Source organism: Comamonas composti DSM 21721 (assembly GCF_000429845.1).
GTDB lineage: Bacteria > Pseudomonadota > Gammaproteobacteria > Burkholderiales > Burkholderiaceae_C > Comamonas > Comamonas composti.
The window spans coordinates 170940-226546 of record NZ_AUCQ01000012.1 but is presented as its reverse complement, the minus strand read 5'-3'; the positions used below and the strand labels follow the sequence as shown (position 1 = coordinate 226546).

Annotated in this window: 55 protein-coding genes (2 of these 55 cut by a window edge); 19 read left to right on the top strand and 36 right to left on the bottom strand. The window is 64.4% G+C overall.

Annotated features, from left to right (window positions below):
• The 6 genes from mgtA to G486_RS0108945 all read right to left on the bottom strand — a co-directional run.
• Window positions 1-1086, bottom strand: the start of a protein-coding gene (gene mgtA, locus G486_RS0108970; RefSeq protein WP_027015242.1) for a magnesium-translocating P-type ATPase. 1659 nt of this gene lie to the left of the window's left edge; 1086 of the gene's 2745 nt are visible here — the first part of the coding sequence; its start codon is at window positions 1084-1086; its stop codon lies beyond the left edge, outside the window.
• Between the two features lie 18 nt (window positions 1087-1104).
• On the bottom strand, window positions 1105-1503 hold the full coding sequence (locus tag G486_RS21885; protein ID WP_051303333.1) for a hypothetical protein: 399 nt from the start codon (window positions 1501-1503) through the stop codon (window positions 1105-1107).
• A 224-nt stretch (window positions 1504-1727) separates the two neighbouring features.
• The gene (locus tag G486_RS0108960) at window positions 1728-1931 is read right to left on the bottom strand and encodes a hypothetical protein (RefSeq protein WP_027015241.1); all 204 of its coding nucleotides are present in this window, start codon (window positions 1929-1931) and stop codon (window positions 1728-1730) included.
• A gap of 381 nt (window positions 1932-2312) precedes the next feature.
• Window positions 2313-4127, bottom strand: a complete 1815-nt coding sequence (locus G486_RS21880; protein WP_051303331.1) for a lysoplasmalogenase family protein — start codon at window positions 4125-4127, stop codon at window positions 2313-2315.
• A 100-nt stretch (window positions 4128-4227) separates the two neighbouring features.
• The gene (locus G486_RS0108950) at window positions 4228-4869 is read right to left on the bottom strand and encodes a histidine phosphatase family protein (RefSeq protein ID WP_027015240.1); all 642 of its coding nucleotides are present in this window, start codon (window positions 4867-4869) and stop codon (window positions 4228-4230) included.
• Between the two features lie 128 nt (window positions 4870-4997).
• Window positions 4998-5618: a TetR/AcrR family transcriptional regulator gene (locus tag G486_RS0108945; RefSeq protein WP_027015239.1), complete on the bottom strand. Its 621-nt coding sequence runs from the start codon at window positions 5616-5618 to the stop codon at window positions 4998-5000.
• A gap of 136 nt (window positions 5619-5754) precedes the next feature.
• On the opposite strand from G486_RS0108945, the gene fabF reads away from it, so the two are divergent.
• Window positions 5755-7053 (top strand): beta-ketoacyl-ACP synthase II, encoded by a 1299-nt coding sequence (gene fabF, locus G486_RS0108940; protein ID WP_027015238.1) that lies wholly within the window; start codon window positions 5755-5757, stop codon window positions 7051-7053.
• A gap of 26 nt (window positions 7054-7079) precedes the next feature.
• Here fabF and G486_RS0108935 read toward each other — a convergent pair whose 3' ends face one another.
• The 6 genes from G486_RS0108935 to G486_RS0108910 form a co-directional block, all read right to left on the bottom strand.
• The gene (locus tag G486_RS0108935) at window positions 7080-7577 is read right to left on the bottom strand and encodes a DUF2501 domain-containing protein (RefSeq protein ID WP_027015237.1); all 498 of its coding nucleotides are present in this window, start codon (window positions 7575-7577) and stop codon (window positions 7080-7082) included.
• A 206-nt stretch (window positions 7578-7783) separates the two neighbouring features.
• On the bottom strand, window positions 7784-7996 hold the full coding sequence (locus G486_RS0108930) for a hypothetical protein (RefSeq protein WP_156919964.1): 213 nt from the start codon (window positions 7994-7996) through the stop codon (window positions 7784-7786).
• 41 nt (window positions 7997-8037) lie between these two features.
• On the bottom strand, window positions 8038-8736 hold the full coding sequence (locus tag G486_RS0108925) for a hypothetical protein (RefSeq protein WP_027015235.1): 699 nt from the start codon (window positions 8734-8736) through the stop codon (window positions 8038-8040).
• A 146-nt stretch (window positions 8737-8882) separates the two neighbouring features.
• Window positions 8883-9875, bottom strand: a complete 993-nt coding sequence (gene ttcA / locus G486_RS0108920) for a tRNA 2-thiocytidine(32) synthetase TtcA (RefSeq protein WP_027015234.1) — start codon at window positions 9873-9875, stop codon at window positions 8883-8885.
• Window positions 9869-10240 carry a dihydroneopterin aldolase gene (locus tag G486_RS0108915; protein ID WP_027015233.1) on the bottom strand — a complete coding sequence of 124 codons (372 nt, stop codon included), beginning with the start codon at window positions 10238-10240 and terminating at the stop codon, window positions 9869-9871. The genes ttcA and G486_RS0108915 overlap by 7 nt, the downstream gene beginning before the upstream one ends.
• Before the next feature lie 29 nt (window positions 10241-10269).
• On the bottom strand, window positions 10270-11055 hold the full coding sequence (locus G486_RS0108910; protein ID WP_027015232.1) for an SDR family oxidoreductase: 786 nt from the start codon (window positions 11053-11055) through the stop codon (window positions 10270-10272).
• A 116-nt stretch (window positions 11056-11171) separates the two neighbouring features.
• On the opposite strand from G486_RS0108910, the gene G486_RS0108905 reads away from it, so the two are divergent.
• From G486_RS0108905 to G486_RS0108890, 4 genes are all read left to right on the top strand, one after another.
• Window positions 11172-12185, top strand: a complete 1014-nt coding sequence (locus G486_RS0108905; protein ID WP_034387077.1) for a class I SAM-dependent methyltransferase — start codon at window positions 11172-11174, stop codon at window positions 12183-12185.
• 9 nt (window positions 12186-12194) lie between these two features.
• Complete coding sequence (locus tag G486_RS0108900) at window positions 12195-12395, top strand: DUF2905 domain-containing protein (protein ID WP_027015230.1); 201 nt, start codon at window positions 12195-12197, stop codon at window positions 12393-12395.
• A gap of 80 nt (window positions 12396-12475) precedes the next feature.
• Window positions 12476-12913 carry a thioredoxin TrxC gene (gene trxC / locus G486_RS0108895; protein ID WP_027015229.1) on the top strand — a complete coding sequence of 146 codons (438 nt, stop codon included), beginning with the start codon at window positions 12476-12478 and terminating at the stop codon, window positions 12911-12913.
• A gap of 188 nt (window positions 12914-13101) precedes the next feature.
• The gene (locus G486_RS0108890) at window positions 13102-13956 is read left to right on the top strand and encodes an acid phosphatase (protein WP_034387018.1); all 855 of its coding nucleotides are present in this window, start codon (window positions 13102-13104) and stop codon (window positions 13954-13956) included.
• A gap of 8 nt (window positions 13957-13964) precedes the next feature.
• Here the strand turns inward: G486_RS0108890 and G486_RS0108885 are convergent, their stop codons facing one another.
• From G486_RS0108885 to G486_RS0108875, 3 genes are all read right to left on the bottom strand, one after another.
• Window positions 13965-15134 (bottom strand): multifunctional CCA addition/repair protein, encoded by a 1170-nt coding sequence (locus G486_RS0108885; RefSeq protein ID WP_027015227.1) that lies wholly within the window; start codon window positions 15132-15134, stop codon window positions 13965-13967.
• 197 nt (window positions 15135-15331) lie between these two features.
• A complete protein-coding gene (locus G486_RS0108880) occupies window positions 15332-16015 on the bottom strand; it encodes a glutathione S-transferase family protein (protein ID WP_027015226.1) in 684 nt (227 codons plus the stop codon).
• A gap of 176 nt (window positions 16016-16191) precedes the next feature.
• Complete coding sequence (locus tag G486_RS0108875) at window positions 16192-17607, bottom strand: GntP family permease (RefSeq protein WP_034387014.1); 1416 nt, start codon at window positions 17605-17607, stop codon at window positions 16192-16194.
• Window positions 17608-17863: 256 nt separating this feature from the next.
• Here G486_RS0108875 and queC point away from each other — a divergent pair, with 256 nt between their 5' ends.
• A complete protein-coding gene (gene queC / locus G486_RS0108870; protein WP_027015224.1) occupies window positions 17864-18595 on the top strand; it encodes a 7-cyano-7-deazaguanine synthase QueC in 732 nt (243 codons plus the stop codon).
• A 118-nt stretch (window positions 18596-18713) separates the two neighbouring features.
• Here the strand turns inward: queC and G486_RS0108865 are convergent, their stop codons facing one another.
• A complete protein-coding gene (locus tag G486_RS0108865) occupies window positions 18714-19304 on the bottom strand; it encodes a 5-formyltetrahydrofolate cyclo-ligase (protein WP_027015223.1) in 591 nt (196 codons plus the stop codon).
• Window positions 19305-19321: 17 nt separating this feature from the next.
• Between G486_RS0108865 and G486_RS0108860 the strand changes: the two genes are divergently transcribed.
• Window positions 19322-21301, top strand: coding sequence for a lytic transglycosylase domain-containing protein (locus G486_RS0108860; protein ID WP_027015222.1), 1980 nt, complete (start codon window positions 19322-19324; stop codon window positions 21299-21301).
• A gap of 54 nt (window positions 21302-21355) precedes the next feature.
• Here G486_RS0108860 and G486_RS21875 read toward each other — a convergent pair whose 3' ends face one another.
• From G486_RS21875 to G486_RS0108775, 17 genes are all read right to left on the bottom strand, one after another.
• Window positions 21356-21832 carry a lytic transglycosylase domain-containing protein gene (locus G486_RS21875; protein WP_084455143.1) on the bottom strand — a complete coding sequence of 159 codons (477 nt, stop codon included), beginning with the start codon at window positions 21830-21832 and terminating at the stop codon, window positions 21356-21358.
• A complete protein-coding gene (locus G486_RS0108850) occupies window positions 21829-22362 on the bottom strand; it encodes a DUF2271 domain-containing protein (protein WP_034387011.1) in 534 nt (177 codons plus the stop codon). The genes G486_RS21875 and G486_RS0108850 overlap by 4 nt, the downstream gene beginning before the upstream one ends.
• 13 nt (window positions 22363-22375) lie before the next feature.
• The gene (locus tag G486_RS0108845; RefSeq protein ID WP_027015220.1) at window positions 22376-25585 is read right to left on the bottom strand and encodes a hypothetical protein; all 3210 of its coding nucleotides are present in this window, start codon (window positions 25583-25585) and stop codon (window positions 22376-22378) included.
• 74 nt (window positions 25586-25659) lie between these two features.
• On the bottom strand, window positions 25660-26565 hold the full coding sequence (locus G486_RS0108840) for a hypothetical protein (protein WP_156919962.1): 906 nt from the start codon (window positions 26563-26565) through the stop codon (window positions 25660-25662).
• 138 nt (window positions 26566-26703) lie between these two features.
• Window positions 26704-27675: a hypothetical protein gene (locus G486_RS0108835; RefSeq protein WP_027015218.1), complete on the bottom strand. Its 972-nt coding sequence runs from the start codon at window positions 27673-27675 to the stop codon at window positions 26704-26706.
• A gap of 23 nt (window positions 27676-27698) precedes the next feature.
• On the bottom strand, window positions 27699-28460 hold the full coding sequence (locus G486_RS0108830) for a PulJ/GspJ family protein (RefSeq protein WP_027015217.1): 762 nt from the start codon (window positions 28458-28460) through the stop codon (window positions 27699-27701).
• The gene (locus G486_RS0108825) at window positions 28448-28957 is read right to left on the bottom strand and encodes a hypothetical protein (RefSeq protein WP_027015216.1); all 510 of its coding nucleotides are present in this window, start codon (window positions 28955-28957) and stop codon (window positions 28448-28450) included. Before G486_RS0108825 ends, G486_RS0108830 begins: the two co-directional genes overlap by 13 nt.
• A 13-nt stretch (window positions 28958-28970) precedes the next feature.
• Window positions 28971-29894: an ATPase, T2SS/T4P/T4SS family gene (locus G486_RS21870; protein ID WP_051303329.1), complete on the bottom strand. Its 924-nt coding sequence runs from the start codon at window positions 29892-29894 to the stop codon at window positions 28971-28973.
• 14 nt (window positions 29895-29908) lie between these two features.
• On the bottom strand, window positions 29909-30517 hold the full coding sequence (locus G486_RS0108815; RefSeq protein WP_027015215.1) for a type 4 pilus major pilin: 609 nt from the start codon (window positions 30515-30517) through the stop codon (window positions 29909-29911).
• A gap of 37 nt (window positions 30518-30554) precedes the next feature.
• Window positions 30555-31625: a type II secretion system F family protein gene (locus G486_RS0108810; RefSeq protein WP_027015214.1), complete on the bottom strand. Its 1071-nt coding sequence runs from the start codon at window positions 31623-31625 to the stop codon at window positions 30555-30557.
• Entirely contained in the window at window positions 31622-33220 is a 1599-nt protein-coding gene (locus tag G486_RS21865; protein WP_051303327.1) for a GspE/PulE family protein, read from the bottom strand. The genes G486_RS0108810 and G486_RS21865 overlap by 4 nt, the downstream gene beginning before the upstream one ends.
• A gap of 19 nt (window positions 33221-33239) precedes the next feature.
• Window positions 33240-34553, bottom strand: a complete 1314-nt coding sequence (locus G486_RS0108800) for a type 4b pilus protein PilO2 (RefSeq protein WP_027015213.1) — start codon at window positions 34551-34553, stop codon at window positions 33240-33242.
• On the bottom strand, window positions 34553-35119 hold the full coding sequence (locus G486_RS0108795) for a hypothetical protein (RefSeq protein WP_156919959.1): 567 nt from the start codon (window positions 35117-35119) through the stop codon (window positions 34553-34555). The genes G486_RS0108800 and G486_RS0108795 overlap by 1 nt, the downstream gene beginning before the upstream one ends.
• The gene (locus G486_RS0108790) at window positions 35106-36935 is read right to left on the bottom strand and encodes a type II secretion system protein GspD (protein WP_027015211.1); all 1830 of its coding nucleotides are present in this window, start codon (window positions 36933-36935) and stop codon (window positions 35106-35108) included. Before G486_RS0108790 ends, G486_RS0108795 begins: the two co-directional genes overlap by 14 nt.
• Window positions 36922-37323: a toxin co-regulated pilus biosynthesis Q family protein gene (locus G486_RS0108785; protein ID WP_156919957.1), complete on the bottom strand. Its 402-nt coding sequence runs from the start codon at window positions 37321-37323 to the stop codon at window positions 36922-36924. The genes G486_RS0108790 and G486_RS0108785 overlap by 14 nt, the downstream gene beginning before the upstream one ends.
• 537 nt (window positions 37324-37860) lie before the next feature.
• Complete coding sequence (locus G486_RS0108780) at window positions 37861-38823, bottom strand: MBL fold metallo-hydrolase (protein WP_027015209.1); 963 nt, start codon at window positions 38821-38823, stop codon at window positions 37861-37863.
• 86 nt (window positions 38824-38909) lie between these two features.
• A complete protein-coding gene (locus tag G486_RS0108775) occupies window positions 38910-40598 on the bottom strand; it encodes an AMP-binding protein (protein WP_027015208.1) in 1689 nt (562 codons plus the stop codon).
• A 318-nt stretch (window positions 40599-40916) separates the two neighbouring features.
• Between G486_RS0108775 and G486_RS21860 the strand changes: the two genes are divergently transcribed.
• From G486_RS21860 to G486_RS21845, 9 genes are all read left to right on the top strand, one after another.
• Complete coding sequence (locus G486_RS21860) at window positions 40917-42062, top strand: fatty acid desaturase family protein (protein WP_245587277.1); 1146 nt, start codon at window positions 40917-40919, stop codon at window positions 42060-42062.
• Entirely contained in the window at window positions 42059-43048 is a 990-nt protein-coding gene (locus G486_RS0108765; RefSeq protein ID WP_245587276.1) for a 3-oxoacyl-[acyl-carrier-protein] synthase III C-terminal domain-containing protein, read from the top strand. The genes G486_RS21860 and G486_RS0108765 overlap by 4 nt, the downstream gene beginning before the upstream one ends.
• Window positions 43045-44055: an NAD-dependent epimerase/dehydratase family protein gene (locus G486_RS0108760; protein ID WP_027015206.1), complete on the top strand. Its 1011-nt coding sequence runs from the start codon at window positions 43045-43047 to the stop codon at window positions 44053-44055. Before G486_RS0108765 ends, G486_RS0108760 begins: the two co-directional genes overlap by 4 nt.
• Window positions 44033-44839 (top strand): MBL fold metallo-hydrolase, encoded by an 807-nt coding sequence (locus tag G486_RS0108755; protein ID WP_027015205.1) that lies wholly within the window; start codon window positions 44033-44035, stop codon window positions 44837-44839. Before G486_RS0108760 ends, G486_RS0108755 begins: the two co-directional genes overlap by 23 nt.
• Window positions 44839-46149, top strand: coding sequence for a F390 synthetase-related protein (locus tag G486_RS0108750; RefSeq protein ID WP_027015204.1), 1311 nt, complete (start codon window positions 44839-44841; stop codon window positions 46147-46149). The genes G486_RS0108755 and G486_RS0108750 overlap by 1 nt, the downstream gene beginning before the upstream one ends.
• Entirely contained in the window at window positions 46140-46766 is a 627-nt protein-coding gene (locus tag G486_RS21855; protein ID WP_051303321.1) for a phosphatase PAP2 family protein, read from the top strand. The genes G486_RS0108750 and G486_RS21855 overlap by 10 nt, the downstream gene beginning before the upstream one ends.
• A complete protein-coding gene (locus G486_RS21850; protein WP_051303319.1) occupies window positions 46763-47872 on the top strand; it encodes a sterol desaturase family protein in 1110 nt (369 codons plus the stop codon). The genes G486_RS21855 and G486_RS21850 overlap by 4 nt, the downstream gene beginning before the upstream one ends.
• Entirely contained in the window at window positions 47873-48745 is an 873-nt protein-coding gene (locus G486_RS0108735; RefSeq protein WP_034387006.1) for a metal-dependent hydrolase, read from the top strand. It begins immediately after the preceding gene.
• A gap of 62 nt (window positions 48746-48807) precedes the next feature.
• Window positions 48808-49758, top strand: a complete 951-nt coding sequence (locus tag G486_RS21845; RefSeq protein ID WP_051303317.1) for an esterase/lipase family protein — start codon at window positions 48808-48810, stop codon at window positions 49756-49758.
• A gap of 56 nt (window positions 49759-49814) precedes the next feature.
• Here G486_RS21845 and phhA read toward each other — a convergent pair whose 3' ends face one another.
• From phhA to hppD, 3 genes are all read right to left on the bottom strand, one after another.
• A complete protein-coding gene (gene phhA, locus G486_RS0108725) occupies window positions 49815-50705 on the bottom strand; it encodes a phenylalanine 4-monooxygenase (protein WP_156919955.1) in 891 nt (296 codons plus the stop codon).
• Between the two features lie 73 nt (window positions 50706-50778).
• The gene (locus tag G486_RS0108720) at window positions 50779-51852 is read right to left on the bottom strand and encodes a Bug family tripartite tricarboxylate transporter substrate binding protein (protein ID WP_084455146.1); all 1074 of its coding nucleotides are present in this window, start codon (window positions 51850-51852) and stop codon (window positions 50779-50781) included.
• A 127-nt stretch (window positions 51853-51979) separates the two neighbouring features.
• On the bottom strand, window positions 51980-53098 hold the full coding sequence (hppD, locus tag G486_RS0108715) for a 4-hydroxyphenylpyruvate dioxygenase (protein ID WP_027015200.1): 1119 nt from the start codon (window positions 53096-53098) through the stop codon (window positions 51980-51982).
• 220 nt (window positions 53099-53318) lie between these two features.
• Between hppD and G486_RS0108710 the strand changes: the two genes are divergently transcribed.
• The 3 genes from G486_RS0108710 to G486_RS0108700 form a co-directional block, all read left to right on the top strand.
• The gene (locus G486_RS0108710) at window positions 53319-53801 is read left to right on the top strand and encodes an Lrp/AsnC family transcriptional regulator (RefSeq protein WP_027015199.1); all 483 of its coding nucleotides are present in this window, start codon (window positions 53319-53321) and stop codon (window positions 53799-53801) included.
• A gap of 182 nt (window positions 53802-53983) precedes the next feature.
• Entirely contained in the window at window positions 53984-54706 is a 723-nt protein-coding gene (locus tag G486_RS0108705; protein ID WP_027015198.1) for a GNAT family N-acetyltransferase, read from the top strand.
• Window positions 54707-54804: 98 nt separating this feature from the next.
• A protein-coding gene (locus tag G486_RS0108700; protein WP_027015197.1) for an HlyC/CorC family transporter crosses the window boundary here: on the top strand, window positions 54805-55607 show its 5' portion. Its footprint extends 82 nt past the window's final position; 803 of the gene's 885 nt are visible here — the first part of the coding sequence; the start codon lies at window positions 54805-54807; its stop codon lies beyond the right edge, outside the window.

The following is a 55607-nucleotide window of genomic DNA, read 5'->3' as shown; positions in this document are numbered from 1 at the left end:
CGCGCCCTTGGCCAGCGTGGAGGTCACGATCATGGGCAGCATCTCGGGCGTGAGGCCCACGGCCACGGACAGTGCGAACAAGAAGGCCTGCCCCCAATCGCCCTTGGTATAGCCGTTGATGAACAGCACGATGGGCACCATCACCGCCGCAAAGCGGATCAGCAGCCAGCTCACGCTGTTGACGCCGGTCTCGAAAGCCGTGGGCGCGCGTTCGGTATCCGTGACGCGCGTGGCAATCGTGCCGAAGTAGGTGCTGTTGCCCGTGGCCAGCACCAGGGCCAGGGCCGAGCCCGAGACCACGTTGGTGCCCATGAACAGCAGATTGCTGGCATCGAGCACGCCTGCGCCGCTGCTGGCGCTGGCATCGGCGCGCTTTTCCACGGGCAGGGACTCGCCCGTCATCGAGGCCTGGCTCACGAACAAGTCCTTGGCGCTGAGCACACGGCAGTCGGCCGGGATCATGTCACCGGCCGAGAGCGCGATCAAATCGCCGGGCACGACCTCCCGCATCGGCAGCTCATGGCGGCTGGCCTGCCGTCCAAACTCTGCAGGCTGCTCGCTGTGGGAACGGTCTTCTTGCGGGGGATGATCGCTTTTGCGCAGCACCGTGGCCTCGTTGCTGACCATGGCCTTGAGCCGGGCGGCTGCCTGGTTGGAGCGGCCCTCCTGCACGAAGCGCAGCAGTGTGGAGACCAGCACCATGGTGGCTATGACCACGGCGCCCTGCATGTCGTCGGTGGCCAGGGAGACTGCGGCCAGCAGGGTCAGCAGCAGATTGAACGGGTTCTTGTAGCAATACCAGAGATGCAGCCAGGCGGGCAGCGGCTTCTCGTGCTCGACCTCGTTGGGGCCGAATTTCTCCAGGGCCTGCAGGGCCTGCTCAGGGCTCAGGCCGTTATCGCTCGACCCCTTGCGCAGCAGCACGGCATCCACATCGTCGCGCGAGGCGCGCAGCAAATCGCGCGTGAGCGCGGGCGAGATCGATCGGCTGCTGCCCGGGCCCGAAGGCAGGGCGCTGCGGCGGAAAAGGCTGAGCGAACGGCGGCTGCGCAAAAAGGCCGCAAACCAGTGCTTGAACTGACGCATGCTATCTCTCCCCGGCCGTCAGGCGCGGCCGTGTTGAAGACTGGAGCATAGCCAGCTCCAGTTACGTTGGCATGTCTCCATGAGGCGCCGGCCCAGAGGCGCCTGCCCGGGCGCGGCCGCATGGGCCAGCCAGCTGCGGCGTGCCTGGGTGTTCAGGTGGCTGTAGACATGGGCGCGGTCCTGGGGCGACAGCAGGGACAGGACATCGGCCTGCTGGCGTGCGCTCAGCGCCTGCAGGGCATGGGCAAAAATCCTTGCGCCATGGAGTTCGTAGAGCGCGCAGAGCTGGTCCACGCGGCGCTGGACGATGGCGTCCTGCAGGGCCAGCTCCAGCGTATTCATGCGGCTCGAACGGCCGGCTGGATGATGATGGGCGGTGACGGCATGCGTGCCGTGCACCAGCTTGGTGTGTTGCATAGGGCTCTCCTCTTGTGGGCCGACCGAGGAAAGCCCGGAGCTCAAAGCATGAGCGCAAGCCTCCCGGCGAAGGCCTGGGAATTCAAAAATGCCGTGCCATCGTGGGCACGGGGCAAGGCCGCTGGCGTCAGCGGCCGGGGGCGATCAAGGCAAGATCGATGAGGGTCGGGGTCCATGGGAACTCCTTTCTTGCAAAGACGAGGGCGGCGGGCCAAAGCCAGGCTTTAGCGCGCCTGCATGCGCAGAAAGCTGCGGATGCGGTGCGTAGGCCAGTGGGTCTGAAGATCCAGAGCCATTGCGTTTTCCAGCGGCGTGGGCGTATGAGACCCGGACGCTGTACCCGCACGCTCAGCCATACGGCCGGTGCGGGACGCGGCAGCCCGATGGGGCTGGCCTTGCACGACGGAACGGATTGGGGGCTGGGTCATGGCACTCTCCTTGGCGAACCAGAAGATCTGCCCATGGCGCAAGCCGTCAAGCAAGCTGCTGCAATGCATTCATGCATCGCGCAGACAACAGTGAAAAACAAAAGGTGTGACCCGGCATCGAGACCGGGAGTGCTCAAGCGCCAGGGCGCATGAACATGCACATGAGCGGCTCAATCATGGAGCGGCTGGTGCGGCACACAAGGGAAATCGCGGCGGTGGATGGGAGTCTTGCTGGAAGGTGACCAGCAGCCCCGTCTTCTTGGGCGTTGCTTAGTCAGCCAGCAGGGCAGCCATTGCGGCGCACTGTTTATCACTGGTTGAACTGGCACTGTCCACAGGAAGAACTCCGGTAATTGCGATCCGGGCATTATAAGCATTCACTTACTTGAGGTCAAGCATGTGCTCGCATTTTCTCGGGTTTCCCCGATTGTGCGCCTGCTTTTTCTGGCTTTCTCGCAGCCAGCCATGGAGCATGAGCAACTGTGCAGCGTAGTAGGTGGACAGCACGCATATCTGGGCGCCGTCAAAGGGCTGGACGAAGCGGTTGGTTGCGAGCAGCGAGTCGCTGAGCACGAACAGGCAGGCGCCGACGGCAACCTGGGTCGCCGCAGCGCTGCCACCCGTGCCCGCAAGATGGGTAGCGCGCCCCACAGCCTGGGCCGCCATGAGAGCAATCACCAGCACATAGGCTGCGACCGGCAGGCGCAGGGCCGCTGGCAGGCCTGCCAGCCACAGAAACACATACATGGCGACAGCAAGCAGCAGCACGAGCCGCAGCGAAGGCCTGTGGGCCAGCCAGGGCGCGTCCTGGCGCAGCAAGGCCGTATAGGCCAGATGCGCGAGCAAAAAGCTCGTCAGCCCAGGAATGAACAGCCCGGGCAGCATGAGAAACACATCACCGGCCAGAGAGAGTGCAAGTGCTGCGCCCAGCAGCCAGGCGGCCTGTGAAGGCCGTCCCATGGCCGCCAGGGCGGCGCTGTCGCGCCAATGTGTGGCGAGTGCGACCAGCGCCAGCACCATGGTCAGGGGCTTGAACAGCCAGTGCCAATGCACAAGGCCCAGGGCGCTGGTGGCCGTGGCCAGGGCAGCGGCCTGCAGCGCCAGCCCCAGCCAGAGGTTGATGCGTCCCTGCATGATGGCGCCCAGCGCCCACTGGCTGGCGAGCAGCACGCCAAACCACAAGGCATTGGCGGCAAGGCCGGCCTGGTCGGCCTGCCACAGAAAGGCCGCGACGCCACCCATGAGCGCGAGAAACTGGATCACGGCAAACCAGCGCAGCCCGCGCGACATGGGCGGCTCGTAAAGCGTGCGGTGCGCGTCCAGATCGAAGGCCGGCCGGGGAAAGCGCGCTGCCACATCCTCGGGCCGCCAGCCAGGGGGCTTGAGCCAGACGCGGATCTTGTCGCCAAGGTTTTTCGCATGCCAGCTGTCATGGGCCAGTTGCCGGTAGACCGCTGCATTGGCCCAGAGCGGATCCCAGCTTTGCAGCAGGCCGCGCGTGCCGTAGACGCAGGGCTCGCTTTCATCCTCGGGCTTGAACGTGCCGAAAAGACGATCCCAGATGATGAGAATGCCGCCGTAGTTCTTGTCCAGATAGGGCTCGTTGACCGCATGGTGCACGCGGTGGTTGCTGGGGGCGCAAAACCAGCGGTCGAACCAGCCCAGCCGCCCGACCTGCTCGGTATGCACCCAGAACTGGTAGAGCAGATCGATGAGTGCGACCACGGCAAACACCAGGGGCGGTACACCGGCCAGGGCCATGGGCAGATAAAAGATCCAGCCCAGAAGCACGCCCGAACTGGTCTGGCGCAAGGCCGTGGACAGGTTGTAGTCCTGGCTTTGATGGTGTACCGCATGAGCGGCCCAGAGCACGCCGACCTCATGGCCCATGCGGTGCAGCCAGTAGTAGCAGAAATCGTAGAACAGCAAGGCCAGCAGCCAGCCTGGCGCACTGGTCCAGAAAGCCTGGTTCTTCCAGAGCGCCAGATGGCTGAAGGCGGCCGTGTACAGGCCCAGGCTCAGCAGCTTGGTGAACACGGCGCTGGTCTGGCTCAGCATGCCCAGGCTGATCGAGCTGATGGCATCGGCCAGGCGGTAGGCCCGGCGCCCGCGCCGGACGCTGACAGCCCATTCGAGCACGATCAGCAACAAGAAGACCGGGCTCGCGAAAACAATGACTTGGCTGGCGGAGAGCATGAGCCGGGATTGTGGCGGGCCCGTGCACTTGCGCGCCTAGGGTTGGCACGGGTGGGTAGGCGATCTTGCTCACCCATGGCGCCGTGCATGGAACACGCTCTCAGGCCCAGGCTTCGTCGCGCACACCAGAGTCCAGATGCTGCGCGTCGCCCCAGCCGACCAGACTCAGACCCTCGGGAGTCCACAGCAGCCGGTTGATGCTGGCATTGCCCAGCTCCCAGCTGCGCGGTGCCTGCAGGTCCTGGTGTGTGGCCAGGCGATAAAGCATGTCCATGACGCCGCCGTGGGCCACGAGCACGATTTGCTGATCTGCATGGCGGCTGGCCAGGCGCCCGACCACGCCTTCTATGCGCTCGCGCAGCATGAGCAGCGACTCGCCGCCGCCTGCAGGCACGAACTGCGGGTCACGCTGGCGCCAGCGCATGGCGTCCTCAGGATGGCTGGCCTCTATTTCCTTGAAGGTCTGGCCTTCAAAGCTGCCAAAGCAGCGCTCGCGCAGACCTGCATCGGCAACCAATGGCGCGCCAGTGGAAAGCGCCACGGCCTGCGCCGTGGCATGGGCACGCAGCAGGTCGCTGCTGTAGATCGTCGTCACTGGCTCATGTGCCAAGGCCTTGCCGGTGCGTGCCGCTTGCCACAAGCCTTTGTCGTTGAGCGGAATATCCAGATGGCCCTGGATGCGGGCATCCACATTCCAGGCGGTTTCTCCGTGACGTATGGCAATGATTCGGGTGACTTGCATGTTTGCGGGGCAGTGTCAAAAGGCTTTAGTGTGGCCCAAGCCGCAATGACCCTGACCATGGAAACCGTCTCTGCCATGGCAGGTCGCGATGAGCTTGGGGCTTGTGTATTGAGCGTGCAGGCCTGCGCTCAGGTTGGCCCCGGATCTGGCGCCAACTGCGCCCGCAGCGTGGCCAGAATTTCCTCGGACAGCGCGGGGTTGCCAGCGGCCGTGGCACGGGCCAGCACCAGGGCGCCGACCATGCTGGCCAGGGTGGTGATGGTGGTGGCGCGTTCCTCGGGTGTCAGCGGGCGTTGCACACCTTCGCCTGCGGGAATCAGGGCGCGGGCAAAGCGCTGGATATTGCCTTCCACGCCCTGGGCAAACACCTCCGACATTTCCGGCCCGGCCCGGGCCGCATCCACGGCCAGTGCGGCGGCGGGGCAGCCTTCGCCGGGGTGGTCGCGGTGGCTGCTGGACAGATAGCCGTGCACCAGCGCCTGCAGCCTGGCCTGCGGATCGGCATCGCCATGCTGGCCATCCAGCGCGGCCAGGGGCGTGATGGTCCAGTCAAAGGCGCGCAAACAGGCTTCGCGCGCCAGTGCGTCCTTGGATTCGAAATGGCGGTACAGGCCGCCATGGGTCAGGCCGGCGTCGCGGGTGATGTCGGCCACGCCCACGCCGGCCAGGCCATGTTCGCGGTAGAGGCGGGCGGCGGCATCCACGATGCCAGCACGGTTTTCGGCCGCTTGGGCCTTGGAGACTTTCATGTTTTTAGATGATGCGCATCATCAAAACAAATTATGATGATGTTCGTCATCATAAATGCCGGTGCTGCCGGTGACCCTCCATGAAGCCGATAAAGCCATTTCCTTTCCCTCTTGCTGCACTGGCCGGAGGCCGTCCATGAGCCGCCGCGTGGTCATCACCGGCCTGGGCCTGGTCTCGCCGCTGGGTTGCTCGGTAGAGCTGGCCTGGCAGCGTTTGTTGGCCGGCCAGTCCGGCATACGTGCGCTGGCCCCCGCCGTCTGCGAAGGCCTGGACACCCGCATTGCGGGCCGCGTGCCGGGGCTGGACGAAGATGCCGAAGGTGGCTGGAACGCCGATGCCGTGGTCTCACCCAAGGAGCAGCGGCGCATGGACCGCTTTAGCGCCATGGCCCTGGGCGCAGCCGGCCAGGCCCTGAGCCATGCCGGCTGGCAGCCGCAGACGGCGCAGCAGCAGGAGCGCACGGCCACGGTGATTGCCTCGGGTGTGGGCGGCTTTGGCGCCATTGCCGAGGCGGTGCGCACCACGGATACGCGCGGGCCTTCGCGGCTGTCGCCCTTTACCGTGCCGGCTTTTCTGGTCAATCTGGCTGCTGGCCATGTCTCCATACGCCACGGGCTCAAGGGCCCGATTGGTGCGCCGGTCACGGCCTGCGCCGCCAGCATCCAGGCCGTGGGCGATGCGGCCCGCTTGATCCGCGCCGGTGAGGCCGATGTGGCCTTGTGCGGCGGCAGCGAGGCCTGCATAGACCGCGTCAGCCTGGGCGGCTTTGCGGCGGCCAAGGCCTTGTCCAGCGGCTTCAATGACAACCCTAGCCAGGCCTCGCGCCCCTTTGATGCGGCGCGTGACGGCTTTGTCATGGGCGAGGGCGCCGGCATGCTGGTGCTCGAATCGCTGGAGCATGCGTTGGCGCGCGGCGCCACGCCGCTGGCCGAGGTGCTGGGCTATGGCACCAGTGCCGATGCCTACCACATCACCTCCGGCCCGGAAGACGGCAACGGCGCACGCCGTGCCATGGAAATCGCCCTGGCCCAGGCGCAGTTGCAGCCGGGCCAGATTCAGCATCTGAACGCCCATGCGACCTCCACCCCGGTGGGGGACCGGGGCGAGCTGGCCGCCATACGTGCCGTGTTTGGCGAGGCCACTGCCAAAGGGGCAGGCCCCGCTATCACTGCCACCAAATCGGCCCTGGGCCATTTGCTGGGCGCGGCCGGTGGCGTGGCCAGCATCTTCACCGTGCTGGCCCTGCGCGATCAGAGGGTGCCGCCGGTGCTGAACCTGGAGCAGCCCGATGTGCTGGCTGAGGGGCTGGACCTGGTGCGCGGTGCGGCCCGGCCCGTGGCCATGCAGCACGCCTTGCTCAACGGCTTTGGCTTTGGCGGGGTGAACGCCTCGCTGGTGCTGGGGCGTTACCCGGGCTCAGAAAATTTCTTGTAAAGAAGTGGCTGTGCCGTCCTGGTCGATCACAGAAAGGACTTGGCGTTGTCCAGCACCATGTCGCAGGCTTTCTCTTTCAGATCGCCCTTGATCTTGTCCATATTGAAGCTCTTGCCGCCGTCGCCCTTGATCACGCCCATCAGGCCGTCCTTGTAGCCCTGGTCCTTGGGCTCCTCCTTCTGGGGCAGGCCGAGCTTGCCCAGCAGCTGGTCCTTGACCTGTTCTGCCTTGTTGGCGTTCAGGTAGTTGTTCTGCATGCAGTAGGTGATGACGCCAGCTGCATTGCTGGCCGTGCCTGATCCGGCCATGCCTGTCAGGCCGGCCAGGCCTGCTGCACCGGCCCCGCCGCCGCCCAACAGGCTTCCCAGGTCTGCATTGCTGCTTTCGCTGGTGGCGCTGCCGGAGTCATTGCCCAGCTTGGAGGCGCTGTCGCGCAGTTTGTCACCCCAGCCTGCGGCCTGAGCAGGCAGAGCGGCGGCTGCCAGCATGGTGGTCAGCAAGGCTGTGGCCAATGTGGTTTTCATGGGTATGTCCTTTCCTGTGAGCTTGGGGTCCTGAAGCCGGGGGTGTTGAACCAGCCTCCGGAGATCTTTGCCCTGCGGGTTTGCCAATCCTCGCCATGGCCAGGGCCATGACTGCGGTTGGCAACTTGCCCGGCTGTGGTCCCGGGCCATGGTCGATTCAACAAGCCTCCGGCTCGATGCCTGAGGGAGCGAAGTTACAAACGGTATCACACAACAGGAATGACCCTGATGGTCTTGTGAGATGGGGCCGGTGGCTCGCTGCAACAGCCCAGAGAGGCCGTGGTCTCTTGGTGCCCGCGGTCGCGTTTGAACACCAGGTGCGGGTCGGCCCCGGCTTCCATCAGCGAGCCGCTCGTCAAGGCCGGCAGATCGGGGGCAGGGCAAAGGCCGGCGCACGCATGGGCCAGTTGGGAGGGCATGAAAAAGGCCTGCATTGCAGGCCCGGGATGGAGGTGCGAGCTTACCTGCTGGGTGTGACCGCACCTGTGGTGGGCTGGGGCGCTGCGGCAGGGGCGGCGGCGGGTGCATTTGCGCCAGCCGCTGCAGGCTGGGCTTTCTCCAGCGTGGTGCGCACCACGCGCGCGCCCTGGGGCGGCTTGGGAAAGCCGGTGAGCGCGGCGTCGAACAGAATGCCGAAGATGGCCGGGTCGTCGGTCCAGATATCCTGGCGGCGGGCCGAGGTCTCGTAGACGATTTGCTGGGTCCTGGCATTGCGCATCACGATGCTGACCGCCCGGTAATACTCGAGCGGCGGGCCGTCGAACATGAAGTTGCCGCCAAAGCCCATGCCCCAGCCACCGCGGCCAAAGCCCATGCCCCAGCCCCAGCGCGGGCCCCAGGGGTCGTAATAGGGCCAGGAGGCGTAGTCGCGCGCATAGCGCGCCTCGGCACCGATCTGCACCACAAGGCCGGCGTGGCTGTCGTCACGCGTGAGGCCCACGCGGGCCAGGGCCTGCTGGGCCTGGCTTTCCACGGTGGCAAACTGCGTGGGCACCTCGCGCTGCGAGGGCAGCAGCTCCAGCCTGTAGGTGGGCGGGGATGGAAGGGCCTCCAGTGTGGAATAGCTTTGCACCGTGCTTTGCACTTCGCGCACGCTGGCGCAGCCCGAAAGCAGGGCTGCGGCCATGAGCGCCATGGCATAGAAAGCGCGCAGTTTCATGGTGTTCTCCTCGTATGAAAAAAGGCCTGCGCAAACAGGCCTTGGTTGGAGAGGCTGGCCGGCCATTAGTTCAGGCACGGCCAGGTAAAGCCAGATTCACGATTATCCATGGCGCGGCCCGCAGGCCTCAGAGCGTGTTCACGATCTCAGGACGAGAGCTGGACCACCTGCAGGCCGGAAAGCCCGGGGAGGCCGGGCGCCATGGGCAGCTCTTCGTGATCGAAGGCCGTGTCGCCGTCGGGGTCGGCAATGCCCGTGGCCTTGGCGTTCTTGAAGTCGTGCAACTGGGGGTCCATCATGTGCGTGGTCACGATGTTGCCCATGGCGCGGAACATGCTCTCGATGCGGCCCGGGAATTTCTTCTCCCACTCGCGCAGCATCTCGCCCACGGCGACGCGCTGCAGGCCGTCCTGGCTGCCGCAGAGGTTGCAGGGAATGATGGGAAAGTTCTGATACTGGGCCCAGCGTATGGTGTCCTTTTCGGGCACATAGCACAGGGGGCGGATCACCACATGCTTGCCGTCGTCGCTGACCAGCTTGGGCGGCATGCCCTTCATGCGGCCGCCGTAGAACATATTGAGCATCATGGTCTGCACGATGTCGTCGCGGTGGTGGCCCAGGGCCAGCTTGGTGCAGCCCAGCTCGTCGGCCACCTTGTAGAGAATCGCGCGGCGCAGGCGCGAGCACAGGCCGCAGGTGGTCTTGCCCTCGGGCACCACGCGCTTGACCACGCTGTAGGTGTCCTGGGTTTCGATGTGGTAGTCCACACCGATGCTCTTGAAGTACTCGGGCAGGATGTGGTCGGGAAAGCCGGGCTGCTTCTGGTCCAGGTTCACGGCCACCAGGCTGAACTTCACGGGCGCGCGCTTTTGCAGCTTGCGCAGAATGTCCAGCAGGGTGTAGCTGTCCTTGCCGCCGGACATGCAGACCATGATCTTGTCGCCCTCTTCAATCATGTTGAAGTCGAGAATAGCCTTGCCCACTTCGCGGCACAGGCGTTTTTCGAGCTTGTGCTGCTCGCGCTCGATCCTGATCTTGCCGGGCCTGGCTTCGGCCGCAGTCTCGGTGCAGGGCTCGGCGATGGCGTCCTCGGCCATCCAGGGGTTGTCGGTCACTACTGCATTCATGGGGCTCACCATTGTCCGGTTTCGATGCGGATGGCGACTTCGCAGTCGTCAAAGATTTCCAGCTTCGCGATTTTCACGCGCACGCCCAGCACGCCGGGCAGTTGCATCAGGCGCTGGGCCAGCTTGCCGATCAGGCTCTCCAGCAGGTTCACATGCTCGGCGCGGCATTCGTCGATGATGATCTGGCGCACCTTGCGGTAGTCCAGCACATGGAGGATGTCGTCGTCGCGCGGCGCCAGGGGCTGGGGGCCGAGGTGCAGCTCGGCATCGACCTGTATCGGCTGGGGGGTCTGTTTTTCGTGGGCAAGAATGCCCAGGTTGGCGTCGAAGCGCAAACCTGTGAGCGTCAGAATCTGTTGTCCGGTGGCGGAGTTCATGGCAGGGAAGGATTGGAGCACCGGGGTGCTTACATCAGGGAAAAATCGCGTTCAAAGCGTTGCAGGTGCTGGCCGCCATCGACCAGCAGCGTGGTGCCCGTCATGGACTGGTTGTCCAGCGCAAAGCACACTGCAGAGGCCACATCGGCCGCACTCGACGAGCGCCCCAGCGGGCTCAGCCGGTGCAGGGCCTCGAAGCGCTCCTGGCTCAGCAAGTGACTGGTCAGGGTCAGGCCCGGGGCCACGCCGACCACGCGCACCAGCGGCGCCAGGGCCAGGGCCAGCATGGTGCCCGCGGCTTCCAGCGCGGCCTTGGACAGGGTGTAGCTCAGAAAGTCGGGATTCTGGTTCCAGAGCTTCTGGTCCAGCAGGTTGACCACGGCGCCCCGGGCATCGGGCTCGCCGGCCTCGATGCGCGCGCGCATGTGCTCCTGCAGGCCCTGGGCCAGCACGATGGGCGCGCCGGTATTGCTGAGCAGATGGGCCTGCATGGCCTGGTAGCCAAAGCTGGCCGCGTCGTCGTGCTCGAACAAGGAGGCGTTGTTGACCACGGCGTCGAGCCGGCCAAAGCGCTGGACCACTCTTGAAATGAGAGCGCGTACCGCTTGCTCATCATTGAAATCAGCCTGAAAGCTATCGCTATCGCCCGATAGATCAGTGCAAGCAGCTACTGTTTCGAGAGCGTCCTGCTCCGAGTCCCGGTAATGCACGGCCACCCGCCAGCCCGCGCGGGCCAGGGCCTGCGCGATATCACGGCCCAGGCGCCGGGCGGCGCCGGTCACCAAAACAGTGCGTTGAAGGGCGGGATTGGACATTGAAGGACAATGGGCGGATTGTGACGAATAAGCCCTCAAGTTTAACCAGCGCCCTGCAAACCCGTGTGGCGCAAGAGATTGCCCTGGCCGGCGGCTGGCTGGGATTCGACCGCTTCATGGCGTTGGCGCTCTACGAGCCCGGCCTTGGCTATTACGCGAATGAGACGGCCAAGTTCGGCGCCATGCCCGCGACGGGCAGCGATTTCGTGACCGCGCCCGAGATCTCGCCCGTGTTCGGCCAGCTGCTCGCGGCCCAGGTGGCCGAGGCCCTGGACAAGACCGCCACGCGCGAGATCTGGGAGTTCGGCGCGGGCACGGGCGCCCTGGCCCTGCAAATCCTCGACGAGCTCGCGGCGCTCGGCGCCCTGCCCGAGCGCTACACCATCGTCGATGTCTCGGGCACGCTGCGCGCACGGCAAAAGCTCAGGCTCACCCCATACGAACACCTGCTGCACTGGGCCGATGCCTTGCCCAGCAGCCTGGAGGCCGTGCTCGTGGGCAACGAGGTGCTGGACGCCATGCCCGTGCAATTGCTGCAGCGCACATCCGGCATCTGGCACGAGCGCGGCGTGGTGCTGGCGCCGGATGGCGCCCTGGCCTGGGAGGATCGCCCGACCGAGGCGCGCCCGCCCATGGAGATCGAGGGCGGGCACGACTATCTGACCGAAATCCATGCCCAGGGCGAGGCTTTCATCCGCACGCTGGGCGAGACGCTCACGCGCGGCGCGGCCTTCTTCATCGACTACGGCTTTGGCGAGAGCGAGTACTACCACCCCCAGCGTCACATGGGCACCCTGGTCTGCCACCGGCTGCACCAGGTGGACAGCGATCCGCTGGCGGATCTGGGCCTCAAGGACATCACGGCCCATGTGAACTTCACGGGCACGGCCGTGGCCGCGCAGGATGCGGGCTTCGAGGTGCTCGGCTATACCAGCCAGGCGCACTTCCTCATCAACTGCGGGCTGGCGGCCAAGCTCGATGCGCTCAAGCTGCAGCAGCGCTCCATGGCTGCCAAGCTCATGATGGAGCATGAGATGGGCGAGCTGTTCAAGGTCATAGGCCTGTCCAGGGGGGTCGAGCCCTGGGCGGCGCTGGGATTTTCCAACGGTGACCGCAGCCACCGCCTGTAGGCCTGTTGCATGATTCGCTGGCTGATCGTCATTTTTCTGGCCTTGCTGCTGATCAACGGCCTGCATGCCTGGCTGGAGCGCATAGGCCTGGGGCGGCTGCCCGGAGACCTGCGCTTCAAAGTTTTTGGGCGCGAGATTTTCCTGCCCCTGGCCAGCACCGTGGTGCTGAGCCTGATCGCGGCCCTGGTCGCCAAGCTGCTCCGAGCTTGAAGCCGCGCGCCATGCCCGCATCTGTGCGCGTATCCCGTATCCCGTATCCCGTATCCCGTATCCCAATACACGGCCACGCTATGACCACCGACAAGCTGCACCTCGTCTGCCCCCATTGCCACACCACCAACCGCATCGCCGGAGACCAACTGGGCAGCGCGCCCGATTGCGGCAGTTGCCATCAGCCGCTGATCACGGCTGAGCCCGTGGAGCTCGATGGCCCAAGCTTTGCCCGCCATGTTCAGCGCAGCCAGATCCCGGTGGTGGTGGATTTCTGGGCGCCCTGGTGCGGACCCTGCCGCATGATGGCGCCAGCGTTCGCGCAGGCGGCGCGCGAGCTCGCACCCGGCGTGCAGCTCGTCAAGCTGGACACCGAGGCCCATGGCGCGGCGGCCGCGCCCCATGGCATTCGCAGCATTCCCACCATGGTGGTGTTCAAGCAAGGGCGCGAGCTGGCGCGCATCTCGGGCGCCATGCCTGCGGGCGAGATCGTGCGCTGGGTGAAGTCGGTGCTGTGAGATCGTAAACACGTTCTGAGAGCGTGTTCACGCTCTGAGGCCCGTGGCGCGGCAGCCGCGACCGGCAGGACCAGGAACGCGATGGTGGACAAATGTCCGGGCTGTCCCGTGTTTGATTGTGCGCGGCCATGGCAGCCATCAGTCTCTGCTGGCTTGCGCTGGCAAGCCTATTCCAACGGAGACAAACCATGAACACACCGCTTTTGCCGCTGACCCTTGCTGCGGCGCTGCTGGCCTCGGCCTGCACCACCGTCGCACCGGCTTCGCAGCCTCCGACTTCGGCCGAGCAGGTCGGCGAGCTGAGGCCGGGCTCCGGCTATCTGCGCGGCTATCTGGAGCGCAGCGAACTGCCTGACAGCCTGGCGCTGCTGCCGCCGCCGCCGGCCCAGGGCTCGGCCGCACTGGCTGCCGACGAACAGGCTTTTCGCACCCTGACCGCGCTGCGCGGGGGTGAGCGCGGCGTGCAGGCCTACAAGGATGCCCAGCTGAAGTTCCCGCAGGCCGCGAGCGCGTTTTCCTGCGCCCTGGGTGTGGAGGTGTCGCAGAAGAACACGCCGCATCTGAACATGCTGCTGCGTCGCACGCTCGGCGATGCGGGGCTGGCCACCTACAAGGCCAAGGACAAATACCAGCGCATCCGGCCCTTTGTGGCGTTCAAGCAGGCCACCTGCACGCCCGAGGACGAGGCCGCGCTGTCCAAGGACGGCTCCTACCCTTCGGGCCATTCGGCCATAGGCTGGGCCTGGGCCCTGGTGCTCACCGAGGCCGCGCCCGAGCGCGGCGACGCTCTGCTGCAGCGCGGCCGCGCCTTTGCCCAGAGCCGTGGCGTCTGCGGCGTGCACTGGCTCAGCGATATCGAGGCAGGTCGGCTCGTGGGCTCGGCCGCCGTGGCACGCTTGCATGGCAACGCCGTCTTCCAGGCGCAGCTGGCGGCTGCCAGGCAGGAGATTGCGCAGGCGAGGCAAAAGGGCTGGGTGCCGGCTGCCGAGAGCTGTGCGGCCGAGGCGCAGGCCCTCAAGACCTCGGTGCAGCTCGCTCCGTAGACCGGCTCTCAGCCGCGGCCGGATAGGCAGGCCGCAATCGCCTGCTCGCGCGCCTGGGCGATGGCCTCGCCAACGGCGCGGCCCTGCAGGCCGCGCCGCGCCGCATCCTGGGCAATGGGGGCCGTGGCCACGGCCAGCGCTGTTTGCAGAATCCCGCTCAGGCGCTCGCGCTGGGCATAAGGGGCAGGCTGCGGCTGTGTGTGGCTGCGCGCATCGCATTCGCAGACCGCAAGGGCCTGCTCGAAACGCTGGGGCTTGCGCAGCGCATCGCAGCGCTCCAGCAGGCTCAGCAGGCCTGCGGCATCCAGCGCGGTGCTGGCGTGGATGGCATTCCGCTCGCGCACCACAAGCTCGGCCAGCTCCCGGCAGTCATTGGGCACGCGCCAGCGCGCGCAAACGGTTGACACAAGGGCGGGATCGAGCTGCAGGCACAGGCAGGCAAAGCGCACGGGCAGCGGCGCATCCAGTTGCGCGGCCAGATCCAGCATGTGCAGCAGATGCTCGCCGGCCTGGGGTGACTGCCAGAGCGCGTCGATCTCGGGCAGCAGCACGGCCAGGGCCTGGCAGGCGCGCAGCACCTCGAACATGCGCGAGGGCTTGTCTTCCATGAGACCGCGCGCCATCTCCTGCCAGACACGCTCGGCCACCAGGGCGTCGGCCTCGCCCTCGGCCACCATCTCGTGCATGAGCGCCAGAGTCTCGGGCGCCACGGAAAAATCGTGGAAGCGTGCCGCAAAACGCGCGACACGCAGAATGCGCACCGGGTCTTCGCGAAACGCCAGCGTCACATGGCGCAGCACGCGGTGTTGCAGATCGCGCTGGCCGTTGTAGGGGTCGAAAACGGCGCTATCGCCCGTCCAGTCAGCGGGAGCAGCGATCGCGTTGATGGTCAGATCGCGGCGTGCCAGGTCTTCCTCCAAGGTCACATCGGGCGAGGCCAGCACGGTGAAGCCGTGATAGCCGATGCCGCTCTTGCGCTCGGTGCGCGCCAGCGCGTATTCCTCATGAGTTTTGGGGTGGAGAAACACCGGAAAGTCGCGGCCCACGGGCACAAAGCCCTGGCCTGTCATCTGCGCGGGCGTGGCACCGACCACGACCCAGTCGCGGTCATGCATGGGCCGCCCCAGCAGCCGGTCGCGCACCGCACCTCCCACCATGTACACCTGAAATTCGCTCATGCGCAGATGGTAGCCATGATTTTGCCTGGCGCTGTGGAGGAGATTCAAACGTCCGCTGCTCGCTAAAAAGCGCTTCGCTATTTCGCGTTTGACACAAGGCGCTTGAAACCGGCGCGGCCCCACGCCAGGGACGGCGAGCAAGAGCCGCCTCGCCGCGAGGCTGTCGTCCCCCTTCCAGAAGGACGGCGCAAAGCGCCTCAGGGGGTGGTCCTGTACGGCTCTTCAAACGCCCTGAAATCCTTCTCGGCCAGGGCCGCCTGCACCCATTCCTGCACGGCGGGCAGGGCGCGCACGCGGCGCACATAGGCATCCATGTCGGCGGTCAGCGGCAGCCCGTAGGTGAGCAGGCGCATGCATACCGGAGCGAAGAAGGCATCGGCAATGCTGAACTGGCCGAACAGCATCGGCCCTTCGGCCTGGGCCAGCAGTGGCTGCCACAGCTGGGACAGCTGGGACAGGTTTTCGCGCAGCGCCGCATGCTCGTTCCACAGGCGTGCGCCGACTTCGGGCAGCTGGGCTTCGATGTTCATGGGGCATAGCGAGCGCAGCGCGGAAAAGCCGCTGTGCATCTGGCTGCAGAGACTGCGTGCGCGGGCCCGACTGGCGGCCTTGGCGGGCCATAAATGCTTTTCGGGGAACAGCTCGGCCAGGTATTCGCAGATCGCGAGGCTGTCCCAGACAGAGAGCTCGCCGCTGACCAGCACGGGCACATTGCCCGCAGGCGATAGCGCCAGGGCGCGCTGCTTGAAGGCCGACTGGGCGTCGAAGCCGTCAAAGCGCAGCATGACTTCCTCGAAGGTGATGCCGGCCTGGCGCATGAGCACCCAGGGCCGCATGGACCAGGAAGAGTAGTTCTTGTTGCCTATGTACAGAGTCAGCATATGGGGCGCTCTCTTCAGGGACTGAGGAGCGGCTAGATTACCTCAGGCGAATCCGCCGCGTGAACGGCCAACAAACTGTTTCCTGGAGCGTGTTCACGATCTCTGCGCAGGCGCGCTGCCGCGTGGAAGCGCTCCCGGGAAAAGGGTCAAAGGACAAGGGCGCTGGCGCCTTGCCGTCAAAACGCGCCGAACCAGGTGCCCAGCGCAATCACCAGCGCCAGGGCCGGCAGCGGGAACAGCATGGTCACGGCTGCGATGTCGCCATAGGACTGGCGGTGGCTGAGCTTGCAGATCGCCAGCAGGGTGATGATGGCGCCGCAATGGGGCAGGGTGTCCATGCCGCCTGCAGCCATGGAGGCTACGCGGTGCAGCAGCTCGGGGCTGATGCCTGCGCTTCTGGCCATCTCCAGGTAGTCCGAGCCCAGGGTCTGCAGCGCAATGCTCAGGCCGCCGGAGGAGGAGCCCGTGATGCCGGCCAGCACGTTCATCGCAATGGCTTCGGAGATCAGCGGATTGTCCGAGACGCGCAGCACGGCGTCGCGGATCAGCGCAAAGCCGGCCAGCGAGGCGATGACGGCGCCGTAGCCGACTTCCGAGGCCGTGTTGAACAGCGGCAGCATGAAGCCGAACACGCCCTGGTTGAGCGTGGTCTTGAGATCGTGCCAGTGGCCCAGGCGCGCCACGATGAGCGTCACGCAGGCCACGATCAGGGCGATGATCAGTGCCCACAGGCCCGTGAGCTTGGCAGGGTCGAGCTTGGGAAAACGCTCATTCATAAAGCCCAGATCCAGTGCAGGGAACACCCAGTAGGTGAACAAGGCGTTGATGCCGATCACCAGCACCAGCGGCAGCAGGGCCAGGGCCAGAGGCAGGCGCGCATGGCGCGCGGCCTCGGCGGCGGCCTGCTCGGGCGAGTGGGTGGCGCCGGCCTCGTTTTCCTCGTGCTCGCCATAGCCCTCGCCTGCGGCACGGGCGCTGGCCGCGCGGCGCAGCAGCCAGAACAGGCCGCCGCCCAGCATGACGGCGGCGGCAATCAGGCCCAGGCCCGGCGCGGCAAACACATTGGTGCCGAAGAAGGGAATGGGAATCGCGTTCTGTATGGCCGGCGAGCCCGGCAGCGCCGTCATGGTGAAGGTGAACGAGCCCAGGGCGATCGAGGCCGGCACCAGGCGCTTGGGAATGTCGGCCTCCTGGAACAGATTGCGCGCAATCGGGTAGATCGCAAAGGCCACCACGAACAGCGAAACCCCGCCATAGGTGAGCAGGGCGCAGGCCAGGACCACGGCCACGATGGCGCGCGTCTTGCCCAGGGTGCGCACAATCCAGTGGGCCAGCGTGCTGGCCGCGCCCGAGTCGGCCATGAGCCGCCCGAACAGCGCGCCCAGCAGAAAGATCGGCAGGTATTGCAGCACATAGCCGCTCAGGGCCGACATGAAGGTGTCGGTATACAGTGGCAGCAGCCAGCGCCCGTCTCCGGACAGCAGCACGGCGACGGTCGCCATCAGCGGGGCCAGCAGCAGCACGGTGATGCCGCGATAGGCCAGGAACATCAGCAGGGCCAGGGAAACAATCACCGCAAGAATGCTCAGCATGCCCGCTCCTTCCGGCCCAGCGGGCGCAACTCGAAACTCTTCAAATCTCAGCTCTCCTGCCCTGGTATCGCCGCCAGCCGGCCTCTTGTGGGGCTGGCGCAGTGTAGCCACGGCCTGTGACGGCCCGGGCCGCACAGGGGCATTGCTTGATGCAGCTCAAGTCCTGGGCCTGCAGGGCTTGCGCAGATCCTCGGGCGGAATGGCGAAAAACCATGTACGGCACGGATCTGCGCGCAAGCCGGTTTAATCTGCCTCCATGCAAGAGCAAACTTCTTTTCAGCCGGGGACGCACACAACGGCCCTGGTGCTGTTTTCCGGCGGCCAGGATTCCACCACCTGCCTGGCCCAGGCCCTGAGCCAGTACGAGCGTGTGGAAACCCTGGGCTTTGACTACGGCCAGCGCCACAGCGTGGAGATGCAGGTGCGAGAGCAGGTGCGGCAGAAGCTGGTCAGCGGCTTCCCCGACTGGGCGCCGCGCCTGGGGCCCGACCATGTGCTGAGCCTGGACGTGCTGCAGCAGATCGGCGGCTCCTCGTTGACCGAGGAGGTGGCCTTTGCAATGCAGGCCGACGGCCTGCCCAACACCTTTGTGCCGGGGCGCAATCTGCTGTTTCTCACGCTGGCCGGAGCCCTGGCCTACCGGCGCGGGCTCACGGTGCTGGTCACGGGCGTGTGCGAGACCGATTACTCGGGCTACCCCGATTGCCGCGACGACACCATGAAGGCCATGCAACTGGCGCTCAACCTGGGGCTTGCGCGCCGGCTGCGCGTGGATGCCCCGCTGATGTGGCTGGACAAGGCCCGGACCTGGGCCCTGGCGCATGAGCTGGGCGGCGATGCGCTGGTGGAGCTGGTGCGCCGCGACACCCATACCTGCTACCAGGGCCAGCGCGAGACGCTGCACGATTGGGGTTATGGTTGCGGCAGTTGCCCGGCCTGCGAGCTGCGTGCCAAAGGCTGGCAGCGCTGGCGGGCGAGCCAGACATAAGCATTGAAACAGGAGCTGCTCGCGCTTGCTAGACGTGGATTTCGGCTATGAAAAAGTCTGAAATCCAATCAGGACAAGTGCTAACAGCTCATATTTTTGATGAGAAGAGCCTGTGGACCTACAGGCCGCTCAGCCCCGGCTGGGGCCAGACCACGCCCAGGTCGTTGAGGATGGCGTCCAGCGGCAGATCGTGGGGCTCGGGCTCGAACTCGTCGATATAGCCGCAGCCATAGCCCAGGCCCACGGTGAAGGGGCGCGGCGTGAGCTCGGCCAGCGTGCGGTCGTAAAAGCCGCCGCCATAGCCGAGGCGGTAGCCACCGGCCGCATAGCCCACGCAGGGCACGAACAGCAGCGTGGGGTTGATGATCTCGGTGTCCTTGGGCTTGGGTATCCCGTAGGCGTCCTCCTCCATGGGGCAGCCCGGGTACCATGCATGAAAGCGCAGCGTCTTGTGCTGCTTGTCGATCACGGGCAGACCAATCCTGCGCCGCTGTGGCGTGCCCTGCAGCTCGCCGTCCTCTTTCCAGCGGTGCAATGCGGGCAAGGGGTCGAATTCAGCCTTGATGGGCCAATAAGCTCCTATAACAGCATCTGGCCTTTCAACAAGCCAAAAACGCATGACTTGCTGCAGTGCATGAGCGCGCTGCAAGCGGTCGGGAAGGTTTTGGCGCATATCCACCAGACGACGGCGTAGGGCTGTTTTGTCCATCACAGATAATTTCCTCCATGCACTGGTTGAAGATTTTGACACCGCTTGTAGCGGCCTCCGTTGGGACCATCGCAGCCACGTCTGCTTTGGCGCAAAACCGTGGCGATGAAGTATTGCTGCAAATGCAGCAGGCTTTCCGCAAAAACGACAAGGCCAAGCTGAGCCAGCTTTTGCCTTCGGCGCGCGACCACATCCTCGAACCTTGGGCCGCGTACTGGGAACTCAAGGCCAGGCTCGATGATGCAAGCGCCGAAGAGGTGCAGGCCTTTCTCACGCGCTGGGCCGGCACTTATCAGGAGGACAGGCTGCGCAACGACTGGCTGCTGCTGCTGGGCCAGCGCCGCGACTGGGAGCGCTTCGACCAGATGCATGCAGCCTACCGCATGCGCGACGACCGGGCGGTTGCCTGCTACGCGCTGATCGTGGACAGCCTCAAGGGCCAGGGCGCGCCCGACATGGGCCGCCAGGTGCGCGACCTGTGGTGGGCCCAGCGCGACTATGACGACGGCTGCACCTATGCGGCCGGCGAGATGGTGGCGGCCAAGAAGATGGGCTCGGCCGAAGTCTGGCGCAAGGCGCGCCAGGCGGCCGAGATCAACCGTCAGCGCGTGGTACGCGAGGCCGTGGCCCTGGTCGCGCCCGAGGCCCTGCCGCATGTGGCCCAGCTGTTCGCCTCGCCGGCCAAGTACCTGCTGGGCCGCTCCAAGGTGCGTGGCGCCGTGCCCAAGGAGCTGGCCCTGCTGGCCTTGATACGCATGGCGGCCAGCGACCCCGATGGCGCGGCGCGCCAGCTCGAAGGCGGCTGGGGCGCCAAGCTCTCGGCCGAGGAGCTCAACTGGGCCTGGGGCGTGGTCGGCAAGCAGGCTGCGCTGAACCTCAGGCCCGAGGCCGCGGTCTACTTTGCCAAGGTGCGCAAGAACAGCGACCTGAACGACGATCTGCTGGGCTGGAAGGCGCGTGCCGCCCTCCGGGCCGGCGACTGGAAGACCGTGCGCCAGAGCATCGACGCCATGGGCGATGAGCGCAGCGACCCGGCCTGGGTGTACTGGAAGGCGCGCTCCCTGCTGGCCGGCCGGCCCGGGGAGGCGGAGCGCATCCAGGCCCGGCAACTGCTGGAGAGCGTGGCCAGCACGCGCGGCTTTTATGAGCAGCTGGCGCTGGAGGACCTGGGCCTGCGCATCACCGTGCCGCCCGCGCCCGAGCCGCTCACGGCCCAGGAAAAGGCTGGGGCGCGCGCCAACCCGGGCCTGGTGCGCGGCCTCTATGCGATACAGGCAGGCCTGCGCAGCGAGGGCGTGCGCGAATGGAACTATGCGACGAATATGCACGACAGCGGCGGCATGGGCGAGCGCGAGCTGTTGGCCGCAGCCGACTTCGCCTGCCAGCGCCAGATCTGGGATCGCTGCATCAACACCAGCGAGCGCACGCGCAGCTTTGCGGACTGGAGCCAGCGCTATCCCATGCCCTTTCATGACACGGTGCTTGCGCGCTCGCGCGACATCGGGCTGGACCCGGCCTATGTCTACGGGCTGATACGCCAGGAGAGCCGCTTCATCATGGATGCCCGCTCGGGCGTGGGCGCCTCGGGGCTGATGCAGGTCATGCCGGCCACGGCGCGCTGGACGGCGCGCAAGATCGGCATGACGGACTTCGTGCCCTCCATGATCAACGACCGTGATGTGAACATCACCATCGGCACCGCCTATCTCAAGCTCGCCCTGGACGACTTCGACGGCTCCATGGCCCTGGCGGCCGCAGGCTACAACGCGGGCCCGGGCCGGCCGCGCAACTGGCGCAACGGCCCTGTGCTCGATGCCGCGATCTGGGCCGAGAACGTGCCCTTCACCGAGACGCGCGACTATGTGAAGAAGGTGCTGGCCAACACCACCAACTACGCGGCCCTGATCACGGGCCAGCCCCAGTCGCTGCGCGAGCGCCTGGGCAGCGTAGGGCCCAGGCCCACGAACGAGGCCGCGCCCATGAAGGACCTGCCTTAGAGCGTGTTCACGATCTCCTTGCGGCGCGGCAGCGTAGAGATCGTAAACACGTTCTTAGCGCTCGGGCCGGTCCAGGGGCTGGCTGGCAAGCAGGGTCCGGGGATCGCGCAAGGCCTGGCGCACACGCGCAGCGTAGGCATCGCGGTACTTGGGCGTGCGCGAGTGATAGGCCCCGACGGCCAGCCAGGTGTGGCCGTAGTGTTCCACCTGGCGCCGGTAATGCCAGGCCGCCACATAGATGCTGATGCAGGCTTGGTGCAGGTGCGCGGCCTGTACGCCCCAGCGAGCCAGCTCGTCCAGATGGATGGAGTTGATCTGCATCATGCCGATGTCCGTGGAGCCGTTGCGGTTGTGCGCCACCGCTTGTGGCTGGAAGTTCGACTCGACACGCGCAATGGCGCGCAGCACGGCGGCACTCACGCCGTGGTAGCGCGCAGCCTCCTGAAAGCAGTCGGCTTGCGGCGCAGCCCAGGTCTTGGCCTGCAGCATGAGCAGCGCGGCCAGGACGAAGGCGGATCGGCGCTGGCTCATGGTTTCACGCTGAGCGTGACGCTTCCCAGCTCCTGCTTGCCCTCCTGCTTTTGCGACTGGGCAGAACCGGGCGGCCAGGGCAGTGCAAAGCTCAGGGTCTCGTCGCCGCCATCCTCGCGCGCGGCTTCGACCACCAGGCGGTAGTTGCCCGCGGGCAGGCGGGACAGCGGGGCGTTGCTGCTGTTGAAGTCCAGCGTGTGCAGGCCGCCGGGGCGGGTGGGTCCGGTCACGCCATCCACAGGCAGATCGACCTGGTTGCCCCCGCTGCGCCACCAGTGACGCAGATCGGGCAGGTATTTGTCGTGCCGGGCCTCGCCGCTCTTCTTTTTTTTCTTGCTCTTTTGTTCGTGCCAGAGTGCCAGCTCCAGCGCGTGTTCGCGGTTTTCACGTTCGATCCACACGGCCACGTAGGGCCGGTGCTTGAGGCGCGGCAGATCGATCGACAGGCTCAGGTCGGCGGCCAGCACGGGAGTGGTCCAGCAGATGGCCAGCAAAGAGGGGGGCACCAAGAGGGCGTGACGCATGTTCATGAGATAGGCTTTTTTATGAAGAGGTGAAATGGGAGTGGGGCTGGGGGCCGAGCAGCACGCCCATGCCTTCGGCCTGGGCCCGCTGCATGAAATGGCTGTTGTGATGCACGGGCGAGAGGATCTGGAAGCAGGCCGCATGTGGCGCCAGGGAAAACAGCCCAAGCCAGGGCTGGCGTGCAATCACCAGGGCATCGCTGATGCCTTGGAGGCTTTCGCATGCTGCGCGAATGTCTTCAGGGCTGTCTATGCTGATCCGCGTGCTGCCCAAGGCCTTCCAGCCGGGAATCATCGTGGCGTGCAGGGTGCTGTCTGGTCGGCTGTGGAGCAGGGACGGGTCGGGCCGCAGCCCCGCGCTATCCAGCCGGTCCAGGGTCAAGAGGCCCAGCGCCTGCGGCGGCAGGCCCTGGGCCTGCATCTGGGCCTGCAGGGCGCAGGACAGATGTGCCAGCGCATAGGTCATGGCTTGCCGCAGCTTCTCGCGTACCGCAAAGCTGGTGCGCAGTCTGCGCGCCTGCGTGGCGGGGGCGGTGGGCCCTGGTGGCGTGTCGCGCCGGATCAGGGAACCCAGGCTGGCGAACTGCGCATAAGGTGAAGTCACGGCCTGCAGCTCATGTGCGACCTGGGCGTCGCTGGCCCAGGCACAGGCGCTGTTCGAGGGGCCGCGTGCGAGAGCCAGTGCATCGATGAGCAGCAGCGCCCGCGCCTGGCGCAGGCTGCGCTGCAGGTCGCAGCCTGCAGGTGGCGCGGCATGGACGCGCTGGCGGGTGCGGCGCAGCGCCTGCTCGGCCAGCCATAGCCAGCCTGACCAGGGTAGGCAGTGGGCCAGGGCCTTGCCGCATACGGCCAGGGCACGGCGGCGCTCGAGAATCTGTGAATCCAGCAGTCGCCATTGCGTAAAGGGCACGGAGGCGTTCATCAGGGAGAGCAGCCATGGCGTGCCGGCCGCCGTGGTGTCGAGCTCCTGTGCGAGCGGCGAGGGCGAGAAGCCACCGTCTTCGGGCGATTCGAACAGCAGCAGGGGGTTGTGCTCCAGCCGCTGCATCTGCAGCCAGACGGGCCGGCCCGCATGCAGGCCGAACTCCAGCAGCAGGGGCTGGGGCCACTCCTGGTGGATGCGCGCGATATCACGCAACAGCGGCTCTTCGCTGCACAGGCAGTGCTCAAGGCTCAGAAGCCGGCTCTGAGCCTGGGAGGATTGGTTGCCGGTAACGCCTTCGGCAAGCGCTGAGGACTCTACCCTGGCATGGGGCCGGCCTTGATGCATGAGCCCGGTGCGGACCACGCCCGTTGTCTCGAAATGCATGAAGGGCTGTACCAGAAAGGCCGGTTGGGAGCCTGGCGTGGCGGCCATGGCGGCCCAGGCTGCCGGCAGCCGGGCGAGGTCGGCCTGGGTATGGACGACCAGGCTTGCGTAGGCCCCCATGGTGCGGGCCGCATGGTTTTCATGGCGCTGTTCGTTGGAGCGAAAGATGGCCGGGTAGCCGGTGCGCGCAGCCGCACGCGCGGCTGCACCGGCCTTGGCGCTCGACAGAATGCGCCCCGATGGGGTCTTCAGGCCCAGCCGGGCGAGCTGGCGCAGGCCGCCATGCTTGCTGTTCGAGGGGCGGCGCGCGCGCTCACGCAAAAAGGCCGTGGCCGCCCCTGCGATCAGCGCCAGGATCAGCATGGGATAGGGGTTTTGCGAGAACAGCTCCAGCACCTTGCCCGAGGTGCCGGCCAGTCGGGAGCCGGCATGCACGGGAAAGTAGTACCAGAGATGGTGGGCCAGCCCGGCCGTGGCCAGCAGGCTCGCAAAGCACAGGGCCGCAAGGCCCCGGTGGGTCAGGCCGCCGAGAACATAGGCCAGGATCTGCACCGCCGCCAGCGTGGCGATCAGCCAGTGTGAAAGAGGAATCAGCCCGCCATTCGGGTAGAGGGCGCGGTAGATCTTCAAGGCCAGGGCGTCGTAGGCCAGGGCCATCTTCCCGGTCCAGGGCCGCTCCTGCTCATAGCCAAAGCTTTCGCCAATCCAGGCCAGTCCGTGGCGCAGCATGGATTCGCGCAGCATCTGCAAGGCATTGAAGCCGATCTGATCGGTATACAGCCCCAGATAGCGCACGCGGCCGAGGCGCAGTTGCAGCAGGGGTTTTTGCGCCTGCACCAGATCATCGATTTCCTGAGGCAGCAGCCCTTCGGCAGGGAGGTTGATGATTCTGCAGCCATCCATGGCCTGGGGGCGTCGGCTCACGGCCAGGTCGTTGGCGTGCAGTGAGGTGACCAGCACCACGTCGTGCGCGCACAGTGCCTCGGCCTGCCCGGCGGGCAGGCTGCGTCTGAAGCTGCCGTAGAAGGCCCGCATGGTTTCGGGGGACAGCGAAGGGTAGTGGTCGTGGTAGTAGCCGCCCACGCGGTGGCTGACCATATGCAGATGGCTCATGCCCTGGGCCTTGATCCAGCTGAGCAGCTGTGCGGGCTGCTGCGGGTGGGCCGGTTCGAGCATCGCAAAGACCAGGGGGATGCGGCCATTTCCTGAAAGCTGCCTCAGCTTGGACCAGGGCGCATGTTCGGGTAGAAAGAAGTCCTCCAGCCTCAGGGCATGCTCGAACAGCCCGCGCTCGTATCCCATCCAGCGCGGGCTGTCGCCACTCAGCACGGCGACGCGCACGCATTCACCGGGACGGCACAGGGGCAGTGTCTGGAGCAAGGGGCCGGCATCGGGCTTCTGGGCTGCGAGCAGTCCGTCCAGGCCGCCCTGCACCCAGGAGCGGCCGGACAGTCCGGCAGCAGCCCGGCTGGCCTGGCCGCCTGCTTCGGAAAGCAGCAAGGCGTTGGCTGGCAGCGCCTGGGGATCGCGCGCAATCTGCTCCAGCGACAGGCCGCGAGAGCTGGCACTTGCGCCCTTGTTCACAAAGACCAGCGGGCCATGCGAGCCCTTAAGCACGGCATGGGCATCCAGCGTTTTTTCCGCCAAGGGTTCGGGAGCGCGCAAGGCCGCCAACAGGCGCGCTTGCTGGATCTGGGTTTGCAGAATGCGGCCGTCGGTAGGCATTTTCCGTCCCTGCCGCAGCAACTCCCCGCCATCGAGCACCAGCATGAGCGCCATGACGCATGCCGAGAGCAGCAAGCCCAGCCAGCTGCGGCGCAGCAGACTCAAGCCAATGGCGGCCAGCAAGGGGCTCAGGCTGGCCCCGGCGGGAAGCAGCGTGAACGGATAGGCCTGGGCCGGCGCACTCAGCGCCAGCATGACAAGGGCCAGGGCAGGCCGGCATCCGATGAGGGTGGGCGCTCTTTGCACCACCTGCAGGCCTGCTGGCCTGCTCAGTTCATACCCAGGGTGATGCGTGTGTAGCACAGTTGCGAATAGGAGTATTTGTATTTCTTCTCGCTGCTCGACGATTTCCCTAGCTGGTAGTAGTAGGCATATTTGCGGTCGTACTCCGTCGAGGACCAGACGGACTGATCTTTGAGCTCGCTGGGCGGATTGCGCAGCGCGGCCAGCTCGTCAATCGCGGGCAGATACCAGGAGTGAGCGCCTAGCGCAAGATTCGTGCAGTAGCTGGCGGCAGCGGATTGGCAATTGCCCGTCAGCTTCTCGGCGTTGGCGCGGCCGTCTTCCCTGTCGGTGTTGCCGCACACCTGCTTTTCAGGGCCGTTGTATTTGGCACTGCCCAGGCTTTGGTGGGCGGCCAGCAGCAACTCTTTTCCATTGGAAGCCAGCCCGACGCAGAGCACGGGAATCGCATTGCCGCCTTCGCCCAGGGTGGTGGGCGAGCCATCGCAGCTTGCCTGTACGCGCACTTCGCGCGCCGTGCCTGCCGTCAGGCTCACGGAGCAGCTCTCGGCCTGGCCGGAGGTCACGCAGTCGCCGCTCCAGTCGGCTCCGCTGATGGGCAGCCCCGGAGCAAACTGGCCCTGGAGCTCGAGTTTGACAATGCCCACAGGCAGCATGGCGCTGCAAGTGATCTCACCTGCAGGGCATACCGTTGTCGATGTGCTCTCGCCCGACTTCTTGTAGACGACGGTGTAGTTGATGAAGGCACCGGTCTTGACGATGCCCAGTTGAACCTTGCCGGTGCTCGGTCCCGAGGTGGCGGGAAAGTACAGATAGCCGGCACTGCTGCCGGGTACTGCGCGTATGGTCTGGGCTGCTGCCGTCATGGGGATGAGCGATGCAAAAGCGCACAGGGCGGTCAGCCCCGGCCGCCATAGATGAAGGCTTGGCATGAAATCTCCGATTGAAATCTGTCGGGGTCGGGCTGCACACGGCCCAGGCCCGGACTGGACTGCCGCCGCAGGCAAGCCTCGACGGGGTTCTGGCGTCCTGAACTTGAGGCTGGTTCAGCGAACTTCTATTTCAGGGCACTAGTAGCGCAGGCGCCTGAAACACAGCACGGCGCGAGTGGTGGTGTAGTTCGAGCTCTCGTACCAGGCGGTGCTTTTCTTGTCGAGCTTTTCCTTGTACTCGTAGGCTGAGCCATAAGTCGTACCGCCACTGCTTCGGGCGTAATAGACGTCATATCTCCAGGAACGCTCGCTGCTCTTGTTGCTGTGGGAAAAACCGTATTCCGTCGACGACCAGGGTTCGTTGAAGCCGGCAATCTTTTTCTGTACCGCCGAGGTCAGCACCTTGAGCTCTTCCTGGGCCGGCAGATACCAGGCTCCTGCGGGTTGTTTGGCCGCGCAGCGGCTGGCTGCGGGCGAGCCGGCTGCAGCCAGCTCCAGGGTATTGCCAGGGCCGTCCGATGGATTGTCTATGCCCAGTCCCGAAATGCGCGAAGGCGTGTGGTGGAGCCAGGCATAGGGACCGCCCTGCTCCACCTGCGCGCTCGTCACCACATGGTGGCCCGAAGGGCTGGTCTGCACATACAGCGCGCTGCCGCCTTCGGGCAGGGGTATTTCCGTGCCCATCTCCAGCTTGTCGTCCACGTCCACCGTGATTTGCATGCCGGCATTGCTCGCCACCAGGTCGCAGGTGCTGCTGGGTGTGGAGGTATTCGCGCAGGGCGCACTCCAGATGCCCTTGAGCGGAATGGTCACGCCAGGCGTGGGCTTGTTGCCGATGATGCGCAGCACAAGCGGTCCGCTTTTGACCTTGGCCATGCGCTCTCCGCAGTTTTCGTCGCAAAGCATGCCGGGTGGCTCGCTCTCTATGCGGTAGGCGGTAAAGCCTCCTTGCTTGAACAAAGAGAGTGTGGCGGCCTTGCTGCCCGCTTGCTCGGCGCCGGTGTACAAAAAGCCTGTATTTTTCCCCGGTACGACGACCAGGGTGTCGGCCAGGCCAGGGCCTGCGGTGCAAAGCAGAGGCAAGGCCAGAGAAAGGCATGAAAAGCGCATGACTCAGATATCCATCTTGGGCGTTATTGAGGAAGCAGGGCCGAGAAGGCTTGCAGCTGATCGCTGGTCAGAAAGTCGCCAAGCTGCACGCGCCAGCCATTGCCGCAGATCTCGTAAGTGGTCGAAGAGCGTTCGGCCTTGCAGTTGCCGCGATCGCGGTCGGGGATGACCCCGCCGGTGGAGCCCATCATGGAGGCGGTGCTCAGATTCTCGGCATGCCGGCTTTCATGCTGGGTATAGCTGAGACCTTCTGCAAGAACCGGCAGCACGACCATGTCCACGTTGTCCGACAGCACCCATTGCCCTTGTTCATTCTTTTCCCGGATGCGCCGGAAAATGGCGATCAGTTTTTCTCCATAGGCATTGGTATCGCTCATGCCGGCAGGCAGCAGGCCCCTGGAGCGCAGGAAACTGGCGTCGACCATGCAGGTGTGTTTTTCGCTGCTGTAGGCAGGTGTTCCACCTTCGCCCGATGCAGGCACGGCGATGCGGCAGGCAAGGGCTGCTGCCTCGTGCTCTTCCTGGGTGCTGGCATCCATGGCGCCGAGCAGCGTTTCGCGTTCGGCAGTGAAGTACTGTGCAGCGACGCGCTGGAATGCGGTCAGGCGCTGGGCCTCGTTCTTGGCGCGCATCTCGGTCTGGCCATCTACCAGCAGGTAGACCAGGGCGGAGATCATGACCACCGAAATTGCCAGAGCCAGAAGGCCTTCGACGAGGGTGGCGCCGTGCTGCCGCTTCAGCGGTGGCTTGGAGTGCTGGCCTAGATGCCATTTCAGATGCTGCATGCGAGTGCCCACTGATGGATGGGTGAAGAAGAGTTGTCCGGGCCAGGCAGGGTGTCTTCACTGCTGGCAAAGACCAGGGTTGCGGCCGGGGCTTGTGGTGATGGCGTGCCTTCGCGCAGGCTGTGGCCGCTGATCTTGTCCGGCATGTCCGCGGCCAGCAGGGCGGCTGCGGCCTCCGATATCGGGGCGCACAGCACGTAGTCCATGTCTTTCACCACGGCGCGCCAGTTCTCGGGAAAGCGGACCTCGCGCAAGGCCATTGGCGTTGTATGAGCCGCTTGGATGCTCTGCTGTGAGGACTCGGCGGACCAGCTCAGCGAGCCTTCGAAATCGGCATGCGCAGCCAGGTATTGGTCGACGGAGAAGGCGAAGCTGCGCAACTGATCGAGTTCCAACTGGGCCGAGCGCTCGGCCGGCGGCTGTTCGCGGTCGCCTACGACCACGGAGAATGTGATGCCTATCAGCACCAGCATGGCAACGACGATTTGCATGAACATGATGCGGCTTTCGTCAGTTGTCCAGCAGATGCTGGCCTCGCGCGGCCAGCATCTGCTGATATTCGATATCGCTGGCCAGATGCACGAGCTGGCCAGCGCGTATGCGCGCTGCGACCGGGCTGCTGCTGCTCTTGGACGCCAGGACCGAGGACTGCATCTGGCTTGCCATGATGCGTTGATGGACGACCAGGCGCAGCATGTTGGCAATGCCGTTCACCATGCTCTCTCCGGCCATGCGCAGCAGTGCATCCACGGACGACACCAGGTCGCTGCCAAAGCCTGTGGCAATCACCAGAAAGCCGTTAGAGGCCGCGCGCAGCATGGCATGGGCGCTATCGGCGTTGCGAACCTCTCCGACAAACAGCATCTGGTGCGTGGCTGCCGGCTGGGAGCGCAGGGCGCAGCGAAAAGACTCTGCCCAGTCTGAGGCCCGCTCGCCTCCGACCCAGGTCTGCGAGCAATAGCCCTTGCCATGCCAGCCATTGAGGGGCATCTCCGGTGGATCCTCAATGGTGTAGGCCACACCACCGAACTGGTGCAGGCGTGAGACCACGGTGGCCGAGGCCGTGGTGGTCTTGCCCGAGCCGGCTGATCCGCATATGTAGATCAATCCGCCATCGAGCAGTGCTGGGGAGAGCAGCATGCTGCGGCACATGGGTGGCAGAGGCGATGGCAGGGACTCCAGCTGCGGCGCCTGCATGGGCATGCGCCGCAACCGGTACCACAGTCCGTCCACCGCATGGCGGTCACGTCGTCCGCGCCATGTCACCCCCTGCAACTGTATGGTGAAGTCGTCCAGGGCCATTTTTTCGCAGGCGTGCAGCAGCAACCGGACCTCGGCTCCATAGGCCTCGGGCAGGGGGCGCGGACCGGGGAACACAATCGACTCCTCCAGCCGCGAGGTCTTCAGGTGAAGATCGGTCAACTCTTGCAGCATGAATTCGGCAGTGCTCAGCGGACTTCGGCCACGATCAGGCGGTTCGCGGGCGTGGCATCGTCACAGGCCATCACCAGGGCTTCGGTATCCAGGCCGCTGATGGCTGTCACGGTCGGGCCTTTGTATGCACGGCCTCCGCTGGGGGCAATGGAGCCATCGCTGTTGCGTGCCCCCGCGCCCACATGAATGCGAAAGGCCAGTGAGGCCAGCGTGGTCGCCAGTGTCGAGCAGGTGTCGCGGCTCAGGTTTTCAAAGCCCAGAGTGAAGGAGCCAGATTGGCCGTATACGCTGATGGTGTTGCCGAAGGTATCGCGAATCTCGGTGGCGGGATTCGATCCGTCCCGGTTGGTGCGAAACTGAGCCGGCAAAATGCCGGCCCGGTCCAGGGTCTCGGGCTTGAGTGAGACGTAGTTGCCGTCGGTTCCCCAGACCTGTTTGATCTTGCCTATCAGGGCAACGGTACCGTTGCCGAGCTCGGAAGTTTTCGCGTCATTGCTTGCCGAGGCGTAGGCGCGGTAGGCACCGGCAGCCATTACGGCTGCCAGGGCCAGCACCAGAAGTGTCTCCGTCAGGGTGACGCCTCGCTGATGCAGGCTGGAGATGCGTTGGCGTTGAATTTTCATGGTCTTTCCTCATTGGTGATCAAAAGGTGTCCGGGCATCACCCGTTGACGGCGCGTGCGGCCATGGTGATGGTCAGAAAGGAGCCGTAAATCCAGGCAATCAGGACTGCAATGCCTATCATCAGCAGCACGCGCAGGGCTGCGAAGGCGCGGCGTATGGCCGCCTGTGTCTGGGCGACGGAGCGCGCGGCGAGTTTTTCCAGTCCTTCGGAAAAATGGGTCATCCGGCCATAGAGCTCGATCTGCCAGCGCAGCTCGTCGTCAAACAGGTCGGTCGCCAGGGCTGCGCCCTCGCGCTCCCCGCGGCGCAGTCTGGCGCGCATGCGCTGCAGGTGCTGGGCCTCCCAGGGGCCGGAAGTGTGGGCAAGCCTTTCCAGCGTGCGCGAAAAAGGGATGCCGATGCGTATCAGGGTCGCAATGGCTGCCATGAGCAGTGCTCCGGTGATGCGCCGGTGCAGGCTCCAGGGGAAGACCCACTTGTCCAGGCGCGAGCGCAGAGGCCCGGTCCAGTGGCTGCGCGTCAGCATGAACGTGATCAGGAAGCCGAACACGAGGGTTGCCCCCGTCAGCAGCAGCCAGGGCGTGGCGCTGGCCAGGCGGGCCATCCAGCGTGCCGCAGTAGGCCAGCGCTCCAGCGGCAGCACGCTGCTGAGCATGGGGACTACGTAGAAGGCTATGCCCATCATGAGCGCTGCGAACATGAGGGCCAGAAACACCGGGTAGGCCAGCTCCTGGCGCATGGTCGCGGCGATCTGTCCGTTGTTGCGGCAGACCATGGCCGCGCGGTAGAGGCCTTGGGCGAGATCGCCAGCCTCTTCGCCGCTGGCCACGGCCAGAGCCTCGACCACAGGCACCTCGCCTTCGAGTGCTGCTCCAAAGGTATAGGCGCGCCCGGCTTCGCCACGCAGACGGCGCAGTACTCGCGCTGTCACATGACGCATGGGCTGGCCGGTGCGTTGGTACTGCAGGTCGATGTCACGCAGGGCTTCGAACAGGGGAAGCCCGTCGGTAACGAAATGGCCGAGGAGCTCGTAGAAGTCGGCCCTATGCTCGCTGGTGCGCCGCAGGCGCTGCCAGAGCCTGGCCAGGGTGTTGAATTTCTTGCTCATGAGGCGGACGCAACCAGGGGGCGCAAAAGACCGACATTGCTTTCAAGATCCTGGGGGTCGACCCATCCGGCCCGCAGCTTTTGTATGCCATGGGCCAGCGCATCGACGCCGAGCCCATCCACATCCAGATGGCCTCGCTCGTGCCAGTACTGCTCGGCTTCGAGGAAGCGCTGCTGGGCAATCAGTCCCAGCATGTGCCGGTCGGGGATCACCATTTCGGCGCACAGCGTGCGCCCCGAGATGCCGCTGTGCCCGCATTCGGCGCAGCCTGGCCCTCGTACGCGGGCCGGGTGTTCGCCCTCGTGGCAGACAGCCAGGGCACGCGTGAGCGTGCCTTCAGGCAGGCGAGCCTGGCCTTGTGGGCTGTGCAGCGGCAGGGAGCAATGCGGGCACAGAACGGGAACCAGACGCTGGTAGACAATGCCCGAGATAAAACCTGGCATGGTCAACAGCTCGGGCGGCACGCCAAGCTCGCGCAATCGCACAAAGGCCCAGGTGGCCGAGTAAGTGTGCAAGGTGGTCAGCAGCTTGCGCCCTGCCAGCACCAGGTCCTTGACCACGGCGGCCGAATCCAGGTCGCGGATCTCTCCCACCATCACCACGTCGGGGTCCTGCCGCAGCGTTCCCCGCAAAAAGGTGGTGAATGCACTGCCCGTGCGCTCATCCACCGATGTCTTGCGCTTGCGCGAGATGCCGATCTGGCAGGCGCCGGGAATCACATATTCGACGGGATCCTCCACCGTGATCATCTTGATGGTCTCGCCAAGCCGCGAGTGCATGCGCTTCATGAGGGCCTGCAGCGTCGTGCTCTTGCCTGAGTTCGTGGGGCCGCACAGGACGACCATGCCAGACAGGTCGGAGGTGATGGCCTCCAGCGTGGCCATCTGCTCGGGCGTATAGCCAAGATCATCGATCTGGCGGTCGGTGGTGCTCATCATCAGCAGGCGCACCACGATATGAAAGTTGCCCGAGGGAAAGATGGGCGCCGATGAAAAGCGCAGTTGCACATGCAGGCCATGGGTTGTGCGGTGCTCGATGGCTCCGTCCATGACCTGCTGCGGGTCCCAGGTGACATCCTTGGAGCTGGCGTCTGCATGCACGGAATACAGCACCACACCCAATGCACGTGCGGACTCAAAGGCGATATTGCTCAGCAATTGCCGCCGGCCGTTGATGCGCAGGTAGACGGCTGCATGGTCTGTGCGTGTCTCGATATGGATGTCCGAGGCCGAACGCATCAGCGCCTGCTCGATCAGGTCGTGCGCAAACTGCTCCGTGCTGGTGGCGTCGTGCTGGTCGAATCCGGTCGTTGTCGCTGGTTCGGCGCGCTGGTGCGTCAGCTTGATGATTTCCCGCGAAGCCCGCATGAAGCGGACATTGGCAAGCCCGGGCAAGGCCAGGAGACGCCGCCGCAATTCATACATTGCGGCTGTTCCCATGGCGGTTTCGCAGGTGAGCACATGGGCGAGTGCGTGGCTGCTGTCCAGCAGCACGGCAAAGCGCTCGCGCCATTCGGGGGGCAGGCCTTCCTGGTGCAATTGGCCACGCGGAACATCGGACAGATGCTGAATCACGCCCACTGTCTCGAGGGGCATTGAAGAAGCGGTGCTCATTTCAGTGACCCTGGGATGTGATGTAGCGCGCCTCGACCTGCAAGGTGACATTGCTCTGGTTCAAGGCAATGACTGCACGCTCGGGAATTAGCAGAGACGATTGCCCCATGACCTGCAAAACCTTTTGTGTCTGTGCCCAGCCTGCAACCATCAGACGTACCTGGCCGCGCTGGCCTATGACCTGACTTTGAGGCGCTGCCGAGGCATTGCCCTCAAGCGCAGCAGGAGGCGCAGGCAAGGAGACGGAAATCGTCTGGTTGGCTCTGCTGATATCGGCGCGGCCGCCGTAGCGGTGAGTGCTTGAGCGCAGCTTGAGCAAGGCTTCATCCAGTGCATGGCCCGTGAGCGGCTCATAAGACTGCTTGGAAACGGGCGCCAGTGCAATGCGTGTGCGAGCCACGGTTGCATATTCGGCGGGCGTGGCCGCAGGCTGGAGCTCTCCCGGGAGCCGGCTGAGGGCCGACACTTCGAAGGTCTCGGCAGACCAATCCCATTCGACGAGGCAGCTTTCAGGGCTGCAGTCGACCTGGCGCGGGCGGTAGCCGCCGACGGACAGCGGCAGTTGCCGCACGGTTTGCAGCCATTGATTGGCGACCGGCATGAAGCCGACCTGCTGGCGCAACTCATGCCTGCTCTTGGCCAGGGCTTGGTCGACCTGCTTTTGATGCTGCGTTCGCAGTGCGGCAAGATCGGGCATCAGTTCAGGCATGGGGCCGGAAGCAGCCTGCTGCGCAGGCTGGTGGCGCTTTCCCAGATGCTGCCAGATCAGCAGAGAGAGCAGGCAGGCGCAGCCGATGGCAAGCAGCAGCAAACGGCGCAAAAGAGGCCGGGGAGGCCTGCGCAGCAAGGTGCGGCGCAGCACCTTCGCAGGTGCGCTGGCCAGCAGCGCCGGGAGCTCCTGGATCGATCCCGGCAATGATCCTATGCGCGGCAGGTCCGGCTGGTAGGCCTGTATTTCCTCAAGGGCTGCACCTGCCTCTTCGACACTGCATACGCAGTCGCTGCCGGGCAGAGGCAGTCCATCGCGCACCACGCACAGCCATATGCTGCCGTTGGGCAGGCGGTGGTGAACCAGGGCGTCAGGCAGCAGTTGACCAACCAGCAACGCTGCTGCACTCAAGCCAATGGGGCTTTTGGCGCTGTCGGATGTGTCGGAGCTGGCGACTCCATAGAGCAGTCCGTCTTCGCTTGGAAGACTGATGACGGCCAGCGGCGCGCTTGCACGCCAGGTCTGGCGGAGCTCTTGTTCATCATCGGCAAAAGCCCACTCCAGACCGAGTGCGTACCACCGGTCTTCGATTTGCAGTGCAACCATTACCGCACCGGCCGCATTTCAGGAGGCAGGGGTGAAGCCGGCGCAGGATTGACTGGGGCGGTAATCTGTACGCGCGGTGGCTCGGGGAGGATCAGGTTCTGATAGCTCGCGTTCTTGCTCAGATCCTCGCCGCCAGGGCCGTACAGATGTGGGAAGCGCGACTGCAGTGTGGCAAAGGTCAGGGGGACTCGCCGGACAGACTTGCTTTGCTGGATGCTGACCTCAACACCATGTTCGTTGATATGTGCAATGCGCACATCGGGCGCTATCTGTGTGCCCACGGTTGCATAGCTGACTCGGCCCGAGGGAAAGTGCAACTGCGTTTGGGGGCGGCCATTGCTCACGATGACGGAAATCACCGAGGGCAGGGATGCGAGAACACCGCTTGTCGTTTTCTCCAACTGGCCGCGCAGTTCCTCACGCTTGCGCAGCAACTGGGTCTGGGCATCGATGGTGGCAATCTCGTCAAGCCAGGATGCCTGCTCGGTGCCTTGGGCTCCTGTTGCCGTCAAGGCGAGCATCAGGGGAATCAGCCAGTGGCAAAGTCGGTATTCAGATGTTTGCACTGTCGCCTCCACCGAAGATCTGAAGCATGATGACCCGCAGGGTGCGCGACTTGCTGGCGTCGCGGCCTACGTTGGCGGGAATCGACTGTCCGCCCGTGAGGGACGATGCGGTTTGCTCGAGCCCGAACAATACGATGGCCTCGCCATCGCGTACGAAAGCCTGCTGCTGCAGCGATTGCGAAGACACGGTAGGTGTTTGAATGGATGAGTTGCCGCTGCTCACGGTGGACATGCCGGCCAGCGATGAAGACGTCAACTGGTACTGCAGCAGGATGCGGTTGTCACCCAGCACCTGGGGCAGGAAGTTGGCTGTGAGGCCGACCACCACGGAGCCTGGAGTCAGAGAGGTGGCGACCGGCGTGACGGCGCCCGAGTTGTTTGACAGCAAGGTGTTGCTGCTCGCCACGGTCGTCGACGTCGAGGCCAGGTAGGTGACCTCCGTGGCGATCTGCAGTGGCGCGGGCTGGCCGTTGACGGCCATGACCTGGCCTGATGTGATCGCTGAAATCTTGCCAAAGGTCTGCAAAGCGCGCGCCATGGCGGTCGAGCCAGCGAAGCGGGAGACCGAGGGCGCAATCACACCTGGCGTGCTGGTTGTCGTGGTACTGGTCGTGGGCATACCGGTAAGCGGGTCGGTGGTGATGCTGGTGGTCGTCTGGCTGGAGCCCGCAGCGGCCGCCCTGCGGGCTGTGAGTGCATCCACATCGCCCTGGGTGGGACCCAGGATGCCGATCGAGCCGCCAGCCACCTGTACACCGTAGGAGCCCAGCTTGGTGTAGAGAAGATCGGCAGAGAAGCCGGCCGATGCCTGCTCGTTGAGTGATACGTCATAGATCTTCACATCGATCATGACGTTCTTGGAAAAACGCTGGTTGACACGCGTGATGTAGTCGGCGATCCGGTCCAGGGATGTAGGCGGAGCCGTGACTGTGATCATGGCCATTTCGGGGGTGACAACCACGCGGCTGCGACCCGAACGACTGCTGGTAGGCTGCTGTGTGACTCCTGTGCCGCGCGCTTCGTTGACTGAGACCCGGTTGGCAGCCGACTGACTACCGCTCATACCCATGTCATTGCTGCCAACGATTTCCGCGCGGCCATCGTCTTCCATCAACATGGCGGTGATCGTGCGGGTTAGCGCGCTGTAGGGGTTGATCGTCATATCCCCTGTGTTGATGCTGATGTCGCCCGTGCCGGCATTGGCGTTGTTGTTGTTGGCGGCTGTGCCCGACGAGCTTCGACCTGAACCCGAAATGCGGGATGTCATGGTGCGTGAGCCCATAGGCAGGTTTACGTAGAAGTGACGTGTCTCGTAGAGGAAGAATTCCACGCGGCCTTCGTTGAAGCGCCAGTGCAGCTTGGCCGTCTGTGCAAGGTGGTCAAACAGGCCGCGTAGCGTGCCATTCCACTGCAATTGGATCTGGATACGTCCCTGGCCTGCATCCGAACGGGTCTGGTAGCTGTTGCCGCCACTTTCAGAGGCGAACTCCGTGAGCCATACCGGAATGCCTGCTTGGCGAGACAGTGCATCCAATACTTCGTCCAGGCGCTGGCCGCCTGTGGAGTAAAGAATGGGAGTGTCGAAAATTGCAGGGAGCATGGTCTCTGCCCGCAAGGCGACCTCTTCGCCTGCGATTTTCATGCGCTTGCGCATCAGCACGGCAGTCGATGCCGAACTGGATCGCAATTGCTGCTGCATGTCCTCGATGACGGTTGTTTCCTTGTCGATACCTTTATCGATGCTGCTGATGGTGCCGCAGCCGCTGAGGCCGCCTGCACAGATCAGGCTTGCAATGGCGTGTTTAGCGAACGTCATGCGAAACCACCTCTGCGACATGATTGCCTTCCCACAGCACCAGCCGAACAGGCTTGCCTTCAAAGAACAGGCCCTGTATGACTTGCTGAATTGCTTCCTCGAAGCTGCCTTCGAAGCGGCTGGGCGCAGCAACGCGCCAGGACACGCGCGGCTGCCAGCTGAACTGCCAGCCGGCCTGGGTGGCCCAGGTTGCAAGTTGCTCGTGTACCGGAACCCCGGCACGCAAATCCCAATTGGCTTGAGGCGTTGCCAGGGAGGGCGGGGGGTCTTGTGGAGGAGCCGTATCTGCGGAGGCGGCATGCGCAGCCATGGCTGCGCTCAAAAGCGGCGCAGCCCAAAGGAATCGAAGCATCAAAGAATCTCTCTGTTTATTTTTGTAATAAAACAAATTGCATTGTTAGTGATTGTTAATGATTTTGATTCTCAATACAAACAATGACCCGGATCAAAATGGGGAATCCAGGTTGAGGCTTTGCAAATGCCTTGAGGGTGTGCCATGGAGAGGGCTGCCTGGCTGGGGCGCATGAAAAGAGGTGCTCCGCAACAAGGGGCGTTGCCGGGTGATGGCGAGGATTGAGCGAAGTTGGGCGATTTTTCGTGTTGTTGTATTGCTTGCACTCCGATGCGCCAGCGCAGAGATCGTCAGCACGCTCCAAGCCTCTTTTGCTTGCAGCTCATCCCCGGTTTCATCCAAGTGCGTCAGCGTAGAGTGCGCCGATGTGTCTTGAGTGTGCTGCGGGTCTTGGTGGGGTGCAGATGGATGCTTGTGACAGCCGATGGCACTGCGCCATGGGCGTCATGTCAAGCCAAGTCAGGCGATGACCTGGTTGACTGGGTTTGTCGTGCTCCCGTGCGGTCTGCGTCCCGCCTTTGCGCACTCTATGGAGCCGGTGAAAGGCGCCACAGGTCCGGAATCAGCTTGTGCTCACGTATTGAGCAGCCAGCTGCCTTGCTCCGCAGATTCCTGGCGTTGTGCAGCGCCGCTGGAGATGAGGCCGTCAACGATTTCCTGCAGCCACTGCTGCTCGGTCTGGAGAGAGAAGTAACGTGTATGCAGCAGCCTGAAATACGGTGTCTGCCTGGCCCAGGCCCGCAGCGCATCTAGGCGAATGCGTTGCCATTCGAGCAGCTTGTACTTGAGCAGCACCTTGGCTGCATAAAGCGCGTGGCGCTTGGGGTCTTGGACAAAGCCTTCCAGCCTGCGGCGTGCCGTGGCAAGCGCTGGCTCCAGTGCGTAGAACACCGGGCCATGACCGGGCACGATGGTCTGTGGTGCAAGGCCTTCGATGACATCGAGTGTGGCGGCGACTTCATCGAAGGCGCTTTCGCCTTCGAGTTCGGGAAAGACCACGCCAAACCCGTTTTCCCAGAGGGCATCGGCCGAAACAAGGGTACGGCTTTGGGGTTCGAAAAGGATGATGGAGTGCGGGTCGTGACCGGGGGCTGCATGGATCTGCCAGTCACGTCCCGACAGGCGTACTTCGGCGCCGGGCTCCAGCAGCCCGTGAATGGCAAAGCGCGGGCAGTCCTGACCCGTGGGCGTGTAGCTGAGTGCATGGGGGTCCCAGTTGTGCACGGCTTCGGCCTGGCCCGGAGGGATCAGGCACTGGGCCTGGGGCCAGTGCGTCTGCAGGGCTGCATTGCCGCCGCAGTGGTCGCTGTGCAGGTGGGTGTTCAGAATGCGTGCCAGCGGCTGCCCGGCCAGTGCAGCCTCGATCAGCGTCACGGTCTGCTCGCCATGGATTTGATAGCCGGTATCGACGACAGCAGCCCCGGGCTCGTCACCGGAGTCGGCCGCAAAAACAATGTTGTTGGCCGAGAGCCAGCCGCGCTCGAGCACGCTCATGCCTGGTGGCAAGGCGGTGGATGTGGGGGAGATAGCAGTCATTGAATCCAGCAAAAAAACACAGGCCATGAAGGCTTGAAAATCGCAGGCCTGTGCAGTCTTGTCAGCCCGGCCAGGCGCGCCCCGGACTAGGTGCCCTCGCGCAAGGCCCGGCGCAGTATCTTGCCCACATTGGTCTTGGGAAGGTCATTGCGGAATTCGATCTGGCGCGGGCGTTTGTAGCCCGTGAGCTTGTCCTGGCAGTAGCGCAGTACCTGGTCTTCGGTCAGGGAGGGGTCGCTGCGAACCACATAGAGCCGGATGGCCTCGCCCTGGCGTTCGTCGGCCACGCCCACGGCAGCGCATTCGAGCACGCCCGGGCACATGGAGACCACGTTCTCCACCTCGTTGGGATAGACGTTGAAGCCGCTGACCACCATCATGTCCTTCTTGCGGTCGACGACGCGGAAAAAGCCTTGCTCGTCCATGAGGCCTATGTCGCCTGTGCGCATGAAGCCGTCGGCCGTAAAGGCCTTGGCGGTTTCTTCGGGCTGGTTGTAATAGCCCGTCATGACATTCGGCCCCTTGATGCACAGCTCGCCCGCTTCGCCCATGGGCACATCCTGTCCTTCGTCGTTCTTGACGGCGACTTCTATGCCAGGCAGAGGCAGGCCTATGCTGCCGCTGAAGTGTTTTGCCGTGACCGGGTTGTTCGTGCCTATGGCGCAGGTCTCGCTCATGCCCCAGCCTTCGACCATGACGCAGCCCGTGACCTGCTGCCACTGGCGCGCCGTGCCTTCGGAAGCGGCCATGCCTCCGGCCTGTGAGACGCGCAGCTGGGAGAAGTCGAGCTCGCGGAACTTTGGGTTGCTCAGCAAGGCGTTGAACAAGGTATTCACCGCCGGCAGCACGTGGTAGGGGCGTTTGGCCAGGACCTTCACGAAGGCAGGAATGTCGCGTGGATTCGGTATCAGACTCAGGCTCGCGCCCAGCCTGGTGGCGAACAGGCTGACCGTGAGCGCAAAGATGTGGTAGAGCGGAAGCGCCGCGATGATGTGCGTCTCCTCGCCCTTCACATGGCCCTGGAGTGCGGGCGTGAACCAGGCCTGGGCCTGAAGCGTGGCGGCCACGATGCAGCGGTGGGTGAGCACGGCGCCCTTGGACAGACCGGTTGTGCCGCCCGTGTATTGGAGGAAGGCGATGGAGTCTGGCGTGGCCTGGCTGGGCGCCAGCCGGCGCTGGGATCCAGCGCTCAGGGCCTGGGGAAAGCGCGTGACCCGGCGGCCCTCGCTCAAGGGAAGCTCATAGGCCGGCACCATCTTCGCGAGGTGGCGCACGGCAAAGGTGATCCACTTGCCGTACAGGCCGCCCAGCAGGTCGCCCATGGCCGTGAGGCAGACATGGCGCACGGCGCTGTGCTCCAGCACCTCGGCCAGCGTATGGGCGAAGTTCTCAAGAATGATGATGGCCTCGGCCCCCGAGTCTTCGAGCTGGTGCCGCAGTTCGCGCGGTGTGTAGAGCGGGTTCACGTTCACGCAGACATAGCCTGCACGCAGCACGGCAGCCATGCTGACCGCGAACTGGGGAATATTGGGCAGCATGATGGCCACGCGTGCGCCGGGCGCAAGTCCCAGACCCTGCAGCCAGGCGCCCAGGCGGGCCGACAGCTGATCAAGCTCGCCATAGCTCATCCAGCGGTCCATGCAGACCGAGAACGGTCGGTCTGCATGCTGGGTGAATGCCTCCTCCAGCAACTGCGTCAGCGATTGATATTGCTCGGGATGAACCTCATGCGGAACACCAGGAGGATAGTTCTTGAGCCAGAGCGCAGTGTCCATATGTATTTAAATGAAATTTTGCAATCTGCAGGAGACTAGCCCGCAAAAGCCGCAGAAAAGAATGCGGGGCCTAGGTGCGGTGGGGCACCTTTGCTACAGATTCTGTACAGACCGGGCACTTGCGGTCTATGGGAGTAGTCCTAGGGCATATGTCGAGAATGATGTAGTCCGTTGCGACTGTTTCGTTTCTAAGAGTGTGTTCCCACAATGGCGTTGTGCGCTGCAGCACAAAGTGTGGCAATCGCATTGATTAACTGTGCAATCATCTGCGCCCACGACTGATGGCTTGAAATCCCTGTATCAACGCAACTGCGCACGATGGCAGAACAAATTTTGAAAATGGACCCGCTGTTCGGCAGGCTCCCCGGTTTTGACGAGTCGGCTGACAGAGCGTTTTCTCGTGAGCTGCGCACCGCAGCGCGCGCGCTCCTCGAGCAAGCCGGGGACCACCGTTATGCCGATGCGGGCATCTGGCTGAAGATAGGCTTGCTGCTGCTGGGGACTTTGCTGTTTTACGGGCTGGCGCTGGCGGCCGGCAGCGCCTGGTCTTTTGGCGTGCTGTATGTGCTCATGCACCTGTGTGCTGTGCTGCTGGCGGTCAATGTGTCCCATGATGCATCGCATGGAGCTCTGTCGCCCAGGCCATGGGTGAATGCGCTGGCCATGCGGCTTGCGGCCTTGCCCATGGGCAATGAGCCGGTTTTCTGGAAGCAGCGCCATGTGCGCTACCACCACCCGTACGCCAACATCGAGCATTACGACGTGGACACCGAGGCGAATGCCTTTTTGCGCCAGACGCCTCATCAGGCCTGGTATCCCTGGTTTCGCTTCCAGCACCTGTACTGGCCTGTGATCGCTGCCCTGTCCCTGCTTTATGTGAGCCTGGTCTACGACTGGTCCGACCGTCTGGGCAAGACGCCTCTGGCCAAGGACAGGCTTTTGCCAGGACTGCGTGGCTGGGCGGTTTTCGTGTTTTCCAAGCTCGCCCATCTGGGCCTGTTCCTGGTTTTGCCCCTGGTGCTCCAGGGGCCGCAGCTCGGCTATGGCGCCATCTTGCTGGCCTGGCTGTGCGGTCAGGCCCTGGCTTCCTGGGTCTTGCTGACCTTGCTGCTGGGAACGCACTGGGCCGAAACCGAGTTCTTCGAGCTGGATGCCGAGGCAAGGCTGGATCACAGTCGCGACAGGCATGCCTTTCTGACCAGTTGCGACTGGCAACCGCGCCCCGGTTTCCTCGGCCATCTGACGGGCGGGCTGAACCACCATCTGACCCATCACCTGCTGCCCGGCTACAGCCACAGGCACTACCCGGCGCTGGCCGACAAGGTGCGCGATCTTGCGGCCCGGCATGAGCTCGATTACCGGCGCCTGGGTTATTTCGAGCTCGTGGCTTCGCAGCAGCGGTTTCTGAAGGCCATGGGCCGGCGCCCTCCAGCCGTCCAGAGATCAGACAAAGGATTTTTGTGAGCCTGTTTTTACCTCTCACCATTCTGGCTACGGGTAAGGCTCTGCCCAGCCGGTGCGTTCTGTCCTCGGAACTCGATCTGCAATTGGGCAAGCCCCGGGGCCATGTGCAAAAGCGTTCGGGCATGGTGCAGCGCTATTACGCGCGGGATGACGAATGCCAGTCGGATCTGGCGGCACGCGCCCTGCAGGATGCGCTGGCCCGTGCGGATCTGAGGCCCGGCTCCATCGATCTGCTGCTTTCGGCCTCAGGGGTGCAGGAGCAGGCCTTGCCGGCCACGGCCAGCCGCATTCTCGATGTGGCCGGGCTGCCGGACGGCACGCCGGGCTTTGACATCGCGGCCAGCTGCCTGAGCTTTCTTGCAGCCCTGCATGTGGCCGCCAGTCTGCTCAATACGGGCAGCTACAAGCGGATTGCAGTCGTGGCTTCGGATCTCGCATCGCGGGGCATAGACTGGGGTTGCGCGGAAGCTTCGCTGATCTTTGGCGACGGGGCTGCGGCCGCGATCGTGGAACGCGGGGACGGTGCAAGCGGCATAGAAAGCTATCTGCTCCACACCTACCCTGCGGGCAAGGCCTTGTGCGAGATACGCGCGGGTGGCACGCGCCGCAATCCGCGCGTGGGCGTCGAACCCTCGGATTTTTTGTTCCGCATGGACGGCAAGGGTGTGTTCAAGATGGCGGCCGGGGTGATCGACGAGGTGCTCGAGCGGCTGCTGGCCCAGGCGGGCGTGGGGCTGGATGCGATCCAGACCATTGTTCCCCACCAGGCCAGCCATCTGGGCATGCGCCACATGGTGCAAAGGCTCAAGGTCGCGCCCGGGAAGATCATCGATATCTACGCCACCCATGGCAATCAGGTGGCGGCCTCCATTCCCACGGCCTTGCATGAAGCCTTTGTCACGGGGCGTGCAGGGCCGGGCAGCCGGATCATGATGTTCGGCACGGCCGCAGGCCTGTCCGTGGGCGGCATGGTGGTGCGCCTATGACGGTTCTGGTCACGGGGGCTACGGGCGGTCTGGGCCGCAATGCCGTGGAGTTCTTGCAGGGCCGTGGGCGCAACGTGCGTGCCACGGGACGTGATGGCAGCGTCGGCAAGACCCTGGCTGCGGGCGGTGCGGAGTTCGTGGCCCTGGATCTGGCCCGGGCCTCGCGGTCCGCGTTTGAATCTCTGGTCGATGGCGTGCAGGCGGTCTGGCATTGTGCGGCCCTGTCCTCGCCCTGGGGACGCGCGCAGGACTTTCTTGCGGCGAATGTGAAAGCCACCCAGGGTCTGGCCCAGGCGGCCGTGGCGCGGGGCGTGGAGCGCTTTGTGCATGTGTCCACGCCATCGCTTTATTTCGATTACAGCCACCGCCGGGACATTGACGAGGACTTCCGACCTGCGCACTACGTCAACCACTATGCGCGCACCAAGGCCGAGGCGGAGCAGGTGATTCGCGATCTTGCGCTGCGCGATGGTGGCACGCGCTTTGTCATGCTCAGGCCGCGCGGCATCTTTGGCCCGCATGACAGGGTGTTGTTCCCCCGCGTGCTGAGGCTGGTCCGCGAGCGCGGAGGGCGCCTGCCCATGCCGCGTGCAGGCCAGGCCTGCATCGATCTCACCTATGTGACCAACGTGGTTCATGCCATGGATCTGGCCGGCCGGGCGGATGTGGCTTCGGGCTCGGTGTTCAACATCACGAATGGCGAGCCGACCTCGCTGGGCCACGTGCTGGGTGCGGTGCTGGGGCCGCTGGGTCTGGACTTTCGCCTGGTCGCCGTGCCTTATCCAGCGGTGGACATGGCTGCACGTGCGGCCGAGACCTGGGCCAGGATGAGCGGGCGCGAGCCGACCCTGACCCGTTACGCGGCAGGCATGCTCAATTACGACATGACGCTGAATATCGCCCGCGCCAGGCAGCAGCTCGGTTATGAGCCCGTGGTTTCTCTTGCCGACGGCCTGGCGGCAACCGTTGAATGGATCCGAGAGCATGGCAAAGATTACGGTCTTTGAAGCGGGCTGGTGCACTCATGTGGCCTGCGTGGCGCTCAAGGGGGCAGGGCTGGCCAGTTGCCGCTTTCCCTCGCGCGCCTATCTGATAGAGACTGCGCGCGGACGCTGGCTCTGGGACACGGGCTATGCCCAGCGCTTTCTGGACAGCACGCGCAGCGGCCTGTTCGCATGGTACCGGCGCATCACGCCCGTGCACTTCGATGCGAGTGCGGCCCTGGTGCTGCAGCTGCGTGAAAAAGGCTTGCGCCCCGGGGATCTGAACGCCGTCATGCTGTCACATTTTCATGGCGACCATATTGCGGGCCTCAAGGATTTCGCCGGTGTACCCACCTGGCTTTCAGGGGCGGGCTGGAACGAGACGCGCAGCCTGCGCGGGCTGGCGGCTTTGCGCCAGGGCTTTATCCCGGATCTGATTCCCGCAGGCTTCGAGAGCTCGCTCCTAGCCATGGAGAGTTTTGAAACCATCGAGCTTGCGAGCAGCCTGGCCCCGTTTGCCCGGGGCTATCTGGCGCCCGGGGCCGATGGGGAGATCGTCCTCGTGCACCTGCCCGGGCATGCGGCTGGGCATATGGGGGCTTTTGTGAATACCGATGAAGGCTGGGTGCTGCTGGCTGCCGACGCCGCCTGGTCGCCGCGCAGCTACGAGGAGCTGGTCGGCCCTTCGCGCCTGGCCCACGTCATCATGCAGGACAGCGGGGCCTACTACCGGACCTTGCAGGACCTGCACCAGTTGCACAAGGCGGGCGGGGCCAGAATCTGCCTCACGCATGAGGGTGCCCTGTAATGCAGCTTCCCCGCATGCTCTGGACCTACTGGAAGAGCCGGCACCAGCGCTTTGAAAGCCGTGCCGCGCTGGAGGTGTGGCAGCAGCGCCGGCTGGCCGCCTTCATGCATCAGACCCTGGTCAGGAGCCCGTATTTCAAGCCCTTTGTCGGCAGGCCGCTGCATGCGTGGCCGATGATGGACAAGGCCTTGATGATGGAGCACTTCGACCGCATGAACACGGCGGGCCTGCTGCGTGACGAGCTGCTGGCCTGCGCCATGCAGGCCGAGCGCTCGCGCGACTTCAGCTCCGTGGTCAAGGGCTTCAGCGTGGGCCTGTCCTCGGGCACCTCGGGATCGCGCGGATTGTTCGTGGTCAGCCCGCAGGAGCGGGCCACCTGGGCCGGCGTGATGCTGGCGCGCATGCTGCCGCGCGGTCTGTTCGCGGGCGAGCGCGTGGCGCTGTTTCTGCGCGCCAACAGCAACCTCTACATGGCAGTGCGCAGTCCCTGGTTGTCGTTCGAGTTCTTCGACCTGATGCAGCCGCTGTCCGCGCACCTGGAGCGACTCAATCGTTATGCGCCCAGCATCATCGTGGGGCCGGCCCAGTTGCTGCGCAGTCTGGCCCTGGCCCGGCAGCAAGCGCAGATGGCGTTTGCGCCGCGCAAGCTGATCTCCTGCGCCGAGGTGCTGGAGCCGTTGGACAAGGTTCTGCTGCAACAGGTGTTTGGTGCCCAGGGCGAGCTGGGCGAGGTCTATCAGGCCACGGAAGGATTTCTGGCCGCGACCTGCAGCCAGGGCAGCCTGCACCTGAACGAGGCCCATGTGCACATAGAGCCCGAATGGCTGGACGAGGCGCGCTTTGTGCCCGTGATCACGGACTTCTCGCGCATCACCCAGCCCGTGGTGCGTTACCGGCTGGACGACATCCTGGTCAGGCGCGCGCAGCCCTGTGCCTGCGGCAGCCATGAAATGGTCCTGGAGCGCATAGAAGGGCGCTGCGACGACATGCTGCAACTGCCGGGCAGCGATGGCGAGCGCATCGCGGTGCTGGCCGATGGCCTGTCGCGCGCTCTGGCCCAGGCGCTGCCGCTCACGGCCGATTACCGGCTGGTGCAGATCGCCGAAGCCGAGCTTGAGCTGTTCGTGCAGGCCGAGGCCGCGCAACTGCCCCTGTTCCGGGCGCAACTGGAGGACTATCTGCACCGTCAGGGTGTGGTCACGGGATTGCTGCGCTGGCGCTTGCATGACACGCTGCCGCCGGCGGCCCCCGATGCCAAGCGCAGGCGTATTCTGCGGCGCTGGCGTGCGGCGGAGGTCGCATGCCGGTGAGCTGGAAGAGGCGGCTTGGCGCCATGCTCCAGGGCTGGGGGCTGGTGGGCGTGGTCTATAGCCTGGGGCGTGCGGCCTGGCGGGAGTCTTTTGTGCTCGATGAAGGGCTGATCGATCGCTGGATAGGCTTTGAGCCCGCAGCCATCTGGCTCTATCTCTCCTTCTTCGCATTCGTGCCCGTGGCCTATTTCTGCGCGCCGCTGCAGCGCATTGGACGCCTCAAGCGCAGCATGCAGCTCAGCGCCTTGCTGTGTGCTCCGGTTTTTTTGCTCTGGCCCACGACCCTGGTCTACCCGGCAATTCCCGAGGGCGGCTTGAGCGCCCAGGCGCTGCAGATGCTGGCAGCTGTGGATTCGCGCGAGAACTGCCTGCCGTCCCTGCACGGGGCATTGACCGTGATCTGCGCCCTGGTGCTGTGGGACCGGCACAGGCCCTGGAAAAGCGCGGCGCTGGCGCTCTGGGGGCTGGCAATCTTGTGGTCGGTGGTCGCAGCGCGCCGGCATTTGTTCATCGATCTGGGCGCGGGAGTGGCCATTGGCCTGGCCTGCCATGGGCTGCTGGCGCGTTATGGCGCTGCATGGCCGCGCCTTATGAGGTTTCAGGAGCGCAAGCCATGAATGCAATGGCGCTTCCCTTGCTGGGCATGGTCGGCCTGGTGCTGGCCGAGCTGTTCTACCAGCGCATGCGCAAGGGCCAGGCCATACCCTGGCGAGACATGGTGCTGAACCTGAATTCGGGCCATATCCTGATGTGGTTTTTTCGCGGGTTAGAGGTCGCGGTCTATGCCTGGGTGCTGAAGAGCTTCAGCCTGGGCTGGGCTGCGGCCTGGCATCCGTGGGCGGTCTGGATTCTTGCGCTGCTGGTCTGGGACCTGGGCTTTTACTGGATGCACCGTCTGCACCACAAGTTTGCGCTGCTCTGGAGCGTGCATGCAGTCCACCATGAGGGCGAGCATTTCAACCTGTCGCTGGGCATTCGCAATGCCTGGGCCTCCTCTTTGACCACGCTGCCTTTCACGACCTTGCCGCTGGCTTTTTTCGGGGTCCCGCTGGAGGTTTTCCTGTCGGTGTCGATACTGCATTACACGGTGCAGTTCTATAACCACAACAGCATCGTCGAGCGCTCGGGCTGGCTGGAGAAAGTCCTGATCACGCCCGCCCACCACCGCGTGCACCACGGCTGCAACCCCGAGTACCTGGATCGCAATTTCGGAGGCACTTTCCTGATGTGGGATCAACTGTTCGGTACTTTTCAACCCAGGATCGCCGACGTTCCCGTGCAATACGGCGTGCACCAGCCTACGCTTTCTTGCAACCCTTTGTGGGCCAACCTGGTGCCGTTGCTGCGCTATGCCCGTTTGCCCGTACCGCATTTGACCCGGGGAAAGCCCTTGTTTCCCGGTGCCTTGATCGGTGCGGGCGGCCTGCTGCTGTTCGCCGTCGTTGCTTACTACATTTACCGAGAAGGCCAGTGGCCGCAGTATGCACAACCGTTTTTCTTTGCGATTATCTTTATCGCGACAATTGCCTTGGGAGCGATGTCGGATGGCCGTGGCTGGGGGTTGCCGGTCTGGTTGGCGCTGGCCGCCGCCGCCCTGGGTGTTCTGCCTCTGTGCTTTGGCCTGCGCGATGGCTGGGGGCTGGGCCTGCTGGCGCTCTGGCTCATCCATGGTCTGGCAGCTTTGTTGCTTGTCCTGTGTCGCACACACCACAAGGAGAGCTAGATGTCTCTGGATCAGCAGCATGCCGAAGTTCGGCGGCGGGATATCAATTTTCAGATGCAGTCCGACATTCCTGTTCACTGGCTGAACAGGGAGTGCCATAGAACCCGCTTCTATGACGCCATGTCCATCATGTTCCCCGAAGGCGAGCGCGCCTTCATCGACAGCGTGGCCCACTACCGCAGCCGCATTCCAGCGGACAGCCCTCTGGGCAGGGATGTGGCAGGCTTCATCGGGCAGGAGGCCTTGCACACGCGCGAGCACCGCCGCTACAACGCGCGCCTGGAGGCTGCCGGCGCGCCGGTGGCCAGGCTGGAGAAGATCGTGGCCGATCAGCGCAAGTTCGCGAACCGCCATCTGTCGCCACGCGTACGCCTGGCCATCACCATCTGTCTTGAGCATTACACGGCCATGTTCGCTGACCAGTTGCTGAGCCATCCCAAGGCCTTGAGCGGCGCGGAAAGCCGCATGCACAAGCTGTGGCGCTGGCATGCGGTGGAGGAGGCCGAACACAAGAGCGTGGCCTTTGATGTGTTCAAGGTGGCCGTGCCCAATCCCTTGCTGCGCTATGGCTCGCGTTGCTTGAGCATGCTGCTTGTGAGCACGATCTTCAGCGCGATGATCTGGTATTTCACCTATCAGCTGGTCAAAAGCGATGGCCGCCTGTCCGACTGGCGTGGCTGGGGCCGCCTGCTGCGCGAGCAGTTCGTGAGCCCCGGTTTCCTGCTGCGCCTGATTCCGCAGTGGCTGTCCTGGTTCGTGCCCGGCTTTCATCCGGGCTGGCACGACAACCGCGCCCTGGTCAAGGCGGCCAGCAAGGAGTATGACGACTGGGTCCATGCCCAGTCCTCTTCGGGCAAGACCGGCGGCGCCTGAGATCGTGAGCACGCTCTCGGGCATCGCCCCGGGTTTGCAGAAAAATCTGGAGGAGGTGGTTCATGAACGCACGCATCTTGCGGGTCTGTCTGCTGTGGACTCTGGTCGGGGCCCTGATCTGGCTGGTCTGGTGCTGGTCTTTCTCCCCTGCGCTCGCGGTGGCGGGCAGTGTGCTGTGGCTTTCCTGGCCAGGGCTTTTGCTGGCCACGCAAATGCTGCTCATGCGATCCGTGGCGCGTGCATCCAGGACGCCTGTGCCGAGCTGGGGCGTGATGCTGGCCGCCTGGTTGAACGAATGGCGGCTGGCCCTGCTGCTGTTCGTCTGGCGCATGCCGTTTCGCAGCCAGGCCGAGGCCGATGGCTGGCCCGATGGGGAGCGCCTTGCGCACGACCAGGTCGGCCTGGTGCTGGTGCATGGCTTCATGTGCAACCGTGCGGCCTGGACGCCCTGGCTGAGGAGGCTCAAGGCCAGGGGCATTGCCTGCGCGGCCGTGACCCTGGAGCCTGCGCAGGGTGCGCATGTGGATGCCATGGTGCCCAGCCTCGATGCCTGCGTGCGCCGCATGGTGCAGGCCACGGGACGGGCGCCGCTGATCGTCACCCACAGCATGGGCGGGCTGGTGGCGCGGGCCTGGCTTGCGGGGCTGGCGCCTGCGCAACGCCGGGAGCTCGCGGCCCATGTGGTGACCCTGGCCACGCCCCACCATGGCCTGTGGCTGGCGCGCTTCGTGAATCGCCTGCCCGGCCTTGACATGCGCGAGGGCGGCGAATGGCTGCAGCGCCTGGGCCCGCCTGCACGGGATGTGGACTTCACCTGCTGGTGGAGCTCCTGCGACAACATCGTCTTTCCCGTGCCCGTGGCAAGCCTTGAAGGCCATGAGCAGCACGGGCTGGCCGATCTTGCACATATGCAGCTGATCTACGATGCCCGCGTCTGGCAGTTTTGCCTGGAGCTCAGGCAAAAGCTTCAGGATCAATCAAAAGATGAGCTGCTAGCACGCTCCAGTTCTTGATTTCAGATGTAAAATATCTTGAAATCGATATGTAGCAAGCGCTTACAGCTCACTTTTTAGCAGATGGCAATCGGTTTGTCCGCAGGCTCCAGCGTATGGGCGGCAACCGTTGGCTGGTTGCGCAGCCGCGCGTAGAGCGGGGCGAAGTCCTGGGTCGTGAAGTCGAACAGTTGCTGCAGGCTGTCGATCACGAAGTAGGTCTGCTGGTAGCTGTCTATCTTGTAGAGCGTGCGCATGGCGCGCTCCAGCGTGAGCGGCAGGCGCAGCGGCTCGGGGTTTTGCACGCAGTGGGCCAGCTCGCCCGAGGAGCTCAGAATGCCTGCACCATAGGCGCGCAGGCCGCCGTCCTCACGCACCAGACCGAACTCTATCGTGTACCAGTACAGGCGCGAGAGCATCTCGCAGGCGTCCAGGCCCGCAGCCCTGAGTCCGCCCTGGCCGTAGGCCTGGATGTAGTCGGCGATCGCCGGGTTGAACAACAGGGGCACATGGCCGAACAGGTCGTGGAAGATGTCGGGCTCGACGATGTACTCGAACTCCCCGGGCGTGCGTATCCAGTCGGTGACCGGGAACTTGCGGTTTGCGAGCAGGGAGAAGAACGGCACTTCGGGAATCAGCCCCGGCACGCCCACGATCTCCCAGCCCGTGGCGCGGTACAGGCGCTCGTTGACTTCGTCGAAGCGCGGAATGCGCTCCTTGGCGCCCAGCCTGGGCAGGGCCTCGATGAAGTGCCGGCTCGCGAGCCCGGGCAGCAGAGCCGACTGGCGCTCGTAGAGGCGCCGGTAGGTGTCGTGGTCGGCCTCGGTATAGGCCGCATAGTCCTGGGCGCAGGTGTAGTCGGCGGCGGCGCGGCTGTAGTCGCCGCGCGGAGGACGGTCGGACTGGCCGTAGACGGCGGGCGCAACGCCGGTTGCGGGCTGCGCGCTGCGGGCATGCTTGCTGGTCATCATCGTCTCCTTGCCGCGCGGCGGAAGGCATGGGTGCCGTGCAGGTCTCGCCGCTCAGATCGTGAACATGTTCTCAGGCCTGGCCCTGCTGGGCGTTGCGCGCCAGTTGGCCGTATTTGCCGTGCTCGGCCTGCACAAAGCGTGCGAACTCCTGGTGCACGACAGGAGGGTGCTGGCCGCCCTGCGTGGCCAGATAGTCCTGCACGGGCTGGCGTTGCAGCGCCCGCGCAAAGCCCTGGGCGAGCTTGTGGGCCTGATCGCCACCCCAGCTCGCGGGGGCGAAGAGGCCGAACCAGGTGGCCGTGTCCAGTCCCGGAATGCTCTCGTTCAGGCAGGGAACGCCGGGCAGCAGCGGGGAGGGCTGGGAGGTGGTCACCGCAATCGCCTGCAGCCGCCCCGCGCGGATATGCGGCAGCGAGGAGGCCAGGTTGTCGAACATCAGATCGGCCGAGCCTTCGAGCAGGGCCGACAGCGCGGGCTGAACCCCGGAAAAAGGCAGGTGCTGCAAGGGCAGGCGCGTGAGCATCTGGTACATCTCGCCGGTCAGATGGCCCAGGCCCCAGGTGCCGCTGGACGCAAAGCGCAAAGGCTTGCGCTGGCGCGCGAGAAAGCGCTGCAGATCCAGTGGAGACTGTATGCGCCACTGCCTGGCCTGGGCGCTGCTCATGACCAGTACGTTCGGCATGTGCGAGAGCAGCAGCAGCGGGTGAAAGTCGCGCAGCGCATCGTAGCTCTGCTGGGGCTGCAGCCAGGGCTTGACCGCAAAGGTGGAGACCGAGCCCAACAGCAGAACCTGGTCCTGGGCGCTGGCACGCGCGACCATGGCCGTGCCCTTGGCGCCGCTCTCTCCGGGGACGTGAAGAATCTTCACCGGCCCCAGCTCCTGGCCCGCCGCCGCGAGCAGCTGGCGCATCAGGCGATCCGCAGGCCCTTCGGGCGCAAACGGAATGATGAGCGTGAGGCCGTGCGTTCCCGGTGCCGCAGTGCTCTGCGCCCCGGCCGGCAGGGCCGCCAGTCCTGCAAACAGGCCGCCAGCCTGGAGCAACTGGCGTCGCGTGGGCTGAGGCCTGGCATCGGACTCCCACAAGGCACGCAAGACACATGAGTGCAGACGCGGTTCGCGGCAAGCGGCGAGGTCGTGGAGCATGGCGGGAGAGGGAAAACCGGAGACTGCTGCAGTATAGGCAGCATCCGGGGCTTGCATGCGATTGGCCCCATGCCTCGATCCGGCTCGCCTGGCCTGTTGGCGACAGCATGTCCTGGCGCAGGACTTCTCAGAGCACGCCCCGGCGCATCTGGTCGAGCTCCATGGTCTCGAACAAAGCCTTGAAGTTGCCTTCGCCAAAGCCGTCGTTGCCCTTGCGCTGAATGAACTCGAAGAAGATCGGGCCGAGCTGGTTTTCGCTGAAGATCTGCAGCAGCAGATCGCCGGGCTTGCCGTCGACCAGGATGTTGCGTGCCATCAGCTCGCTGATGGGCTCCTTCAGGTCGGGAATGCGTTTGGGCAGCAGCTCGTAGTAGGTCTCGCTGGTGGTGAGCAGCTTGATGCCGTTCATTTGCAGCGCATCCACGGTGTCGTAGAGGTTGGTCGAGCCCAGCGCAATGTGCTGGATGCCCTCGCCGTGGTACATGTCCAGATACTCCTGGATCTGGCCGGCCTTGTCATTGCCCTCTTCGTTGATGGGAATGCGTATCTTGCCGCAGGGGCTGGTCATGGCCTTGCTCTTGACGCCCGTGGACTGGCCTTCGATGTCGAAGTAGCGGATCTCGCGAAAGTTGAAGATGCGCTCGTAAAAGCCTGCAAGCTCGCCCAGGCGCCCGCGGTAGACGTTGTGCGTCAGGTGGTCGATATAGGTCAGACCATGGCCCTGCGGGTGCAGCTCGGCACCGGGCAGGGGCTCGAAATCCACGTCAAAGAAGCTGATGTTGCCCAACTCCCCGTCCCTGGCGCCGTTCTTGCCGCGCCATTTGTCTATGAAATAGATCAGCGAATCGCCAATGCCCTTGATGGCCGGAATGCTGAGCTCGCCGGGCGCGGCTTGCTGGTCATAGCCCCAGGCACCCTGGGCGATGGCCCGCTCATGGGCATATTTCGCATCCTGTACGCGAAATGCAATGGCGCAGACGCTGGGGCCATGCAGGCGTGCAAAGCGCTGGGCGAAGCTGTCGGGCTCGGCATTGATGATGAAGTTGATCTCGCCCTGGCGGTACAGGGTGACATTCTTGCGCCTGTGCCTGGCCACGGCCTGAAAGCCCATGCGCTCGAACAGCTGGCCCATGGCGACGGGGTCCGGTGCCGCATATTCGATGAATTCGAAACCGTCGGTTCCCATGGGGTTGTCCCAGGTCTTGAAGTCCTGGGCCGGCGGGGTCTGTGGCAGTGGGGCGTTCATGGGGGATCTCCGTCCTGGTGGGGCAAAACAATGGCAGCCTCGGATGCGGGCTGCAACGCATGTCTGCACTTTAGGGGTGATGCCGATCAGCTTTTTGCGGTTTCCTGGTCTGTGAATATTGAAAATGCATGAAAATTGCCGAGAATGTTGATTTCGTGCAATTTAAATTTCACTCAAGGGTTAACCCTTGAGTTATTTGGCGTTCAAGGAGGCTGCCGTCATGAGTTCCCCGCACACCATAGACAAGCTCGATCGTGCCATCCTGCGTCGCCTGCAGGCCAATGGGCGCGAGACCTATGACGTCATAGGCGAGCAGGTCGGATTGTCGCCCAGTGCGGTGCTCAGGCGCGTCAAGCGCCTGGAGGACAGTGGTGTCATCGACCGCTATGTGGCCCTGATCCAGCCCGAGGCCGTGGGGCTGAGCCTCACGGCCTATCTCAATGTCCGGCTGGAAAAGCACACCGAGACCAGCAAGCGCAATCCCATGGACGTGTTTCGCGCCAGCGTGCAGACCTGGCCCGAGGTGGTGGAATGCGTCTCCCTGACCGGGGAGATGGACTATCTGCTGCGCGTGGTTGTGGCCGACATGCAGCACTACAGCCGCTTCATCATGGACACGCTGCTCAAGCATCCGAGCGTGCAGGACTGCAAGACCAGCTTTGTGATGGACCGGGTCAAGGTAACGACGGCTGTTCCTGTGTAATTTCATGAGCGCCCATGCTCCGGGCCCCTGTGGAATTGTCAGGCAAATGTCTCGGTCTCCAGGTTTACCCGATGGTTGCCACGCCCTGGGGCGCGCAAGCTTTGCGGCAAAGTCACTACAGTTTTGCTGCAGTGCAATAAAAATGATTGCCGGCATTCGGGTTTTTACCTATATTACGAGCCATGAATGTATCCAAAGACTGGTTGAAAACATCCTGGCAGGCTGGCCGGGACATGCTGCGCACCAGCGCAGGCCAGCCACACCGACCGGGCTCATCCTCGGCCATGGTGCCCATACGTTCCCTGGGGGCCTCCCACAGAGAGCGCGTGGTGGAGCATTTGCTCAAGCTCGAAGAATCCGACCGCTATCTGCGCTTTGGCTATGCGGCCAGCGACGAACAGGTGCGCCGCTATGCGATGCAGCTGGACTTCGAGCGCGACGACATTTTTGGCATCTACAACCGCCGGCTGGAGCTGATTGCCATGGCGCATCTGGCCTTCACCGAGCTGCCTGCCTACAAGAACTGCGCCGAGTTCGGGGTTTCCGTTCTCAAGAAGGCGCGCGGCCGGGGCTATGGCGGGCGCTTGTTCGACCGCGCCGTGATCCATGCACGCACCAAGGGTGTGTCCATGATGTTCATTCATGCGCTGTCCGAGAACACGGCCATGCTGCGCATTGCACGCAATGCGGGCGCCTCGATCAAGCGTGACGGCTCGGAGTCCGAGGCCTATCTGCAACTGCCTCCGGCAGGCATAGACACGCACATGAGCTCAATGATGACCGACCATATTGGCGAGGTCGACTACCTGCTCAAGAAGCAGGCCAAGCAGTTCTGGGACTTTCTTTCCGATGTCCAGGAAATCCGTCGTGGCGTGCAGGAAGGGCGGCACCAGTCGGGCGAATAAAAAAGCGGCATCGATTGGATGAGCGCTGGCAAAGGAGAAGTGCTATCCGCTATCCTTGCAGACTTCTTCCACTACCGCACGTCCTGCACCACACGACAGTGTCCGACCCCCATCCTGCGCGCTCTTCCGAGAGGGAAGGCAAACGAAGCTTTCTGCAAAAGGTCGCCGAGTTCATTCATCCGGCTCCAGAGTCTCCTGACGAACTCATAGAAACCCTGGCCGATGCCGAGGACAAACAAGTCATAGGGCCGGAGTCGCGCGTCATGCTGGAGCGCGTGATCCGCATGGCCGACATGACGGCCGGAGATGTCATGGTGGCCGCGCCGCGCATGGATCTGGTCAATATCGATGCGCCGTTCGAAGAGATCCTGCACAAGGTCATCAATACCGCGCACTCGCGCTTCCCGGTGCATCAGGGCGAGCGCGAGAACATCATCGGCATTCTGCTGGCCAAGGATTTGCTCAAGCTCCAGCGTTCGCCAGGCCTCAACATACGTGCCTTGCTGCGTCCTGCGGTGTTTGTGCCCGAGAGCAAGGGGCTCAATGATTTGCTGCGTGAATTCCGTGGCAACCGCAATCACCTGGCCGTGGTCATCGATGAGTTCGGCCGTGTCGCGGGCCTGGTCACGATTGAGGACGTGCTCGAGGAAATCGTGGGCGAGATCGAGGACGAGTTCGACATCACCGACGAGGACGAGGGCGATATCTTTGCGCTGGCCGATGGCAGCTACCGCGTGGCTGGCGACACCAGCATCGAGCATGTGAACGAGACTTTCGAGGTCGAACTCAGACCCAGCGATCCCGAGGAAGAGTTCGACACCATAGGCGGGCTCATCTCCCATGAGACCGGCCATGTGCCCAAGCGCGGCGAGCAGATCGAACTGGCCGGCCTCGTCTTCAC

Excerpts from the sequence above, each read along its gene's own strand:
- G486_RS21885 (WP_051303333.1), bottom strand. The coding sequence starts at position 1,503 with ATGCAACACACCAAGCTGGTGCACGGCACGCATGCCGTCACCGCCCAT.
- G486_RS0108960 (WP_027015241.1), bottom strand. The coding sequence starts at position 1,931 with ATGACCCAGCCCCCAATCCGTTCCGTCGTGCAAGGCCAGCCCCATCGG.
- G486_RS21880 (WP_051303331.1), bottom strand. The coding sequence starts at position 4,127 with ATGCTCTCCGCCAGCCAAGTCATTGTTTTCGCGAGCCCGGTCTTCTTG.
- G486_RS0108950 (WP_027015240.1), bottom strand. The coding sequence starts at position 4,869 with ATGCAAGTCACCCGAATCATTGCCATACGTCACGGAGAAACCGCCTGG.
- G486_RS0108945 (WP_027015239.1), bottom strand. The coding sequence starts at position 5,618 with ATGAAAGTCTCCAAGGCCCAAGCGGCCGAAAACCGTGCTGGCATCGTG.
- fabF (WP_027015238.1), top strand. The coding sequence starts at position 5,755 with ATGAGCCGCCGCGTGGTCATCACCGGCCTGGGCCTGGTCTCGCCGCTG.
- G486_RS0108935 (WP_027015237.1), bottom strand. The coding sequence starts at position 7,577 with ATGAAAACCACATTGGCCACAGCCTTGCTGACCACCATGCTGGCAGCC.
- G486_RS0108930 (WP_156919964.1), bottom strand. The coding sequence starts at position 7,996 with ATGCCCTCCCAACTGGCCCATGCGTGCGCCGGCCTTTGCCCTGCCCCC.
- G486_RS0108925 (WP_027015235.1), bottom strand. The coding sequence starts at position 8,736 with ATGAAACTGCGCGCTTTCTATGCCATGGCGCTCATGGCCGCAGCCCTG.
- ttcA (WP_027015234.1), bottom strand. The coding sequence starts at position 9,875 with ATGGTGAGCCCCATGAATGCAGTAGTGACCGACAACCCCTGGATGGCC.
- G486_RS0108915 (WP_027015233.1), bottom strand. The coding sequence starts at position 10,240 with ATGAACTCCGCCACCGGACAACAGATTCTGACGCTCACAGGTTTGCGC.
- G486_RS0108910 (WP_027015232.1), bottom strand. The coding sequence starts at position 11,055 with ATGTCCAATCCCGCCCTTCAACGCACTGTTTTGGTGACCGGCGCCGCC.
- G486_RS0108905 (WP_034387077.1), top strand. The coding sequence starts at position 11,172 with ATGGCGTTGGCGCTCTACGAGCCCGGCCTTGGCTATTACGCGAATGAG.
- G486_RS0108900 (WP_027015230.1), top strand. The coding sequence starts at position 12,195 with ATGATTCGCTGGCTGATCGTCATTTTTCTGGCCTTGCTGCTGATCAAC.
- trxC (WP_027015229.1), top strand. The coding sequence starts at position 12,476 with ATGACCACCGACAAGCTGCACCTCGTCTGCCCCCATTGCCACACCACC.
- G486_RS0108890 (WP_034387018.1), top strand. The coding sequence starts at position 13,102 with ATGAACACACCGCTTTTGCCGCTGACCCTTGCTGCGGCGCTGCTGGCC.
- G486_RS0108885 (WP_027015227.1), bottom strand. The coding sequence starts at position 15,134 with ATGAGCGAATTTCAGGTGTACATGGTGGGAGGTGCGGTGCGCGACCGG.
- G486_RS0108880 (WP_027015226.1), bottom strand. The coding sequence starts at position 16,015 with ATGCTGACTCTGTACATAGGCAACAAGAACTACTCTTCCTGGTCCATG.
- G486_RS0108875 (WP_034387014.1), bottom strand. The coding sequence starts at position 17,607 with ATGCTGAGCATTCTTGCGGTGATTGTTTCCCTGGCCCTGCTGATGTTC.
- queC (WP_027015224.1), top strand. The coding sequence starts at position 17,864 with ATGCAAGAGCAAACTTCTTTTCAGCCGGGGACGCACACAACGGCCCTG.
- G486_RS0108865 (WP_027015223.1), bottom strand. The coding sequence starts at position 19,304 with ATGGACAAAACAGCCCTACGCCGTCGTCTGGTGGATATGCGCCAAAAC.
- G486_RS0108860 (WP_027015222.1), top strand. The coding sequence starts at position 19,322 with ATGCACTGGTTGAAGATTTTGACACCGCTTGTAGCGGCCTCCGTTGGG.
- G486_RS21875 (WP_084455143.1), bottom strand. The coding sequence starts at position 21,832 with ATGAGCCAGCGCCGATCCGCCTTCGTCCTGGCCGCGCTGCTCATGCTG.
- G486_RS0108850 (WP_034387011.1), bottom strand. The coding sequence starts at position 22,362 with ATGAACATGCGTCACGCCCTCTTGGTGCCCCCCTCTTTGCTGGCCATC.
- G486_RS0108845 (WP_027015220.1), bottom strand. The coding sequence starts at position 25,585 with ATGCTGGCGCTGAGTGCGCCGGCCCAGGCCTATCCGTTCACGCTGCTT.
- G486_RS0108840 (WP_156919962.1), bottom strand. The coding sequence starts at position 26,565 with ATGCCAAGCCTTCATCTATGGCGGCCGGGGCTGACCGCCCTGTGCGCT.
- G486_RS0108835 (WP_027015218.1), bottom strand. The coding sequence starts at position 27,675 with ATGCGCTTTTCATGCCTTTCTCTGGCCTTGCCTCTGCTTTGCACCGCA.
- G486_RS0108830 (WP_027015217.1), bottom strand. The coding sequence starts at position 28,460 with ATGCAGCATCTGAAATGGCATCTAGGCCAGCACTCCAAGCCACCGCTG.
- G486_RS0108825 (WP_027015216.1), bottom strand. The coding sequence starts at position 28,957 with ATGTTCATGCAAATCGTCGTTGCCATGCTGGTGCTGATAGGCATCACA.
- G486_RS21870 (WP_051303329.1), bottom strand. The coding sequence starts at position 29,894 with ATGCTGCAAGAGTTGACCGATCTTCACCTGAAGACCTCGCGGCTGGAG.
- G486_RS0108815 (WP_027015215.1), bottom strand. The coding sequence starts at position 30,517 with ATGAAAATTCAACGCCAACGCATCTCCAGCCTGCATCAGCGAGGCGTC.
- G486_RS0108810 (WP_027015214.1), bottom strand. The coding sequence starts at position 31,625 with ATGAGCAAGAAATTCAACACCCTGGCCAGGCTCTGGCAGCGCCTGCGG.
- G486_RS21865 (WP_051303327.1), bottom strand. The coding sequence starts at position 33,220 with ATGCCCCTCGAGACAGTGGGCGTGATTCAGCATCTGTCCGATGTTCCG.
- G486_RS0108800 (WP_027015213.1), bottom strand. The coding sequence starts at position 34,553 with ATGGTTGCACTGCAAATCGAAGACCGGTGGTACGCACTCGGTCTGGAG.
- G486_RS0108790 (WP_027015211.1), bottom strand. The coding sequence starts at position 36,935 with ATGACGTTCGCTAAACACGCCATTGCAAGCCTGATCTGTGCAGGCGGC.
- G486_RS0108780 (WP_027015209.1), bottom strand. The coding sequence starts at position 38,823 with ATGACTGCTATCTCCCCCACATCCACCGCCTTGCCACCAGGCATGAGC.
- G486_RS0108775 (WP_027015208.1), bottom strand. The coding sequence starts at position 40,598 with ATGGACACTGCGCTCTGGCTCAAGAACTATCCTCCTGGTGTTCCGCAT.
- G486_RS21860 (WP_245587277.1), top strand. The coding sequence starts at position 40,917 with ATGGCAGAACAAATTTTGAAAATGGACCCGCTGTTCGGCAGGCTCCCC.
- G486_RS0108760 (WP_027015206.1), top strand. The coding sequence starts at position 43,045 with ATGACGGTTCTGGTCACGGGGGCTACGGGCGGTCTGGGCCGCAATGCC.
- G486_RS0108755 (WP_027015205.1), top strand. The coding sequence starts at position 44,033 with ATGGCAAAGATTACGGTCTTTGAAGCGGGCTGGTGCACTCATGTGGCC.
- G486_RS0108750 (WP_027015204.1), top strand. The coding sequence starts at position 44,839 with ATGCAGCTTCCCCGCATGCTCTGGACCTACTGGAAGAGCCGGCACCAG.
- G486_RS21855 (WP_051303321.1), top strand. The coding sequence starts at position 46,140 with ATGCCGGTGAGCTGGAAGAGGCGGCTTGGCGCCATGCTCCAGGGCTGG.
- G486_RS21850 (WP_051303319.1), top strand. The coding sequence starts at position 46,763 with ATGAATGCAATGGCGCTTCCCTTGCTGGGCATGGTCGGCCTGGTGCTG.
- G486_RS0108735 (WP_034387006.1), top strand. The coding sequence starts at position 47,873 with ATGTCTCTGGATCAGCAGCATGCCGAAGTTCGGCGGCGGGATATCAAT.
- G486_RS21845 (WP_051303317.1), top strand. The coding sequence starts at position 48,808 with ATGAACGCACGCATCTTGCGGGTCTGTCTGCTGTGGACTCTGGTCGGG.
- phhA (WP_156919955.1), bottom strand. The coding sequence starts at position 50,705 with ATGACCAGCAAGCATGCCCGCAGCGCGCAGCCCGCAACCGGCGTTGCG.
- G486_RS0108720 (WP_084455146.1), bottom strand. The coding sequence starts at position 51,852 with ATGCTCCACGACCTCGCCGCTTGCCGCGAACCGCGTCTGCACTCATGT.
- hppD (WP_027015200.1), bottom strand. The coding sequence starts at position 53,098 with ATGAACGCCCCACTGCCACAGACCCCGCCGGCCCAGGACTTCAAGACC.
- G486_RS0108710 (WP_027015199.1), top strand. The coding sequence starts at position 53,319 with ATGAGTTCCCCGCACACCATAGACAAGCTCGATCGTGCCATCCTGCGT.
- G486_RS0108705 (WP_027015198.1), top strand. The coding sequence starts at position 53,984 with ATGAATGTATCCAAAGACTGGTTGAAAACATCCTGGCAGGCTGGCCGG.